Origin of the sequence: Paraburkholderia sp. A1BS-2L (genome assembly GCF_051125205.1) — a bacterium.
GTDB lineage: Bacteria > Pseudomonadota > Gammaproteobacteria > Burkholderiales > Burkholderiaceae > Paraburkholderia.
The window spans coordinates 628,494-684,119 of the sequence record NZ_CP120429.1; the positions used below are offsets into that span (position 1 = coordinate 628,494).

Below are 55,626 nucleotides of genomic sequence, written 5' to 3' on the forward strand. Positions count from 1 at the left end.
GTTCCAATGTTTTGCCGCCGCGCTGCGCGACGCGCTCAGCGCCGGCACCGCACGCTGAGAAGCGGCCGCGCAGCGCGGCCGCCATTGCTTCACTCCACGCTCAGATCGTCCACCACGGCGCGCACGCCCGGCGCGGCCCAGGCCGCGCCTCGCGCCACGGCGCGCTCGGCGAACGAATGCACCTTGCCGGACAGCCTCACCGTGCCTTCGTCGACCGTGACCTGAATATGCCGCGCCTCGCGGTCCGCATGACGGCGCATCGCTTCGAGAATGTCCTTGCTGATCTTGTCCGGCGCCACCGCATGCCGGACTTCGATGTGATTCACCACGCCCGCGACCCCGCGCAACTGTGCGACGGCGCGCGCGGCTGCCTGGCTCTGCCATGTCCAGTCCACCGCGCCGTTGAGCACGACGTGGCCGCGCTCGACCTGCACCTGCACCGCGCCCTCGCTCAGCCCGGCGGTCCAGTTCAGCACCGAGCCCGCGATGCGTGCGATGTCCGCATCGCTGCGCATGTCGTCGCCCGGCAAGCGCACATCCAGCTCGACCACCAGCGCGCGCACGCCGCCCACGCGCTGCGCCGCCTGCTCCGCCGCGATCTTTTCTCTCAGGCTCGCGAGATGGCCTGCAAGCGTCACGACGCCGTCCTTCACCTCCACGCCGATATTCGAAGCCGTGACCGCCGGCTCCCACTCCAGTTCCGCTTCCACGTCGTGCTTGAGCTGCAAATCGGTTTTCATCGCCGTCTCCATCGAAGCCGGTCCCGAACGGACCGTCGCTGCGAGCTTCGCATGGGGCGCAGCCGCGCGGCTGATCTGCATCAACTGGCGGGGGACGCCGGATTGGACGCCGGATTGGGCGCCGGATTGGGCGCCGGATCGGGCTTCGAATCGGACGCTAAATCGGACTTCGGCTTGCCGTCACTTGCCGTCCGGCGTTTCGGGTCATGCATGATCAATGCATGTGCATGCCGCCGTTGAGGGCGAAGTTGGCGCCCGTCGCGAATGCGCCGTCGTCGGAGCAGAGGTAGGCGATCAGCGACGCCACTTCTTCCGGACGCCCGAGCCGGCCCACCGGAATCTGCGGGAGGATGCGCTTTTCCATGATGTCCTGCGGCACGGCCTCTACCATCGCGGTCGCGAGATAGCCGGGCGAGACGGTGTTCACCGTGACGCCGTGCTTCGCGACTTCGAGCGCCAGCGACATCGTGAAGCCGTGCATGCCGGCCTTCGACGCCGCGTAATTGGTCTGACCAAACGCGCCGCGCGAACCGTTCACCGAGCTGATGTTCACGACGCGGCCAAAGCGCCGCTCCACCATGCCGGGAAGGAACTGCCGGGTGAGGTTGAAGACGCTGTCGAGATTCGTATGCATCACTTCGTCCCACTCGCGCTTCGTGAGCTTCATGAAGCTCGCGTCGCGCGTGATGCCGGCGTTGTTGATCAGGACGTCGACCGCGCCCAGTTGCGACAGGACCCGCTGCGCGCACTCGACGCATGAGTCGTAGCTCGCCACGTCGATCCCGAAAGCGTGGAACGTGCGGCCCGCCGCGCGCTCGCGATCCAGCCAGCGGATCACGTGATCGTTGTGCTCCGAATGCGAAACCGCGACCGTCAGGCCCGCATCGTGCAGCCTCCGGCTGATCGCCTCGCCCAGACCGCCCATCCCGCCGCTCACAAAAGCAACGCGTTCGCTACGCATGATCCATCCTCCTCGCAGATTGGCGACCGGCCGCGATTCGGCGCGGCCGGAACAAGGCCCCACTGTAGGTTCCGCCTTCGGCTCACGATTGACTCAAATCAATTGCGGGCGGGCTTCCGCGCCTAGACTGAGCCGCACGAGACACCGCTTCGGTGTTGCATTCCACCATGGAGCGCCGATCATGGAGTACCGCAACATCCTCGTTCATCTGGACGAAAGCGATAGCGCGCGCACGCGCCTCGAGGTCGCGCTGCGCGTTGCGAAGCGGCACGGCGCCCAGCTCAGCGCGCTGTTCGCGCCTGCCGTGCCGGAGCACGAGGTGGCCTACGCGTTCATTCTGGACGCCGAGTATTGGTCTCGATGCCGCGAAGAGCACGAAGCATGTCGCCGCTCGCTCGAGCATCACTTCTTCGCGCGGCTCGCCGAGGAAGAGTTGAAAGGCCATTGGCGCACCGCGAATCACGCGCAGCACGAGCTGCTGATGCGCGCCCGTTTCGCAGACCTGATCGTTCTGGGCCAGAGCGCCCCCGATGATCCCGACGCGTCGCTCGCCAACCGGCTGCAGGCGCGCGTGACGCTGAGCGCGGGACGGCCGGTCCTGTGGGTGCCCTATGCGGGGGGAGGCCCCACGGTGGGCGAGCGCATCATGGTCGCGTGGGACGCGGGCCAGTCGGCCACGCGCGCGCTGTATGACGCGCTGCCGTTCATGCGCCTGGCCGAGCGCACCGAGATCGTGACCTTCACGCCCTCGCGCAAGGACCGCGATCGCATTCCGGGCGCCGACATCGGCCTCGTTCTCGCGCGTCACGGACTCGAGGTGCGGGTCACGGAGTTACATCCGCCGCCAACCATCACGGTGGGCGACGCGCTGCTCGCGCACGCCGCCAAGACCGGCTGCGATCTGATCGTGATGGGCGCCTATGGCCACGCGCGCTGGAAAGAGCTTCTGCTCGGCGGCGTGACGCAGACGGTGCTCGGCTCGATGCCGGTGCCGGTGCTGATGTCGCATTGAGCGGACCGCTCGCCATTGACATTCAGGGAAACCGCCATGGGCTACAAGACTCTGCTCGTCCATCTCGACGATTCGGCGCGGCGCGAAACGCGTCTGGCACTCGCGCTCGATCTTGCCGTGCGCTTCGACGCGCACCTCATCGGGCTGTATCTGCCGATGCCCTATCCGCACGCGCCAGTGATGGGCGGCGAGCAGGCGCTGGAGCGCCGCGAGCAGGCGCAAGCCGCGTTTATCGATGCCGGCGTGCATGCGGGCTGCAGGGTCGAATGGCGCGCGCCGCAACCCGGCGACACCGGGACCGCGGTGCTGCACGCCCGTCACGCCGACCTGCTCGTGCTCGGACAGTACGCGCGCGGCGACTTCGCGATCGACCCGTCCAGCGACTTCGTCGCCGATCTCCTGATGACGGCCGCGAGGCCCGCCATCGTCGTGCCGCATTCCGGAGCGTTCCCGACCATCGCGCAAAACATCCTGATCGCCTGGGACGGCGGCCGCGAAGCGGCGCGAGCGGCAGCGGATGCCTTGCCGCTATTGCGCAGCGCCAGTTGCGTCTCGATCGAGGTGGTCGCCGCGCGTCACGGCGCCAAACGCGTGCAGGCTGAAGTAGAGGCGGCCGATGCCGCGGCATGGCTGGATCTGCACGACGTCAGCGCATCGTTTCACGAAAGCCCCCGCGAACTGGGCGTCAGGACGAGCACGGCGCTGCTGGGCCGGGCGAGCGATCTGCGCGCCGACCTGATCGTGGCGGGCGCTTACGCGCATTCGCGCATTCACGAGCGCGTGCTGGGCGGCGTGACGCGCAACCTGCTCGAAGCCATGACGGTGCCGGTCTTGATGTCCCACTGACGATGTCCCACCGATTCACCTTTGCGCGGCGGCGCGTCTTGCCGGCAGCCGCGCGTCTACCCGACGGGAGCTGATCATGCTCGACAATCCAGCCGCCATCGCTGCCATCGCCGCCAGAGACCGTGCCCGCCAGACAGCACCCGAGGATGCCCTTGCGGACGCACCCGGCGACACGCACGCGTTCACCATGCGCTTCGCCGCGCGTCACGCGACGCTTGCGCCGTCGAGCCACAACAGCCAGCCCTGGCGCTTCGTGCTCGGCGCGGACCGCGTGATGCTGTGCGCGGACCGGCTGCGCGCGCTGCCCGTGGTGGACCCGTACGACCGCGAACTCATCATCAGTTGCGGCGCTGCGCTCTTCAATCTGCGCGTGGCGATCGCGAGCCTCGGCATGGGCTACGCGATCACCCTGTTCCCGTCGAGCACCGATCCCGATCTGCTCGCCGAGGTGCGTCTGCTGCGCGAGCGCACCACCGCGCCGGAGCTGGCTGCCCTCGTGGGCGCGATTTACGAGCGGGTCACGACGCGCCATCCGTTCTCCGCCGAGCCCGTCGACGCCACCATCGAGCAGCACCTGATGGATGCCGCGCGCGCCGAGGGTGTCGAAGTCGCCTGCGTGAGCGAGAGCGAGCCGCGCAACGCAGTCGCCGGCCTCATCGCCGAGGCCGACCGGCAGCAGTTCGCCGATCCGCGCTTCAGGCGCGAGCTCGCCAAGTGGATCCATCCGCGCCGCACCGACGACGGCATGCCGACTTACGCGGCCGGACTCGGCGGCCTGCTCGATTTCGCGAAACCGCTCGTGGCCTCGGCGATCCGCACGTTCGATCTCGGCGGCGGCGTGGCCGCCACGCATCACGACCTGGCGGCAGGTTCGCCGCTGCTGCTGTGTCTCGCGACCGGCGTGGACAATGCGCAGGCGTGGCTCGCCACGGGCCAGGCTCTCGAACGGGTGTTGTTGCTGGCGACCCTCCACGGCCTGTGCGCTTCGTATCTGAACCAGCCCATCGAAGTCCCGGAGCTGCGTCCCCGGCTCGGCGCCCTGATGGGGCTGGAGGGTCCGTACTTCCCGCAGCTGCTGTTGCGCATCGGTCACGGAACGCCCGACGCGGCGACGCCGCGACGCCCGCTCGAAGCGGTGATGTCCTGAGCCTGAGCGCGCGCTTGTTCGCGGGGTGGTCCGCCGCCGCACGCCGCCGAAATTTGCCTGACGGCTCCGGACCCGCGGCCCCGAACCCGGCGCGCCCCGACTCGTTCATTGCGCGCCGCCCACCTCGCGCGCGAATTCGAGCTGGGCCTCGCGCAACTGCTCCGCGCAGGACCGGTAGAGCCATCCCGGCCCGTTGCCGGTGCTGTACATGCCCCGGCACATGCCCTTCAGGCGAACGGTCGTTGCGCCGTCGGCCGCGGTCTCGCGCACGGCCCAAAAGTACGCCACGCCGAATTCGTGAGGCATGCGCGTTTCGATCGTCTCGTCGGTGATCCGCTCGATCCGCGTGGGCGAATGCAACTGGACGAACACCCGCGCGCGGCTCCAGGCCCGCGCACAATCGTCGGGCGCCGCGCAATGGACCGCCGCCTGCTCGCGCGCCGCCTGCAGGCCGGTTTCCGTATGACGAAAGGCCTCGCGGGTCGCGTCGGTGGCGCATGCCGCAAGCAGTGCCGTGAGCAAGACCAGAGCCCGGCGCACACTCGATCCATGGTTCATCGCAGGGACTCCCAACCGAAAGCCGGCTCGCGACGGCGAGCCGCACGCCCCAATGTATGAATCGTCCGGTCGAGCCCGATTGATCTCGCTCAATCCATGCCCTCGCCCGCCAATGGTTTCCAACCCTGATCCAGGTCAATTGCGTGGCGGCGAAGCGCGCTCCAATGAACACCAGACGCACCTTGGGGTGCATGGCGAGGAGAGCATGATGAAGCTGACTTTTCTGGGCGCGGCGCAGACGGTCACGGGCTCGCGCTATCTGCTGGAAGCGCAAGGCAAGCGGGTGTTGATCGACTGCGGGCTGTTCCAGGGCACCAAGAACCTGCGGCTGCGCAACTGGGAGCCGTTGCCGTTTCCGGCCGATACGCTCGACGCCGTCATCCTCACGCATGCGCATATCGATCACTGCGGCTATCTGCCGGTGCTGGCGCGCAATGGCTTCCGCGGACCGGTCTATTGCACGCCGGGCACCGCCGATCTGTGCGAAGTCATGCTGCGCGACAGCGCGCGCCTGCAGGAGGAGGACGCCGCGTTCGCGAACCGCCACGGCTTTTCGAAGCACCATCCCGCGCTGCCGCTCTACACGCTCGAAGACGCCGAAGCGGCGCTGCGGCTCATCGGCGCGCGCGAGTTCGATGCGCCGGTCTCGCTCGGCGAGAATCTCACGTTCCGCTTTCTGCCTGCCGGGCATATCCTCGGCGCCGCGAGCGTCGTGCTGTGCAGCGGGCATACGGTGCTTGCGTTCTCCGGCGACCTCGGACGCCCCGACGATCCGCTCATGCGCGCGCCGGTGCCGCCCGTGCACGCCGACTATCTCGTGGTCGAGTCGACCTATGGCGACCGGCTGCACGCCGCCCTCAATCCCGAAGACGAACTCGCCGATGTATTCGCGCGCACCTTTGCGCGCGGCGGCCTCGTGGTGATGCCCTGCTTCGCGGTCGGGCGCGCCCAGGAGGTGCTGTACTACATCGCGCACCTCAAGGAGGCGGGGCGCATGGCGAACGTGCCGGTCTATCTCGACAGCCCGATGGCGATCAGCGTCACTGAGCTCTATCGGCACCATATGCGCGAGCACAAGCTGACCATCTCGCAGCTGCACGCCATCGACCACGCGGCGTTCATGACGCGCAGTGTCGACGACTCGAAGGCCATCGCTTCGCGCAACGGGCCGATGGTCATCATCGCGGGCAGCGGCATGGCCACGGGCGGGCGTGTGCTGCATCACCTGAATCTCTATGCGTCCGACCCGCGCAACACCATCGCGCTGGTGGGCTACCAGGCGCCCGGCACGCGCGGCGCGGCGCTCGAAGCGCACGCGCCGGCCATCAAGCTGCACGGCGACTACGTGCGCGTGCGCGCCGAAATCGCCTCGATCTCGTCGCTGTCGGCGCATGCGGACTACCGGGAGACGTTGCGCTGGCTGGCCGGCATGACGTGCCCGCCCACCCGCACCTTCGTGACGCACGGCGAACCTGCCGCGGCCGACGCGCTGCGCCGGCGCATCGCGGAAACGCTGCACTGGGACTGCTGCGTGCCGGAGCAAGGCCAGACGATCGAACTTCCCGAGAACCCCGCTCGCACCCTTCCATGCCCGCTCCGCGAAGCCGCGGATGCCACGGATGCCGCGCGGCCAGTAGCCTGAGCGGGCTGCGCCGGACCGGCGCGCGCCCGCCCCCCGGGCGGGATTGCGCGCCGCGCCGCACAACGCGCAAGTTTTTCCAGACACGCGCGGGCGCTGCACATAAAATTCTGTCAGGCAGCCCCTGCGATGTCGGGCAGCGGGCGTTCTCCCATGAAGCCGCTACTTTCCCAATGTGAATGGCTCACGCACCCGTTCCATACAAGCGTCATTTCGTTCTGGACCGTTTCCATGAGCACAGGCGCTAAGCCGCACGAAAGCGCCGCCCGCGGCGCGGCGCGCAGGCGCCTTGCCCAGATTCGCCAGCCGGCCGTGGCATCGGCGCTGGCATTCGTCGTCGTTTTGACGCTCGCGCTCGTCGTCGCGGCGTTTGTTGCGCAGCAGTGGCAGACCGCCGCCGGGCAGCGCTTTGCCCGCCGCGCGTCCGCGCTGCGCGAGACCGTCGCACAGGCGCTTGTCGCCGACGAAGCCATGCTGCGCGGCGCGCGCGGATGGCTCGCGCAGAACCCCGTTCCCAATGCCGAGGACTGGCAGCGCGAGGTCGGCGCCGCCGATCTGGAAAACTCGCGCCTCGCAGTCGTTGCCATGGGCTATTTTTCGCAATCGTCCGTCCCCCCCTCCGGCGCGCAACACGCGGCGCCCGCGCAGCCCGATGCCACTGCGCTGTGGGCCGGGATCGCCGCCGAACCCGGCAATGTGCGGCTCCAGAGCGTCGCCAGCGTGGTGGCGCGCCGCTACGCCGTGCAAACCGGCAAGGCCGGGCTCACTGCCGAGCCGGCCTCGGACGGCGTCCCGCCTCGCCTGATGCTTTATCTGCCCGTCTACGCCTCGCGGGGTGCTGCGCACGACGCGCAGCAGCCGCCCGCGGGATTCGCCGTGGCAGTGCTCGACGCACGGCGGCTCTTCGAGCCGATACTCGCCGCCCAGCCGGATCTCGCGCTAACCGTCCATGCCGCGCAGCCGGCTGCCGAGGTGTTCCGCAGCGCCCCGACCGAAGGCGCCGAAGTCATGCCCGGCGCGCGCTTCGAGCACCGCGCCACCCTCGCGTTCGGCGGCGCCACGCTCACGCTCGATGCGAGCACGGACGGCAGCCCGTTCGTCACGGGCGCGGCCACCTGCGCCGCGGCCGTTCTGCTCGCCGGCGCCGCCGCGGCCGCGCTCTGCGCGTGGCTCGCCTACCGTCTCGCCAGTGCGGCTGCGGCTCCGGCTGTCGTGCCCGATCCGGCCAGCACCGACGCCAGTCTGAACGAAGCGCGCATGATGGGCATCATCCGGTCGTCGATGGAGGCCATCATCACCGTGGACGAAGCGCAGCGCGTGGTGATCTTCAATCCGGCCGCCGAGTTCATCTTCGGGCTCTCCGCCATGGAAGCGATCGGCGCGCCGCTTGCACGCTTCATTCCCGAACGCTTTCGCTCGGCCCACGAGCACCACGTCGACCAGTTCGGCGCCACGGGCGTCACCGAGCGCCAGATGGGCCGCCAGCAGCGCGTGCTGTTCGGCCTGCGCGCCAACGGCGAGGAATTTCCCATCGAAGCATCGATTTCGCAGATCCGCGACGCCTCCGGCAAGCTCTACACGGTCATGCTGCGCGACATCACGGAACGGCTGCGCGCGGAGAACTCGCTCAAGCGCTCGCGCGAAGAGCTGCGCGAGCTCTCGGCCAACCTGCAGAACGTGCGCGAAGCCGAAAAAACGCGTATCGCCCGCGAGCTCCACGACGATCTCGGCCAGCGGCTCACGGCGCTCAAGATCGATCTCTCCGCGCTCGCGCACCGGCTCGGCGCCGCCGCCGTCGGCGAGGACATCGCCGGGCGCCTCGACGGCATGAGCAAGCTGATCGATTCGACCGTACGGGCGGTGCGCCGCATCGCCGCCGACCTGCGCCCCGTGATGCTCGACGACCTCGGGCTCGTGCCGGCCATCGAATGGCTCGCGAACGATTTCACGAGCCGCTACGGCATCGACGTGCAGCGGCACATCCACACCGCTGACACGGCGTTCTCGAGCGCAGCGGCCTCGGCGCTCTTTCGCATCATTCAGGAAGCGCTCACCAACGTCGCGCGCCACGCCGAAGCCAGCGTCGTCATCCTGAACCTCGAAGTCCACGGCCAGCAGTGCATCCTGAGCATTGTCGACAATGGCCGCGGCGCCCAGGACGACCCCGGCAACCCGCTGAGCCGCACCCGCCACGACAAATCGTTCGGATTGCTGGGCATTCGCGAGCGCGCGCACATGTTCAATGGGGTCGTCGAGATCGATACGGCTCCCGGCGAAGGCTTTGCCATTTCCATCACCTTCGAGCTCGACGCCCTCGTGTCAGAGGAGACCGCTTCATGATCAAGGTGATCCTCGCCGACGACCACACGCTCGTGCGCGATGGCCTGCGCCGCATCCTTGAGGACGCCCACGATTTCGAAATCGTGGGCGAGGGCTGCGACGGCGCCACCACGCTCGCGCTGGTGCGCGAGCGCGCCGCCAAGGTGCTGGTGCTCGACCTTTCCATGCCGGGGCGCAGCGGCGTGGATCTCATCAAGCAGATCAAGGACGAACAGCCGGCGCTGCGCATTCTCGTGCTGACCATGCACGCCGAGCAGCAATACGCGGTGCGCGCGTTCAAGGCCGGCGCGTCGGGCTATCTCACCAAGGAAAGCGCCAGCGCGGAACTCGTGAACGCCGTGACGAAAGTCGCCACGGGCGGCGTCTACGTGAGCATGGCCATGGCCGAGCGCTTCGCGCAAAGCCTGAACGAGCCCGCCGACACGCTGCCGCATCAGCGGCTCTCCGACCGCGAGTTCGAGGTGTTCCGGCGCCTCGCCAACGGTGAATCCATCGGCCAGATCGCCCAGGCGCTCTGCGTGAGCGCGAAGACCGTCAGCACCTACAAGGTGCGCATTCTCGAAAAGATGGAGATGCCCCACGAGGCCGCCCTCGTGCGCTATGCCCTGCGCCACAAGCTGCTCGACGATGAGGACGAGCCCTGAGCCTTGCCAGAGGTGCATCGCCACAGGGCTCAGCGTCGCGATGCCGCACGTCTGTAGGAATTGCCCTACACAACTTCTATCCTGCGTACGCTGCTTTCCATCGCCGCCGATTTATTTCCGAGATGGCGTCGCCGATACTGCCTGCATGGAAGCCAAACTGATTCGCCCGAAGCTGCGTGAATCCCACGCACAGCTCGCGCGATGAACTGGAGACTGTCATGTATGCCGAGCCTGCCTGCGATTCCTCCGTGCCTGCTTCTGCGGCGCTGCCCTGGCCAGTGATTACGCTGCAGCCCGCAGTGCGGGAAGCGGCCCCGCGCCACCCGGCCTCGCGCTGCTCCACCTGCTCGCTGCGCGCGGTCTGCATGCCCGCCGATCTCACCACCGCCGAGCTTCAGCAACTGGATACCGTGGTCCTAACGACCCGCAACGTGCGTCGCGGCGAAACCCTGTTTCGCACCCACGACGCATTCCAGAGCCTGTACGCCGTGCGCACCGGCTCGTTCAAGACGGTCGTCATGCATCGCGACGGCCGCGAGCAGGTCACGGGCTTCCAGATTCCCGGCGAGCCGCTCGGCCTCGACGGCGTATGCGCCGGCACGCACAACTGCGACGCGATCGCGCTCGAAGACAGCACGGTCTGCATCATTCCGTTCGGCCAGTTCGAGACGCTCTGCCGCGAAAGCCGCCGCATGCAACGCCATCTCTACCAGTTGATGAGCGGCGAAATCGTGCGCGAATCGAGCCTCATGATGCTGCTCGGCACGATGACCGCGGAGCAGCGCCTGGCGGCCTTCCTGCTCGATCTCGCTGCGCGCTTTCGCACGCGCGGCTACTCCGGCGCGCAGTTCAATCTGAAGATGAGCCGCGAGGAAATCGGCTGCTTTCTCGGCATGAAACTCGAGACCGTGAGCCGGATGTTTTCGCGCTTTCACCGGGACGGGCTGGTCGAGCCGGCCGGCAAGCAGATCCGCATCGTCGATTCGGAAGGTCTCGCGCGCGTGTGATCCGCGCCGCGCTTATCGGATTGATCCAGCGATTGACGCGGCGATTGAATCAGCATCGACCCAGCGATTGACCAAGGTCAACGGCATGGCGCCCGCCAATGGGAGCATGGGCCGAGACAGCCAGCCTTTGCGGCCCGAGCGCCGCCCCAAGGAGACCCGCCATGCCTAGCCAACGCATCCCCGCCGCCACGCCAGCCGCTATCCCGGCCGCTACCCCGGCCGCCATTGCGCGGCGGCGCGAGCCGGGCCGGCTTCCGGTTCGCGCGATCCTCGTGGGCGCGGCCGCGGCGCTGGCGGTTTTTCTGCCGGCGGCCAGCGCGTTCGCCGAGCTTGTTGCTGAGCCGACCGATCTCGTCGATCAGCAGCACTGCATGTTCTGCCATACGTCGGACGAACCCTTTCTCGCGCCATCGTTCCACCAGATCGCGGAGCGCTACCGCAACCAGCCCAACGCAACCACGATGCTGGTGGAGAAGCTCCGGCACGGCGGCAAGGCGCACTGGGGCGACATGGCCATGCCGTTGCCCGAGGATCGCGGCGGCCCGCTTTCGGCCGCGGACGCCCGCAAGCTCGTCCAGTGGGTGCTGAGCCAGTAGCCAGGCAGCCGATAGTCCAATAGCCGATAAGGCCAGTCAACCCGTGCCAGGCAAGCCGCGTTCTCGCGGCCGCAAACGCACGCGGAACGATCCGGCATCGCCCGATCCCCGCCCTCTCAATTTCAATGATCGCGCCGCATGCGGCCGTCTTGCGCCGCGCAGCCCGAAGTGCCGGCCCGTCGCAACTCGTGCTCGGCGGCATCGAAGACTTCGCGCATGGCGGCGATCGGATCTTCGCCGGTGCTATGAACGATGGGCTTGAGTTCGCTCGCAGCGGAAAGCAGATCGAGCCGCACATCGTAGACGTCTGCATGACCCGACTTGCGCACCGACTCGATGGCGAGATGACAGGCTTTGAGCAAGCCGCTGAAGCGCTCGAGACGCAATAGCTGCACGCCGGCTTCCGCCTCGATGGCAGCGGTGCCCGCAAAGCCCAGATACACAATTTGCATTCCCAGTCCCATCGCACTGGCTCCCCTGCCTCGTCCTGCTCTTGAGCTTCCGGCCTTGCCGCGGCCTATACGCGAAACGCATGCAGGTTCTTGAGATCGACCCACAACATGCCTTCGCGCAGGCCGTCCAGCACTGCGGCGGCCTCCGTGTCGAAGGTTCGATGATGCGCGAACGCATGGCCAAACGGCTGCTCCGGCTCGCTCTGCGTAATGCTGATATGGCAGGCAAAACCGCCGTGCGGCGCGGGCGACGTGATCGCTTCGACGATCCATGTGCCCGAGTTGACTGTGCCCTTGAGTGTCATGACCTCGATCTCCGTCCCGCGCTGGTGGCGCGTCTGGTGGCGTAAGCAATGGCGTACGTGGCGGCGTACATAGCGGCTCGCGTCATCGGCCACAAACGCGGAATATGCCGCTGTGCAGCAGGATCGGCACGCCGTGGGTGGCTTCGATCAGCGAGGCCGCGGCGTCCTCGATGGCGCCGCGATGCTCGCAGAATGCCGAGACGAGATCCGTCTCGCGGATCGACGCCGCGCCGAAATGGTCTTCGAGCGCCTCGGCGGTAATGCCACACTGGATCCGCTTGCCGTCCACATGAACCGGGAACACCAGGGTGTAGCACTCCGCATCGTACTGGGGCGCTACCCGCGGGAACGAAATTTCCATGACCAGTTCTCCTCACCGCGCCAGCGACAAACCATTCCAGCTAGCGATTAAATTCAGGATAAGGTTCGGCGTGCTGCGCCCGTTGACGCATATCAATTCAATGGATGCCGCTCACGCCCGCGAGCGACGCTTGTCCTGAAAGCTGCGGCACGAGCAGCAGCGGCAATACGGTACGTTGCGCGACCTCGGCCGCGACGCTCCCGAAGCGCCACCGCCCGCCCTCGTGGCCGCCGCGCGTGCCCACTACCAGCAGGTCGGCGCGCCATTGCAGCGCGGCCTCGACGATCGCGTGCGCAGCGGCGTCGCCATCGTGCCGCGCCGGCAGAACGACCGCTTCGAAGTCTTCGGGATGCCGCGCCGACGCCGGGTCGCAGGCCAGATAGCCCACCCGCAGCGCAGCGCCGGCGAACGCGACGCGCGCGGCTTGCCGAACCGCAACAGCCGACGCGGCGCTCCCGTCACTCGCGACGAAAATGCGCTGCGGCGGCACCTGGCATCGGCGCGCGAAAGGCTGCGGCAGCACCAGCACGGCACACGCCGACAAACCCGCGAGCGCGACCGGATCCGAGGGCGCGCCAATCGCGAGATCCGCTTGCCAGGCGCGCATGGCGCGCGCGAACGCTTCTGTCTGCCCCTCGCCCTCGCTCGGCTCGAGGATCTCCGGATGGGCCTCGATGCCGCGCAGCGCGAGCGTCTCGCAGGCCGCGTCGACGGTCGCGCTCCGGAGGATCCGCTTGACGGCATCTTGCTCGGCCCGGGTTCCCGCGCCTGCCTCCGAAGGCCCAGGCGCCATTGCCGCGAAGCACACGTGCACGCGCGCACCGTGCTGTGCCCAGCCGGCCACGCAGTCGAGCAGCGAAGCCGCATGCTCACGCCCAGTCATCAGGACAACTATGCGTGAGAACGGCGCAACGACCGGCATGTCGATCGATCGAGTGGCCGAATGTCTCATTTTTGACTCCCCGGCACAAGCGCGCGCCGTCCCGTGCCGGCGCGCGCCTTGTGCGTATTGCGGATGGCCTGAACGTGCAAGGAATCAAGAGAGCGCAGAGGCTACGCTCTGCGCCGCCTCTGCGTGCCGACCTCCCGTTCCAGCCATGCAGTGCTTATTCGACCTGCAGGCGCTTGTGCTCCGTCGGCGCCTTCTTCGGCAGCGTCAGCGACAGCACGCCGTCCTGATACTGGGCGCTCGCCGTACTCTCGTCGATATCGCTAGCCAACGAGAATGAACGCGCAAACGCACCGCTATAACGCTCGCGGCGGATGACCCGCTCGCCTTCCTTCTGTTCGGTATTGCGTTCGACCTTCGCGTGTATCGACACCACATTGCCGTCGATCTTGACGTCGATGTCCTGCTTGTTCACGCCCGGCAATTCCGCCTTGACCGTGTAGGCCTGATCGCTCTCGGTCACATCGAGCTTCATCGCCGCCAGATCGTTGTCCTCCGTCGCGAGCAGACTGCGCATCGGGCGGAAAAGCCCCTGAAACAGGTCGGAAACCGGCTCGATCGAAAACGGGTCGTAACGTGTCAGATTGCTCATCGCCATTTCTCCTTTGAGCTGTGACTCGCCGCACGGTCCACTCGTCGAACCGCACGACTGCCTGGGCTTGTGCCCACACCTTGCGCACCGCACGCTGCGATGCGCTCCGTCTTCAATCTAAGAACACGCGGCTTTTCTCAATTGATCTGGCTCAATGCCAGGGCTTCCGCCCGGCGCGTTGACGCCGCGCTGTCGCGCGGTCGTTCGCCACGAGCAGACGCTTGATTTAAATCAAGGGCGATGGGTCGCCCATTCTTAGACTCGAATCAATTCGTCGCCCGCTTCGGGTTAGGCCGCGATTGCTGGCCCGCGATTGCTGGCCGATTGCTGGCCGATTGCCGCTCGCCCGATTGCCACTCCTCCTTCCCGGAGTCCTGCCATGACCTACAAGACCTTGACGGTTCATCTGGATACGAGCGCGCGCGCCAGCGCACGGCTCTCGCTCGCCTTGAAGCTTGCGCGCACGTATGGTTCGCATCTGAACGGCCTGTTCGCCGTCTTCGAGCCGAGCCCGCGCGAGTTCTATGTGATGGCGGGCACCGCCGACTACTACGACGCGCACCGCAAGCTCCGCGCGGAGCAGCGCGCCGCGATCGAGCGGCTGTTCCATGCGGAGCTTGCGCGCGCGCAGGTCGAGGGCGTGTGGCTTGCCGCCGGGGACGAACCGGTCGCCGCCGTCACGCAGCGCAGCCGCAGTTCCGACCTGACCATCATCGGGCAAACCGATCTGAACGAACCGGAGGCCTACGTGGCCGATCATTTCGCCGAGTCCATCGTGCTGGGCGCCGGCGGCCCCGTGCTCGTGATGCCGTACACCGGCTACTTCGAATCGGTCGGCGAGCGCGTGCTGATCGGGTGGAACGGCAGCCGCGAGGCGGCGCGCGCGGTTCACGATGCGATTCCTTTCATCGCGCGCGCCGCGCACGTCACGATTGCCGCCACGTCGAGCACCTTCAAGTCCGGGGCGTCTCCGGCTTCGTGCACGGATCTGGCGGCCATGCTCGCACGCCATGGCGCGAACACGGTCGACATCGCCCACATCGACCGCGGCGCCTCGGAATCCACCGGCGACGCCCTGCTCAACTACGCTGCGGATGGCGGCTTCGACCTGCTCGTGATGGGGGCGTACGGCCACGCGCGGCTACAGGAAACGGTGCTGGGCGGCGCGACGCGCTCGATCCTGAGCACGATGACGCTGCCCGTGCTCATGTCCCATTGAACGGCCACGCATCTCACGCTCCCCACACGTCCCGCAAGCCGCTCTTCCCGCGTCCCCGGACGAGCCTGGAGGCACACCATGTATTCCCGCATTCTCGTTGCACTCGACGGCAGCCAGACCGCTTCCACAGCGCTCGATGCCGCGATCCAGCTCGCGCGCGATCACGGCGCGGAGTTGCAGCCCCTTTATGTGATCGACATTCCGGTGCTCGCCTACGACGTGCCGGGCTTCGATCCCTCGATCGTCCGCGATGCGTACGTCGAAGAGAGCCGGCTGATCAGCACCGACGCCCAGACGCGCATGACATCCGCGGGCGTGAAAGGCGCGCCGCGCACGGCCGAAGTCGAGCTGGGCGTGGAAGACATCGCGCAATGCATCGAACGCGTGGCCGCCGAGTGGGGCGCGGACCTGATCGTCATGGGCACGCACGGACGCCGCGGCGTGCGGCGGCTGGTGCTTGGCAGCGTCGCGGAGCGCGTGCTGCGCAGTGCGTGCCGCCCCGTGCTGCTGGTGCCCGCACGGGCCGCAGCGCCCGAGGCCAAAACGACCGATGACCGCCCGGCAAGCGTGACGGCATGAGTCTCGCGCAGGCGAACGCCACCGTTGCACCACTACCCCGTTGCCCGGCTGCGATGCCTGCAACGACCCTTGGGGTCCAGGGTCTGTTCACATTGGAAACAGGCTTGCGAACGTGCCTTTCTGGCTGCAGTGCAATGAGGGCGTCGCAATGCGGCCGGAAAAGCACGTTCCCCAAATCAACAATTTCATTCCAGGGGCTGGCCGCCAGAAGGGCCGATCGCCGCGTCATGCTCCTCACGAATACGTCGAGTATTCGCTTCGTCGCAATCCTCGCGCTCGGCCCTTCTGGCGGCCAGCGCAAGCCTGTTTCCAATGTGAACAGACCCTAGCGCATCGTCAGCACCGCGGCGCCCGTGAAGCGGCCCGCGCGCAGGTCCGCGAGCGCCTCGTTCGCCCGCGCGAGCGGCCAAGCCGTGGTTTCGATCTCGATCTTGTGTCTTGCGGCAATGGCCATGAACGCCGCGCCGTCCTCGCGCGTGAGGTTCGCCACCGAAACGATGCGGCGCTCCTCCCACAGCCATGCGTACGGAAACGATGGAATGTCGCTCATGTGAATGCCGCCGCACACGACCGTGCCGCCCTTGGTCACGGCGCGCAGCGCGGCGGGCACCAGCGCGCCAACCGGCGCGAATAGCAGCGCGGCATCGAGCGGCTCGGGCGGCGTCTCGTCGCTGCCGCCCGCCCACGCCGCGCCCAGGCGCCGCGCGAAACGCTGCGCGTCGAGGTCGCCGGGACGCGTGAACGCATACACCGTGCGCCCCTGATGCCGCGCGACCTGCGCCACGATATGCGCCGCGGCGCCGAACCCGTAGATGCCGATACAGGGCGCGTCGCCCGCCATCGCCAGCGTGCGGTAGCCGATCAGCCCGGCGCACAGAAGCGGCGCGGCTTCGATATCGCCGTACTGGCGCGGCAAGTGGAAGCAATAACGCGCGTCGGCGACCGTGCGCTCGGCATAGCCGCCGTCGATCGTGTAGCCCGTGAAGCCGGGCGCGTCGCAAAGGTTTTCACGCCCGCGCTGGCAAAAGCGGCACTGTCCGCAAGTGTGGCCGAGCCACGGCACGCCCACCCGGTCGCCCGGCGCGAAGCCCGTGACGCCCGCGCCGAGCGCCGCCACCGTGCCGACGATTTCGTGCCCCGGAATCACCGGCCGCTTCGGGTGCGGCAGATCGCCGTCGACCACATGGAGGTCGGTGCGGCACACGCCGCAGGCATGAACGTCGATCAGCAACTGGCCCGCTGCGGGAACCGGGTCCGGCACATCGGCCTCCCGCAACTGCGGACTCGCACCGTCGAATAGCATGGCTCGCATCGTCGATCTCCCGTCGATCCGGAATGAATCCTCCGGCACTGCGTCAATTCTCGCTCTTCCCGTTATTCCCGATTCGATATCAGCATCACACGCCTCCAGCGTAGGCAATTTCCGACACCGACACTACACATCACACGCCAATCTCAGCTAGCGCTGATTGTTGCCGGCCGCCCCAAAACCAATACTTAAGGCGTGACGAGAGCAACTGCGCACGGGCCATGCCGCAAGACCCGGCTTCAGTCGCATCCGGATCGTCACACTGTTCGGGAGCAAGCCATCATGGGCCAGCGCGAAGAATCGGAATGCACAGACGTCCTGTTCACCTGCGATCTGTCCGTCGGAGCCCATCTCGCCACGCGGCGGCCAGGCTATGTGCATCACGGCATCTACATCGGAAACGGCCGCGTCATTCACTACGCCGGTTTCTCCCGCCATCTCGGCAGCGGCCCGGTCGAAGTCATCTCGATCGAGGATTTTTCGGCGGGTTTCGGTCTCCAGCTCGTCCAGCATCCACACGCGCAATACACCGGCCGCGAAATCGCGCGCCGCGCGGCATCTCGCCTCGGCGAGCACAACTACAAGCTGCTGACCAACAACTGCGAGCACCTGTGCCTCTGGTGCGTGCTCGGGCAAGGACGCAGCCATCAGGTCGATGCCTGCATGCGCAACCCCGCCCGCGCCATGCGCGTGCTGTGCACGCTGCTCCTCTGCAAGGTGGTCCGTGACTGGATGCAAGCCACATCGGGCAGGACCATCGAAGCCTCGGTCCCGGCGATGAGCTGATCCACATTGACGACTTGCGCACGCGTCGAACTGGGCGCGAACCAGGCGCAAGTCCAGCGCGGCAACGACATGCGCCGCCGCGCGACGAGCGCCGTCCCCGACGGCCGCTTGCCGCACCGCCTCCATTGCTCACATAGGCGTGAAGTACGTGGGATAGCCGAGATGGTCCTCGATGCCCTTCACGCCGGCGACGCGTTCGGCACACACGGATATGGCCTTGCGCTCTTCCTCGGAGGTCACGGTACCCCAAAGATGGACCACCCCGTCCTTCACCACGATGTTATCCGCCGGCATCGCCCAGCGATGCGCATCGAGCGCATGCAACACGCTTTGGCGAATCGCCTCGTCGGAAGCGAGCACCTCGGGGCCGGCCTGCGCCGCGCGCGCAAGCGCCGCGACCAGGTTCGAGCGGCTCACGATGCCGAGCACTTTTCCGTCCGCCACCACCGGCACCCGCTTGATGTGATGCCGCTCGAGCAAGTCCGCGACTTCGGCAAGCGGCGTGGCCGGAAGCACGGAAATTACGTTCTCCGTCATGATGTCGCTGACCTTGACGGCATGCTCCTTCAGGTATTCCGCCGCGAGCTTGCGGGTCGAATACAGGAACTCCGCGAGCCACGAACGCTGCGGCTTGCCGGTCCCCGTCTCCACGCGGCGCAGCAGATCGCCTTCGCTCACGAGACCGATGATCGTTCCGGCCTCGTCGACGACCGGCAAGCCGCTGATGTGATGCTTCGCCATAAGTTCGGCCGCCTCGAATACGGTTGCGGTGGACGCGACGGACACGACGTCCGTGGTCATGATGTCCGATGCTTGCATGAGTGTTCTCCTCGATATAGGTCAGCACTTCGACCACACTCAATGTAGGCTTCGACCGCCACTTTATCTTGATGCTGATCAATTGATCCCGGCAGCGATCGCACGGCGCGGCGGGCGCTCTTTCATGCCAATGCAGAGCGCGCTTGTCGCCGCTGACACCTTAGCCGATCACCGCGACACCGTCCGCCGCCCTGACGCCCTGCCCGTCTGGTAATGCGAAGATCGGATTGATCTCCGCCTCGAGCAAACGCGAACCAACCGCGGCCGCCATGCGTGCGAACGCGACAATCGCCGATGCAAGCGCATCGATATCCGCACGCGGTCGGCCCCTGAATCCGTCGAGCAATGGAAACGTCTTGAGTTCCCGGATCAGTGCCAACGCCTCTTCGCGCGAGAGACCGGACTCGGAATCGAGCATGCGCATCGACGTGTCCTTGATCAGCTCCGCCGTGACGCCCCCCATGCCGAGAAGCACGGCCGTACCCAGCGGGTCGCGGTGCAGACCGAGAATGAGCTCGACGCCTCCCGTCACCATTTCCTGAACGAGGAAAGCCTGCACGGGCGTCCCCGTTGCCGTCTCGACCTCGTCGCGCATCCGGTTGAGCCGTGCGCCGACCGAGCTGGCCGGGACGCCGACCGCCACGCCGCCGACATCGCTTTTGTGCGTAATGGTGTTCGAGAGCAGCTTCAGCACGACCTTGTCGCCGAGCGTGGATGCCGCTGCTTCGGCCTCCTTCGCGCTGCCGACCACGACTTCTCTAACCGACGGCACGCCGAACCGCGCGAACAGTGCTTTCGCCTGGGCTTCATCGAGAGACCCTGATGGCAGGTCGAGCGCGTCGGGTTCGACGCACGGGAGCGGCGCTTGCCCGTCACGGCCCTCGCGCAATGTCTCGCCGTACCGCCACATCGCTTCGATTGCGCTCGTCGCGCTCTCCGGGCTGGTAAAGGCCGGCACCCCCTCGCGATTCAGCAAACGGGTAATGGCCGGTGCGTGCGGACTCACGTACGCCACCACGGGCTTGTTCGTGCCGGGCAATGAATCCCGGATGGCGTTGGCCATCAGATCGGGCATCGCCAGCCCCGAAGAGCCGACGATGACGGCGACCGCGTCATAGCCCGGACTGTCCAGCAGGGTGCGGATTGCCCCGCGCAGCAACTCGGGCTGCAGGCCGGCCAGCGTGACGTCGATCGGGTTGCGATCGAGCACGGCGTGCTCACCCGTTTGCAGCGCCCGCAAACGGGCTGCGGTCGTCTCATCGGGCGGCGGCGTTTCGAAGCCTGCCACGCCCAGACTGTCGGCGACCAGGGTGCCGGCGCCGCCCGTCGAAGTCAGAATGGCGACGCGCTTGCCTGCGGGGTGCCGGCCCACCGAAAGCGCATTGGGAAGGTCGAGCAGGTCTGCGAAGGTGCCGGCCCGGATCACGCCGGTCTGGCGGAACAACGCGTCGTACATCCGGTCGGAGCCGGCCAGCGCGCCGGTGTGCGAGACGGCCGAGCGGGCGCCGGACTCCGATCGTCCGATCTTGAACGCAACCACCGGCTTGCCCGCTTGCCTGGCGCGCAACGCAGCGGCACGGAAGCGCTGCGGATGGCGCACGGCTTCCATGTACAACGCAATGACGGACGTGGCATCGTCGTCAACCAGATAGTCGATGAAGTCCGCCATGTCCAGATCGGCTTCGTTGCTGGTCGATACGAGCTTCGAGAGCCCGATGCCGCTCGCCGCCGCGCGCGAGAGCAGCGCACCGAGAATGCCGCCGCTCTGCGACACCACGCCGATGCTGCCGGCCAGCAAGCCATCGGTTTCCAGCGCGCCGCTCGCCGATAGCGTGATGCCGTCCGTCAGGTTGACGAGGCCGATCGTATTCGGCCCGAGCAGCCGCATCGAGCCCGCCGCCTCCAGGAGTTGAGCCTGGCGCTGGGCGCCTTGCGCACCGGTCTCGGCATAACCGCTCGCGAGCACGATTGCCGCGCGTGCGCCGCGCTTCGCCAGCTCTCCCACTGCGAGATGCGCGCGCTCCGCGCCGAGCAGCACAATACCGACGTCGGGCGCTGCCGGCAGGGATGCGACGTCCGGGTAGCACTTCAGCCCGTCGATGGCCTCATAACGTGGATTGACGGGATAGACGGTCCCCGTGAAACCGTGCTTTTTCAGGTACGCAACCGGCCGGCCAGCGGTCTTCGAAGGATCGGCGGATGCGCCGATCACCGCAACACTTTGCGGACGCATCAGATGGGAAATTCCGTTCATGACGGTGTCCTTATCATTGTTTGTTCAGGAATGCATGCACGGCTTCGCGATGCTCGCGGCTCGTGTAGCAGACCGCCTGCGCCTGGCTGCCCTGAGCGAATACCTGATGTGCCGACAATTCGTAGCTCTGGTTCAGGATGGTCTTGCCGAGCGCCAGCGCCGTAGCGGAGCCCTGGCCAAGCTCCAGCGCCCAGGCGCGGGCCTCTTCGACCAAACGCTGCGGTGCGCACACGCGATCGGCGATACCGATTTCTAGCGCCTCTTTCGCTTCGACGCGGCGGCCGCTGAAGATCAGGTCTTTCGCGCGCGGCACACCCACGCGCCGCGGAAGGAAATACAGGCCGCCGCCATCCGGAATCAATCCGCGCCGGATGTAGCTCCATGCGAAGCTGGCTTCTTCCGAGGCGATGATGAAATCGCAGGCCAGCGCCATGTCGGCGCCCAGTCCTGCCGCTGCCCCGTTGACGGCCGCGATGGTGGGCTTGGGCATCGAGTAGAGCAGGTTCACGCTGTGATGCACGCGCTGCTGGCGCGACCAGCCATTGAACGCCACTTCGCCGGCTGGCGCTTCCATACGTTGCGCCATGCCGCTTACGTCGCCGCCTGCGCAGAATCCCTTGCCGTTGCCGGTCAGAACGACGGCCCGCACGGCGGCGTCGCGCGCCACGTTTTCGAGCAGGGTGATGAGTTCGGAGCGCATGTCGTCGGTAATGGCGTTGCGCTTTTCAGGCCGGTTCAGGGTGATGAGCGCGATGCCCGATTCCACTGCAAACTCGATCATGGATGTATTCATGGTTGTTACGGCTCTTCGGACGATATGAGTTGGAGGATGGCGCCGCAGTGCGAGGCGGCGCATCGTGTGATGAAGCATAGCCTTGGCGCTTGCGACGGGCATCGGGCGCGTTTCACTGCATGGAACAAGGCCGCTTTCGCGTACCTTCGCGTACCTTCGCGTACCCTCGCGTGCACGCGCCTCGCGGCACGGCGCAGCACTGCGCCGTTCACTGCGGAGCCGGGCCTCCGACCGGATCAAGGCCGGCCTGCTCGAGGATGCGTTTCGCCTCGGGCGTCTGCAGATAGCGAATCAGCGCGCTTGCGGCGTCGGGCTCCGCGGCATGCCGGGCGACGGCTGCGGCGATCACGCTCACCTTTTGCAGCGTCTCGGGAAGCGGCCCGACGTATTGGATGCCGTCGATTGCGCGCAGCTCGCTGATCTGCTGCAGGCCCATGTCCGCGTCGCCGCGTTTCAGCGCCACGCCGACCAGCTCCTTGCCTTTGATCTGGACCGTCTTGCGTTGCAGGGCATCGGCCACGCCGAGCTTCGGAAAGAGCGTCTCGGTGATGTACTTGCCGCTCGCGCCCTCCGAGAACGCAATCGAGTGTGCGCCGAGCAAGGCCGTTCGCACCGCGTCGACCGAGCCAATGTCGGGCTTCGGCACGCCCGCGCGCACGGCGATGCCGATGCGTGAAATCGCGACGTCGGTGCGCGTGCCCTCGACGAAATAACCTTGGCGGATCTGCTCGTCGAGCGCCGCGCCGATCATGAAACACACATCCATCGGCTCGTGGTTCCTGATGCGCACCGGCAAGTCGTCTGGCGAATTGCCGTATGAAGGCCCCCAGGACAGAATCAGCCTTTTGCCGGTCGATGCTTCGAAAGCCGGGACGATCTTGCGAAAGGCCGCCGACAATGCCCCGGTCGCAAGAACATGGACGTCTGCGGCCTGCGCAGTCAAGGCACCGCACAGCGAAAGCAGTATCGGTGCAACAATACGCAAACCAGCGCGCTTGATGGGGATATTCATGGGTTCAAATCGCTCCTGTTGGTGAAGACAATCCACGGCGGCCTGCAATGGTCCGATCCGCTTCGTTTGTGCGAGCCGGGGCGCTGGCCCGGCACCGCGTGCGCCAGGCACTCCTTTGCTTCCGACACGATGAATGCTTCTGAAAAGGCCCTTCGCACGGCGCCTGACGCCGTACTGAACCGCTCTCTCGAACGGGGGCTACTACTGCTGCGGGCCTTCGGCCCAGGCGCCGATGCACTCGGCAACGGCGACTTCGTCGAGCGCACCGGATTGCCGAAGGCCACGGTGAGCCGCCTCGCGCGCACGCTGGTGGAGTGCGGGTTTCTCGAACACGACGCCGCGCGCCAGGTCTACCGGCTCGGCGTGCCGATACTGAGCGTGGCGCACGCCATGCGCACAGGATCGAAAGTCCTGCAGGCGGGCGCGCCGCTGATGCGCGAAGCCGCGCAAAAGCGCCAGATCAACGCGGGCCTCGCGGTGGCCGATGGCGACGACATGGTCTATCTCGAGTCCTTCCGCTACAACCAGCGTGCCGCGCTGCGCACGGTCGTTTCCGGTCAGCGCGTGCCGATGGAGCTGACCGCGCTGGGACGCGCGCATTTGTCGACCTTGATCGAGGACGAGCGCGCGGCCCGGCTCGCATCGCTCGAGCGCCGCAGCAGCCGACGCTGGAAACCCATGAAAACGCAGATCCTCGAAGCCATCGACCAAGTGCGCCGTCTGGGTTACTGCGTGGCAACCTGGCAGCCCGAAGTTGTCGCGCTTGCCACGCCGTTGATCGTGCCGGGGCATCAGCCGGTCATGCTGAATTTCAGCGTGCGCACGACCGACACGCCATCCAGCGTCTCGACCGCGCTCGCGGCGCCGCTCCTGCAGTTGCGCGACGCTATCGTTCATGCGGTGGCGGTGCTCGAGCCAGGCTGAGTTACTGTTCGCTGATTGCGCGCCTCGGCACGCCCAGCACGATCGCGAGCCCCCCGAGTATGGAGACGAGCGCGACGGCATAAAGCCCTGGCGCATTGCTGCCGAACCGCGTGGAAGCAAAGCCGATGACCGTCGGCGCGAGCATGCCGCCAAACTGCCCGAGGCTGCTGATGAGGCCGATGCCGCTCGCCGCCACCGCAGGCCTCAGATAGGCGGGCGGCAAGGTCCAGAAGAGCGAGAGCATGCCGAGATAGCCCGCGGTGGCGGCACACAGCAGCACCATCAATGCACCGACGTTATGTGCGAACAATGGCAGCAGCACGACGCCCACTGCGGCGAGCGCCGAGCTGACCAAGAAATGCCAGCGCCGTTCGAGCCTGCGGTCGGAGCTGCGCCCCATCAGATACATCGCGATAGCGCCAACGATGTACGGAATCGCCGACAACGCACCGATATGCCAGAAGTTCGTCACGCCACTGTTCTTGATGACGCTCGGCGCCCAGATATGAACCACGATGCTGGCCCAGGGCACGCTGAAATAGGCAAAGGTGAGGAAGTAGAACTTCGGCTCCCGAAGCGCGACCCAGATGGATTTCGGCGCACGCGCTTCTTTCAGTGCGGCTTCGCGGTGCAGCGCATCGAGCACGATGGCCTTTTCCTGCTCATTGAGCCACCGCGCCTCTTCGGGCCGATCGGTGAGGCACAGCCAGGCAACCACGCCTGCCAAAATGGATGGCGCCCCCTCGATGATGAACATCCATTGCCAGCCGTTCAATCCGAGCGCACCGGTGAGCTTTTCCAGGATGAGCCCCGACACCGGCCCGCTGACGATGCCTGACACGCAGATGGCGCTCATGAAAAGGGACGTCACCCGGGCCCGCCGCGCGGCGGGAAACCAGTAGGTGAAGTAAAGGATGACCCCCGGGAAGAAGCCCGCTTCGGCCACGCCGAGCAGCACGCGAGCGAAATAGAACTCCATAGGGGTGCGGACGAATGCCGTGCAGGCCGACACCACGCCCCAGAAGGTCATGATGCGCAACAGCGTCAGGCGAATGCCGATACGCTGCAACCAGAGATTGCTGGGCACCTCCAGCAGCATGTAGCCGAGGTAGAAGAGTCCCACGCCAAGTCCGAACGCCGCCTCGGACAAGCCGACATCGCGCCGGAACTGAAGGTGGGCAAAACCAATGTTTGCTCGATCGATATAGGCAAACACATAACAGACGAAGAGCAGCGGCATCAGCCTCCATGTCACTTTGCGGTATACCGCTTCGGTCATCGAATGCTGGACGGCCGTCGCCTCGGGCGAGGGACTTGTCACTGCTTGCATGGTGTCTCCGGTCATTTATTGGCTGCGGAATGTGGATTGCGGCCCGGACCGTCCGGTCGGATCCCGCATGAACACGATTATGGTTGCCGCACGAAGAACACCAAGGGAGCCGTTCCACTGTGTGGAACACGCAACCGGGCCGGAGCACCATGGGGACATGATCATTGCGCGCAAGCCCGAAAGCCATCTCGAGGTTTACAATCGGCTCGGCGGCGGCGCTTCGACCGAAAAATTAACCTGCTTTGCGGGCAGATGAAGGTGTCGCGCTCAATCACATTACGCTGGATGCGCGCGAACCGGTCTTCCGGAACCGCAAACTCTGAGACTTTCGATGGAACTCCGGCAGTTACGATATTTCGTCAGCGTCATCGAACACGGCAGCATGGGCCGGGCGGCGCTCGAGCTGGGCGTCGTCACGTCGGCGCTCAGCCAGCAGATCAGCAGGCTCGAAAGCGAGCTCTCCACGCGCCTGCTGCAGCGAACCTCGAGCGGCGTCGTGCCCACCGATGCCGGTCTCGCATTCTGGCGTCAGGCGCAACTCGCGCTGCGCCACATCGACGACGCCGCCCTGGCCGCCCGCCAGGCGCGCCTCTCGGGCCACGTCAGCGTGGGGCTCGCGCCCAGCACGGCAGGGGTGCTCGGGCTCGCTTTCATGCAGGCGATGCGCGAGCGCTATCCCGACGTGCGGCTGCGCATGGTCGAAAGCCTCTCCGGTTATCTGGGCGCGATGCTCGGCGCACGGCAAATCGATCTGGCGATCCTGTTCCGCGAAGAGCCCGCGCAACGCTGGAGCGTCATGCCCCTGCTCGATGAGCGCCTGTTCGTGATCGGTGCGGCGACGCTGCCCGGCATGCCTGAGCGGCCGAGAACCTCGATCGCGAAGCTGGGCGCCCTGCCGCTGATCCTGCCAAGCGGCGCACACGGCCTTCGCGCCCTGCTCGACGCCGCCTTCAAGCGCGCCGGCTACGCGCCGCGCATCGCCGCCGAGATCGACGGTCTCGCCATGCTCATGGACGCCGTGCGCGGCGGACTCGGCGCAACGATTCAGCCCGGAGCGGCGCTCGCACGCGCCGAGAACGCATCTCTGGCGAGCGTGCCGCTGGTCGAGAAATACGCGACGAGACCGAACCTGATCGCGAGCGTCTCGGACGACGAGCTTTCGCCCGCCGGCCTTGCCGCACGCGTCGTGCTCGCCGACGTCGCGCGCGATACGCTCGCCGCTGGCCGCTGGCCTGGCGCAACCCTGCGTCGACCCACCCTTCACAAAGCCTGAAGACCCCTTCCCGGCCCCCTGATGGCGGCGCCCACCGGCGCTTCTTATAGTTGTCTCAAAGGAGACAACTCAGATGGTGGACGTTCTTGTAATCGGCGGCGGCAATGCCGCGCTGTGTGCGGCTTTGATGGCGCGAGAAGCCGGCGCCTCTGTCCTGCTTCTCGAATCGGCGCCGCGCGAATGGCGCGGCGGAAATTCCCAGCACACTCGCAACCTGCGCTGCATGCACGACGCGCCGCAGGACGTGCTGGTCGATGCGTATCCGGAAGAGGAATACTGGCAAGACTTGCTCAAGGTGACCGGCGGCATCACGAACGAGGCGCTCGCGCGGCTCGTGATCCGGGCCTCATCGACGTGCCGTCCGTGGATGCGCAAGCACGGCGTGCGCTTTCAGCCGCCGCTTTCCGGCGCCCTGCACGTCGCGCGGACCAATGCGTTCTTCATGGGCGGCGGCAAGGCGCTCGTGAATGCCTACTACCGCAGCGCCGAAGCGCTCGGGGTGCAGATCCGCTACGACACGCCTGTCGACGCAATCGAGCTGGAGGCGGGCCGCTTCGTCGCGGCGCGCAGCGGCGGGCAACGTTTCGAGGCGCGCGCCTGCGTGCTCGCGGCCGGCGGGTTCGAATCGAATCGCGAATGGCTGCGAGAAGCGTGGGGACAAAACGAGCGCGGCGAATGGCCCGCCGAGAACTTTCTCATTCGCGGCACGCGCTTCAATCAGGGCGTCCTGCTCAAGCACATGATCGACTCGGGAGCGGATGCGATTGGCGATCCGTCGCAGTCGCACTGCGTGGCCATCGACGCCCGCGCGCCGCTCTATGATGGCGGCATCTGCACGCGCATCGACTGCGTGTCGCTCGGCGTCGTCGTCAACCGCGACGCACAGCGTTTTTACGACGAAGGCGAAGACTTCTGGCCAAAGCGCTATGCGATCTGGGGGCGGCTCGTCGCGCAGCAGCCGGGCCAGATCGGCTACTCGATCATTGACGCGAAGGCCATCGGGCGCTTCATGCCTCCGGTCTTTCCCGGCGCGAAAGCCGATTCGCCAAACGATCTCGCGCGTCAACTGAGTCTTCCCGAAGCCGCGTTCGTCGAGACGATTCGCGCCTACAACGCCGCGTGCCGCGCCGGCACCTTCGATCACACGGCACTCGACGACTGCCGCACCGAAGGTCTCGTGCCAGCGAAAACACACTGGGCGCGGCCCATCGATACCCCTCCCTTCTTCGGCTATGCATTGCGCCCGGGCATCACGTTCACCTATCTGGGGCTCAAGGTCAATGAACACGCCCAGGTCCATTTCGGCGGACGCCCGAGCGAAAACCTTTTCGTAGCAGGGGAAATGATGGCCGGCAACGTGCTCGGCAAGGGTTATACGGCCGGCGTCGGCATGTCGATCGGCACCGCGTTCGGACGCATTGCCGGCACCCGCGCCGCGATGGCCGCCGCTCATCACACTGGAGTTGAACGTGCAAAAGCTTGAAGCACTTGCCCGCGAGGCGCGAGAACTCGCCTCGCCTTCCGTCGCCGTCCCGCGCACCACCATGAGCGAGCCCGCGACGCCGGTCATCCGCGTGCTCCCCCTCACCCAAAATGAAGCGGAAGTCGCACGGCAGATGCAGATCTGCAATGCATGCCGTTACTGCGAAGGATTCTGCGCGGTCTTTCCCGCGATGACACGGCGCCTCGAATTCGCCAAGGCGGACGTCAACTATCTCGCCAACCTGTGCCACAACTGCGGCGCGTGCTATCACGCTTGCCAGTACGCGCCGCCCCATGAGTTCGCCGTGAACGTGCCGAAGGCAATGGCCAAGGTCCGCGTCGAAACCTATGCGGAGTATGCGTGGCCCGCATCGATGGGTGCGCTCTACAAGCGCAATGGCTTGACCGTCGCGCTTGCACTCGCGATCGGGCTCGCCCTCTTTCTGGCGCTTGGCATCGGGTTCAAGGGCTCGCTGTTCGCGGGCGCATTGGGCGGCAACTTCTACGCGATCTTCCCGCATAACCTGCTCGCGGCGATGTTCGGCGCGCTCTTCTGCTTCGCGATCCTCGCGCTCGGCGTCGGCGTGTCGCGATTCTGGCGTGACGTGTCGGCGGGACCGGCCAGCGCGCCGGCCGTCGCCGAGGCCGCGAAGCATGCGCTCACCCTGACGTATCTCGACGGGGGCCATGGCGAAGGCTGCAACGAATCGAATGATGCGTTCACGCTCGCGCGGCGGCGTTTTCATCATTTGACTTTCTATGGCTTCATGCTGTGCTTCGCGGCAACGGTGGTGGCCACCTTCTATCACTACGCGCTCGACCTCCACGCGCCCTACCCGCTGCTCAGCCTGCCCGTGCTGCTCGGCACGACTGGCGGAATCGGCTTGCTCGCCGGACCGGCGGGCCTGCTCTGGCTCAACCTGCGTCGCGACCCGGACCGCGGCGACCCAAAGCAGCGTCCGATGGACCGCGGCTTCATCGCGCTGCTGCTGCTCACCAGCGCCTCGGGCCTCGCGCTCCTCGCGTGGCGCGATAGCGCCGCGATGGCCTGGCTGCTGGCCCTTCACCTCGGCGTCGTGATGGCGCTCTTCGCCACGCTGCCCTACGGAAAGTTCGCCCACGGGATCTATCGCAGCGCAGCGCTTCTCAAGTCATCGATCGAAAAGCGGCAAGCCAGCCGCCTGCAGCTCGGTTCGGATTGATGGCGCCCCCACCGAAATACTTTCGGTGGGCAAGCGCACTCGCATAACACAACCATGGAGACAACTCATGCATCCCTCAACGCTCAACGCCGGGGATAACGCGCAGGTTCGAACGTCGAAATTCGGCGCGGTCCTGCGCGTGACCAGCGGCAATTTTCTGGAGCAGTTCGACTTCTTTCTTTTCGGCTTCTATGCGACCACCATCTCGCGCATCTTTTTCCCATCGAAGAGCGAGTTCGCCTCGCTGATGCTCACTTTCAGCGTGTTCGGAGCGGGCTTTCTGATGCGTCCGCTGGGTGCGATCGTGCTGGGTGCGTACATCGATGAAGCAGGCCGACGCAAAGGGTTGATCGTCACGCTTTCGATCATGGCATGCGGCACGATCCTGATAGCGTGCGTGCCCGGATACGCGACGATCGGCTTGCTGGCGCCCGCTCTCGTGCTGCTCGGACGCCTGCTGCAAGGCTTTTCCGCGGGCGCCGAGCTGGGCGGCGTCTCGGTCTATCTGGCGGAAATGGCGACGCCGGGGCACAAGGGCTTCTATACGAGCTGGCAATCCGCGAGCCAGCAAGTCGCCATCGTGGCCGCGGCGGCGCTCGGCTATCTGCTCAATCATCTGATGGCGGCCAGCGAAATCGGCGCATGGGGATGGCGCATTCCGTTCTTCGTCGGCTGCGCGATCGTGCCGATTATCTTCGTGCTGCGGCGCACGTTGCAGGAAACCGACGCATTCAAGGCGCGCACGCACCATCCGCGCGCCCGCGAAGTCTTCGCCACGATGCTGCAAAACTGGCGGACGGTGCTCGCCGGCATGCTGCTCGTCGCCATGACGACCACCACCTTCTACCTCATCACGGTCTATACGCCGACCTTCGGCAAAGCCGTTCTGAAACTCACCACCGGGGATAGCCTGATCGTCACGCTGTGCGTGGGCCTGTCGAACTTCTTCTGGCTGCCGGTCGGCGGGGCGCTCTCGGATCGCATCGGCCGCAGGCCGATTCTCATCGCCATCACGGTGCTGGCCATCTGCACGTCGTATCCGGCGCTCTCCTGGCTTGCATCGGCGCCGAGCTTCGGCCGCATGCTCGCCGTGCTGCTATGGCTCTCGTTTTTCTTCGGCATGTACAACGGCGCGGCGGTCGCAGCGCTCACGGAAGTCATGCCCGCCGAGGTCCGCGTGGCCGGTTTCTCGCTTGCGTTCAGTCTCGCCACCGCGGTTTTCGGAGGCTTCACACCCGCCATCTCGACGTATCTCATCGATATCACCGGCGACAAGGCCGCACCGGGCTACTGGCTGGGTTTCGCCGCCGCATGCGGGCTCGTCGCCACCCTCGCGCTGTATCGCCGGGGCGGCGCCGCCCTTGCACTCCGGAATTGATCAGCTTTTAACATCAATACTTCGAAAAATTGCAATTTTCGTTTAGGGCGTCCTGGGTCAATATTCCCTGAATACAAGCGCGGACCACGCCTATTCCGCGATTTCAGGAGACACGTTGATGCATCCTTCGCCCTCTACCCTTTCGTCGGGCCGCTCAAAGGCCGCTGCGGTATTCCGCGTGACGGCCGGGAATTTCCTCGAGCAGTTCGACTTCTTTCTGTTCGGCTTCTACGCGACGCAAATCGCCAGCGTATTCTTTCCCGCGACGAGCGAATTTGCCTCGCTGATGATGACGTTCGCGGTCTTCGGCGCCGGTTTTCTGATGCGCCCGCTGGGCGCGATCGTGCTCGGCGCGTACATCGACGATGTCGGCCGTCGCAAGGGCCTGATCGTCACGCTTGCCATCATGGCGAGCGGCACGATCCTGATCGCGTTCGTGCCGGGCTACGCGACCATCGGCCTGCTGGCGCCCGCGCTGGTGCTCGTTGGCCGGTTGCTGCAGGGATTTTCAGCAGGTGCTGAATTGGGTGGCGTGTCGGTCTATCTCGCCGAGATGGCCACACCGGGCCGCAAGGGCTTCTTCACGAGCTGGCAGTCCGCCAGCCAGCAGGTCGCCATCGTCGTGGCGGCGGCACTGGGCTTCGCGCTCAACCAGTCGCTGAACGCAACTGCTATCGCGGCCTGGGGATGGCGAGTCCCCTTCCTGGTCGGCTGCATGATCGTGCCGTTCATTTTCATGCTGCGCCGCAACCTGGAGGAAACGCAGGAGTTCAAGGCACGCCAGCATCGCCCTACGATGAACGAAGTGTTCCGCACGCTGGTCCAGAACTGGGCGGTCGTGGTCGCCGGCATGATGCTGGTGGCGATGACCACCGCGAGCTTCTATCTCATCACGGTCTACGCGCCGACTTTCGGCAAGACGGTCCTGCACCTGAGCACCGCCGATAGTTTGCTCGTGACACTGTGCGTCGCCATATCGAACTTCGTGTGGCTCCCCATCGGCGGCGCACTCTCCGACAAGATCGGCCGCAGGCCGCTCCTCGTCGCCATGACGGTGCTCACCATTGCAACCGCTTACCCCGCGCTGTCGATGCTCGCTCATGCGCCGAGCTTCCTGAATATGCTGCTCGTCCTGCTTTGGCTTTCGTTCATGTACGGCATCTATAACGGCGCGATGATCGTGGCGCTCACCGAAGTGATGCCGGCGCAAGTACGCGTTGCGGGTTTCTCGCTCGCCTATAGCCTCGCAACGGCGGCTTTCGGCGGCTTCACGCCAGCGATTTCGACGGCGCTCATCCACATGACCCACGATAAGGCCGCACCCGGCTACTGGATGAGCTTCGCCGCAGCCTGCGCGCTTTTCGCGACGTTCGCGCTCTATCGCCGGCGCGCCGCAACGTTGACTCCGGCGCATTGACGCGCATCTCGTTGCACAGACACCGACCACCTGTTATCTGAACGACTCCAATCAATCATGAAGAATCTGCTTCTGAAACTGTGCGCCACCGCGCTCGTCGCAGTCTCGGCCGCTGGTGCACACGTGCAGGCCGCTGAACTGCACGTCATGAGCTCTGGCGGCTTTACCGCGGCGTACAAGCTCCTCGGCCCGAAGTTCGCATCCGACACGGGCAATACGCTCGACACCGCGCTGGGCCCGTCGATGGGCAAATCGCCTGAAGCGATCCCCAACCGGCTCGCGCGCGGCGAACCTGCGGACGCCGTCATCATGGTGGGTTATGCTCTCGACGAACTGATCAAGGAAGGCAAGGTCATCCCCGGCTCGCGGGTCGAACTGGCCGATTCGCGCATCGGCATGGTGGTGCGTGAAGGCGCGACGAAACCCGATATCAGCTCGGCCGACGGCCTGCGGCAGACGCTGCTGCAGGCGAAGTCGATCGCCTACTCGGACAGCGCGAGCGGTGTCTATATCGAGCGGGAGTTGTTCAAGAAACTGGGCATCGAGGATCAGGTCAAGTCGAAGGCGAAGATGGTCCCGCGCATTCCGGTGGCCTCGGTGGTTGCGAACGGCGACTACGAGATCGGCTTCCAGCAGGTGAGCGAGTTGTTGCCCGTCAAGGGGGCGAGCTTCGTCGGGAAAATCCCCGATTCTCTGCAGTCCGTCACCCGCTTCGCCGCCGGCATTCCCGTCAACGCCCAGCATCCGAAGGAAGCTAAAGCCCTGCTCGACTATCTCGCTTCCCCAGACGTACAGGCAGAAGTGAAATCGACCGGGCTCGATTCCGTCCCGGCTCATTGACGCAAGCCCTGTGAGAGGTCCGCGCCAGTTAAAGATGCCCTCATTTTCCGGGCGTGTTTTCCAGCCGGTCCTCCACATTGTTCGCGCCGCCCGGCTCTTCTCGCCCGAGCATCCGGGCGAGGAGCGTACGATCGCAAGCGTTTTCCCACATCGACACCAGGATCACTGCGCAAGCGTTGCTGATCACGCTCGTCAAGGCGCGCGCCTCGGACATGAACCGGTCGATGCCAACCAATAGCGCCACGCCAGCGACGGGCAGATCGGGAATCACCGTCAGCGTGGCGACCAGCGCCACCAATCCGCTACCTGACACCCCAGCCGCGCCCTTCGAGGTGAGCAGCATGACCGCGAGCATTGTCGCGACCTGCGACGCGGAGAGCGGCACGTCGCACGCCTGAGCAATGAACATCGAGGCGAGCGTCAGATAGATCGCGGTGCCGTCGAGATTGAACGAATAGCCCGCAGGCAGCACGAGCCCCACTACGCCCTTGTCGCAGCCGAGCGCCTCCAGCTTCGCGATCAGGCGCGGCAGCACCGGCTCCGTCGACGAAGTCGCCAGAACGATGAGCAACTCTTCGCGCAAGTAGCGCAAGAGCCGCCAAAGCGCGAAGCCGTGCAGCCGCGCAAGCGCGGCCAGCACCAGCGCAACGAACAACAGGCATGCCGCGTACAGGGACACCATCAACATGCCGAGCGAGCCAACCGAGCGCAGGCCGAAGCGACCCACCGTGAACGCCATCGCGCCGAATGCGCCGAGCGGCGCAAGACGCATGATCATCGCGAGAATGCGAAAGAGGATCTGGGCAACACCGTCGATGAGCGCGAGCACCGGCCTGCCCGCGCCTGGATACGCGTTGAGCGCGAAGCCGAAGAGCAGCGAGATCAGCAGCACCGGCAGCACGTCGCCCTTGTCGAACGCGCCGGCCAAGGTCTCGGGGATGATGCTCAGCGCGAAAGCGACCAGGCCGTGTGGATGCGCGTGCGTCGCATATTGCGCGAGGACGGTGGCATCCAGATGGCGCGCGTCGATGTGCATGCCCTCGCCCGGCCGCAGCACGAAGGCGGTGCCAAGTCCCAGCGCAAGCGCCACGGCAGTCAGTAAATAAAAGAGCGCCAACGCCCGCAGGATCGTGCGCCCGATCGCCTTCCCACTGGCAAGCGAAGTGATCCCTGAGACGATGGTGCAAAAGACGATCGGCGCAATCATCATCTTCACGAGGCCAACGAAGCCGTCGCTCAAGGGCTTGAGCAGCGTGCCTGCTTGCGGCCAGAAATGACCGGTTGCCATGCCCAGCACCATGCCCAGCAGGACCTGCACATACAGCGAATGAAGCGGTCTCGGTATCACAATGCGGCGCCCCTACCTGTCGACTTTCTCAGCGACGCCTTTGTCGGAGGTGTCGGCGCTTGCGACGCCGCCGCGCTTCATTTCGACAATCGTTCTGTGAAACTCCTGCGCGGCCGGCGTAAGCGGGCGTCCTCTGCGTCTTACGATTCCAACGCGCCGCTTTACCACGGGTTCGACGAGCGGCACGCTCGTGAGGATGGGGTGGTTGTGCCCGGGCATGGCCATCGACGGCACCGCCGCGACGCCGAGGCCCGCTTCGACCAAACCCAGCATGGTGGTGACATGGCGCGTCTCGCAGACACTCGGCAAGCGCGGCGCCACGGCCGAGAGCGCCTGATCGAGCAATAGCCGGTTGCCGGAAGTCTTGTCCACCGAGACATACTCATGCTCGTAAAGCTCGTTCCAGGTCACGCGCTTCTTGCTGGCGAGCGGGTGATCGCGACGGCAGGCGGCCACGAAGCGCTCCTGCAGCAGCACTTTGAACTCGATCTCGGACTCCTGGCTGCCCACAAAGCTCACCCCGAAATCAGCCTCTCCACTGATGACGGCGGACAGCACCTCGTTGGCGCTCACGTCCAGCAATTTGACCCGGATGCGCGGAAAGCGGCGATGATAGCTCGCGATAGCGCCCGGCAGGAAGTAGTAGGCCACCGAAGGCACGCAGGCGACGGTGACGTGCCCCAGTCGGCTCGAAGAAACATCGCGGATGCCGAGCAACGCGACATCCAGATCATCGAGCAGCTGTTCGGCGCTCCGCGCGAACACACGGCCGACCGTGGTGAGGGTGACGCTGCGCGTGGTGCGCTCGAACAGGCGCACGCCGAGCGCTTCCTCGAGCTTGTCGATCCGGCGGCTCAGGGCCGGCTGCGAGATGCTCACCGCCTCGGCGGCCTTGCGGAAGCTTCCGAGCTCAACCACGGCTCTAAATGCCTGCAAGTCATTCAAGTCGAAATTGACGCCCACCGGCCATTCTCCGCGTTCTGGATACGGATATTTTGCACGATGCCGCTCGCAGCGCCCATTGGGGATCGTGCGCGTTTGCGGGCGCAGCCGGCCTCAGGCGCTCCAGGCTTCGTGTCTACAACTCCATGGCTGGCGGTCTCGTGCTGACCGGCGTGCTTGCTTACGGCGGCGAAGCAAGCGGAATCTATGAGTCGGCAGCGGCAACGCCCCTGTTTTGCTTTCGAATAATTGCCGCAGCCGGTGCGCATCGTCGAAAAACGTGTTGGGGCACCGTGACCGGTTACGAGCGAAAACGTTGCTCTTCGACTCTTTGCAGTTTGCCGACTTCGGCGATGCCACTGAGCAATGAGGCGAGGTATTCCACGACATCGTCGAGTGCGACGATGCCGGTCAGGCGTCCCGAATCGTCGACGACCGGCAGGCGGCGCACACCCGAACGGCGCATTTCGTCGAGCGCCACGCTGATCTCGTCTGTCTCCGACACCACAATCAGGCCGCGCGACATGATCTGGCCTGCAGTGAACCGGTCGGCATCCTCGCCGCTGGCCATCACTGCGACCACGAGGTCGCGGTCTGTCACCAGCCCAACCGGCACCGCCTCGCCATTGCGATATTCAACCACCACGATGTCGCCCACGTGCGCGTGGCGCATGCGCTCGGCCAAAGTTAGTGCGCTGCAATCGCTGGTGCAGGTTTCGACGGGCTGGGTGCTGATTCTTCCGATATGCATGATTGTCCTCCTGTTCGTGGGGCGGGCTTGACGCGTTGCATCAGCCCCTTCGTTGAATGAGGTTAGGTTTGGCGGGCTCGCCCGGCTTGATACACGTCAATAGATCCAGCGGACCCTGCGCGCTGCGATGGCGTGTGAAGGTGACGCGTGCTCACGGACAGCCGTGCGTGTGGCCGCCCCGCTCGTGTGAAGAGGCTTCGGCACTGGCCGACGACGTATGGCGCAGGCGCCGAACGAGCCCTTTTATCGCCAAGGCGCCAATCGCAACGATGCATAGCAAGACGAACCACAGCACGAGGACGTATCCGAACAGTTGCCAGAACTCGCCCACGCGCTGTTGCAGGACCCAGGTCTGGTACGACGCCACATCGTCAGCCGCATTCGGATACGAGGTGCGGTACATGAAAAAAGCGAAGCAGTGGTCGCTGTCGGGCAGCGCCACGTCGAGACGCGAGCCAGCGGGCAGTGCGCGTACAGGTGCGCATTCGGGTGCGTTCATGCCCGACACAACGCCGGCATCCACCGGGAAGTCGTAAATCGCGCCGAGCCCGGTCGTGCCGACTGCAAGAATCAGACATATGCACGCGACTTGAATGCACCGCCTTGGCCAGCGGCGCCGATGTGGGCGGTCAGCTCTGTCCATCTGAAGTCTCCCAGGAGGTCCACAAAACGAGATGGAACAGATCAAATCCTCATCCGTCTGCAACCTGTCGAATTGACATCGATCAAGCGCCCGAGCATCCGCGCCCGGTTGCATTTAGACGAGCGTTCCGGCTCGCGCGGTCAGCGACCGCCTGCAGCGTTTCAGGTGCAACCGGGCCAGCAGCAGATAGCAGTGCGTGCGCTCGATCCAGCGCGGCGAGCCGCGATAGGCCTTCTCGCGCAGATGCAGCGCCGCAAGCCGCGCGCGCACAGCAGCACGAAGGCTTTGATAGAAATGCACGAGAGCTGCCTCCGGGCGATCGCCGCTTGCCCGACGCCACTCGCGCAAGAGAATGCGGCCTGCCTGTCCTGCACCGACCCGCTCGCATTCCAGCGCCAGAAAGGCGATTTCGTCCACGCAATCGACCGTGCGGAGGACCTTTGATTGCGTCAGACAATCGATGATTTGTATGGGTTTTACGAGGCACACATGTTCGGGCCGCAAATCGCCGTGGCCTTCCACGATGCGTCCGTCGCGCACGCGCCGTTCGAGGCACGGCTGCAATTGCGCCAGCGCGTCGCGCTGGCTGTCGCAAAGCGCCGCGATCGCGCGGGCATCCTGCTGCAGCGCCGGGTCGCACAGATCGCGCTCGTTGGCATCGATCAGGTCGCCGAGGTTGCGCCGATACTGCGCGGCGTCGATTGCCAGCCGGGGCCGCGCGTCATAGAACGCGGCAAGCGTGGCCGCTACAGCGTGCCAATCTTCCGGGCCCAGCGTATGCGCGGCCAGCGCGCAATCGAGCATGCGCGACGCCGGCAGACGGCGCATCTGCACGAGCCAGTCGACCACGCGGCCGCCGCCATTCACCGCGAGCGCGCCCGCCCGGTCGAGCGTGAGCGGCACCACCGCCAGATACACCCTGGGCGCGAGCCGGCGATTGAGCGCGAACTCTCTGCGGCAATCGCGCTCTCGCGCGCCGAGTGCGCGCAGATCCGAACCGGCATGCCGAACGGGTTTCTTCATTTTCCAGGCGAAGCGCGAGGTGAGAAAAACCCATGAAAGGTGCGTCTCGATTACGCGCACGCTGCGCGTCTTGTCCGGCCAGATACCTGGCGAGCGCAGACGCTCGACCCTCTCGCAGGCCGTAAGCCGCGACATGCGGCGCAGGTGCGATATTCGCCGGCAGCGAAAGCGCCTGCGCACGGGCGTTTTCGCTGCGGTATGAGCAACAGGCATGAGCAGGCTCCTCCCGCCGGATAGCTGCCGCGCCGCGTTCCTCCGGCCACGGCTCGCCGACGGCGGGCTGACGATCACTGTCGGGCGCACCGCGTCCTGGCGGCTTGATTCAGATCAGTGGGCGTCTACAGCGTGTGCCGTGTCGTCCCGGTTGACTTGCATCAAGCGCGGCACCACTGATTCACCCACGATGAAAGTTCGGCGCAGGCAAGCGGCCCGGGGCCAGACGTGACGCCTGCGCACCAGGAGCCCTCATGATGAACACCGCGCCGATGCTCTTTTCCCCGCCGACTTCCCATGCGTTCGCGCAGCGCGTGGCCTCTGCGCTCGGCATCGCGCTGGGCGAACACGAATGGCGCCCCTTCGAGGACGGCGAGCACAAGATGCGCCCGCTCGAAAGCGTGCGAGGTCGCGACGTCTATGTGATCCAGTCGCTGTACGCCGAACCGGGCCACTCCGTCAACGACAAGCTGTGCGAACTGCTCTTCTTCGTAGGAGCGCTGGCGGACGCCTCGGCCGCGCGCGTGAGTGTCGTCGCGCCCTACCTCTGCTATGCGCGCAAGGACCGGCGCTCACAGGCACGCGACCCGATAACCACGCGGTACGTGGCCCAACTGTTCGAGGCGGTCGGCACGGCGCGCTTCGCCACGCTCGACGTCCACAACGTGGCGGCTTACCAGAACGCGTTTCGTGTGCCCACCGAGCATCTCGAAGCGAACGAATTGCTCGCGCAGTGGTTTGCGACTCACCTGCGCGATACGCCGCTCGTGGTTGTTTCGCCCGACGCCGGCGGCGTGCGGCGCTCGGAAGATTTTCGCGGTCGGCTCGCGAAGCTGATTGGCCATCCGGTTGAAGCGGCATTCGCCGGAAAGCTGCGCGCGGGTGGCATCGTCACGGGCAAGCCGATCGTCGGCGACCTGGAGGGGCGCTGCGCAATCATCGTCGATGACCTGATCGGCACGGGAACGACCCTCGCGCAAGTCGCGGGGCACTGCCGCGCACTCGGCGCCACCGAGGTGCACGCTGCCGCCACGCACGGTCTTTTCCTTGGGGACGCCTGCGTGAAACTCGGCGGCGGCGCCCTGGCGAGCATCGTCGTGGCCGACAGCGTGGCGCCGTGGCGGGTGCCGGACGGACCGCTGCTCGATCGCCTCACCGTACTCGACAGCGCGCCGCTATTTGCGGAGGCGATCGCGCGCATGCATGCGGACGCCTCGTAGCAGCGCTGGGTCGCACGCTTCACTCGCGCAACGGCGTGCGCCAGTTTTTCATCGCGCCTCGATGAGAACCTGCCGCCATGGCGCCGAGCGGTTCGATGCGCTCGGCCTCGCATATATCCATATCATCGAAGATCGTTTTTTGGCCCCGAACCACGCGCTCAAATGAGTCTGCTCGAAATGATGATCGACATAGGTCAGCCAGCACGGCGCGCCGTGATCCATTCTGTCCTCAGGCGCCACGTTTCTGCGCTTCAGGCGGTCGCGGCTGCAGTCATTTTTCTCCTCGCGGCTTGCGCCACCCGCACATCGGGCAATACCGCCGATGCAGTCCCGAGGGAAACGCCACCGCCCGCATTACAGTCCGTGCCGGTGGAACTGACGCGCTACATGGGCCGTTGGTACACGATCGCCACCGTGCCGTACCTGGGCGAACGTGAATACGTTGGCAGCTACGCGGACTGGGAACTACGCAAGGACGGCAGGATCAACGACAACTACTTCGGAAGACGCCACGGCTTCGATCAGCCGGTGACGGGAGGCACGCTGGTCGCGAGCGTGGTGCCTGGCAGCGGCGGCGGAAAGTGGCGGGTGACGATCTTGTGGCCGTTCGACATGGTGGTCCTCACGGTCTACGTGGACCCCGATTACCGCTACACCGTGCGCTGCGAGGAGAATGGCAGCCCCATCTGGATCTTGTCCCGCACACCGGACATGGATGAAGATGTGTACGCCGACCTGGTGCGCAGGCTCGCGGCAATGGGTATCCGCACCGACAGGCTGCGGCGAGTTCCGCAGCACCCCGAACAGATCGGCCAGCCGGGTTTCATGGCGCCCCGCTGAGGCAACGTTTCACTGCATCTCTGCAGGCGCGAACCGTTTGCGCGACGAGCGCCCCTGGCGGCATGGGTGCGAAGTTCGTCAAGCGCGGGAAGCACGCCGCATTCGGCCGAATTCGCAAATCATCGGCGAGTAACGGCAAGAGGCGTGACCGGAGCGGGTCGTGCCCCTGCGCCGGGTTTGTTTTCTCCTGCGGCCTCGCCACTGGCGTTACTGCGCCCTACTTCGGAGCGGCAAGGTCGCAGGAGCGTCCCGCGTGCGCGATCTCAGGCCAGCTCATATTCGCGCATCATTTCGGCAATCACGGCTTTCAGCGGCGCCACGCACTCCGGCGCACCGCCTCGAAGCTCGTCGATGACCCAATTGCAGCCGCCGTTCTCCGCTGGATCGACCTTGCGCGGAACCGTGATGTCGCAATCCCGGCAGGTCTCGCCTAGATCGGCGTTTTCCTGGACTCTGCGAAGAATCTCCACACGAATGTTTTCAGCAGTACCAACGTTCTTGATCATGTTCATCTCCATGACACCACCGGAATCGCTTCCTCGATCATTCACCGATGCAAGGACTGCGCCAATGCCGAGCCGTCCCTCTATCCGCCGCTCCATTCTTTCCTCGCGGAGTCCCGCAGCGTTGACGCACATCAATTGAGGCCGCCCTCGCCGGCGTAGTGTCGTTTCAGACACAAACTTCGGAGGTCAGCGCACATGAAATCGAAAGCTCAGCCATTCAAGGCCGGGAGTCACGAAAACGTGTTCCCGGATCTGGGTCATGACGCATACAGGCTGCAACACAAGCTGCACGAGCCTTCTGTATGTCCGACATGCGGCGCGGTATATCACGAGGGCCGCTGGCAATGGGTGACGCGCATGCCCGGCGCGGTCGAGGTCGTTTGCCCTGCCTGCCATCGCATTGCCGACAATGAGCCAGCAGGTTACCTCTACATCGAAGGCGACTTTGCGAAGCAGCATCGCGAGGAACTGATTCATCTTCTGCGCCATCACGAGGAGCAAGCGCGAGCCGAACACGCGCTGGAGCGGATCATCAGCATCGAGGATGATTCCGGCAAAACCGTCGTTACCACGACGGGCATTCACCTCGCCCGCAACCTGGCTTCGGCGCTCAGGGCGGCGTTCCACGGAACGCTGGAGCAGAAATACAGCAAGGATGAAAACTTGCTCCGAGCCTACTGGCGGCGCTAGACGACTTAAGACGGACATCATGGCGATGTGTGAACACGCTTCGGCAAACGCGGAGAAGTCACCATGAAACGCGGATGGCGATGCAGTTTGCTTGCTGGCGCGGTGGCGCTCGCCATCGGCGCGGCGTCGGCTCGGGCTACGCCCGGCGATGAAGCCGCGCCGAATGCCGAGCCTGCGAAACCGTTCTCGGGCGCCACCGTCAAGCGTGCGAAAGCAGTCGTCATCGCTATCGACACCGGCGGCAACAGCATCACGCTGCTCGCAGACAATGGCGAACCTTTCGACGTGATGGTCGACCGCAACATCGGCGATGTCCGCAACCTGCAACTCGGCGACACCGTCTCCGCCACGTTCAGCCGCGCGCTCCTGCTGCGCGCCGCCAAATCCGCTTCGAGTGGCATTCGCGAACGCGTCGATAATGGCTTCGCAACAGGGCCGTCCTTGCATTCGTCGCTGTCCCTGTACCGCGTCGAAGCGGTGACCACCGTCGTCGAGGTCGATCGCGGCAGGCGTCTGCTCACCGTGCGCGGCCCAACGCGCACGGTGGTGCTGCAGGCGTCGTCGGACGGTCTGCTCGACGAACTCCAGCCAGGCGACAGCGTGCGGGTCGATTACGTCGAGGCAACCGCCGTGCAGATTCTGCGCAACGGCGAGCCGTTGCGCTGAACCCCGTTCCCCGCACTTCCGACCAGCGAGGTCCATCGTGACAGGCAAGACGCTCGTATTCCACCAGGCCGCCCGCCAGCGCCTTCTCGACGGCGTCAACGCGCTCGCCGAGGCCGTGAAAGTCACGCTTGGCCCAGGCGGGCGCAACGTCATCGTCGAGCGCCGCGGCGACACACCGCTCATCGCGAACTCGGGCGTCGTCGTGGCCGGTTCGGTTGCCGTGCCCGATTCGTTCGAGGAGATGGGCGTGCGCCTGCTGCGCGAAGTCGCCACGCGTACCAGCGAACTCGCGGGCGACGGCACGACCACGGCGACCACGCTCGCCCAGGCCATCATGATCGAGGGCAACAAGTATGTTGCTGCCGGCTTCGACCCGATGGCGCTGCGCCGCGCAATCGAGGCAGCCGGCCAGCATGTCGTCGCGAAGCTGCGCGAGTTGGCGCGCCCATGCGCAGGCACCGACGAGGTGCGCCATATCGCCACGATCTCGGCAAGTGGCGATGCAAGCATCGGCTGCATCGTTGCTCAGGCCGTCGAGCGCGTGGGCCGGGACGGCGCGATCAGTATCGAGGACGGCTCGAAGCTCGAAGACGAACTGGAGACGGTAGAGGGTTCGTTGATCGAGCACGGCTACGCCTCACCGCTCTTCGTCGGCGACGACGCGCGCGAAGTCGTGCTCGAAGAGCCGCGCATCCTGCTATGCGACGCGACCATCAGCTCGATTGCACAAATGCTGCCTTTGCTCGAAGCGCTCAGCGCGACGGGCAAGCCGCTGCTCGTTGTCGCGAACGAAATCGAGGGCGAGGCACTGGCCACGCTCGTGGTCAACCATCTGCGCGGGGCGCTGAAGTCGTGCGCGGTACGCTCGCCCGAGTTCGGCGTGCGGCGCAGCGAGACACTCAATGACCTTGCCGCGCTGACGGGCGCCACCGTCATCTCGCCGCAAACGGGTCGCACCCTCGAGCACGCCACGCTCGACGATCTGGGATCCGCGCGCCGTGTCGAGATCGCACGCGACACCACGACAATCGTCGAGGCACGCGGCGACCGGCCCGGCCTCGAGGAGCGCATTAGTGCGCTGCGTGCACGCATCGAACAGCTCGGCCCCGGCAACGAGCGCGACGCGCTCTCGCGCCGCCTCGCCCGGCTCGCGGGCGGCGTGGCCGTCATCCGCGTCGGGGCGGCCACGGAAACCGCGCTGCACGAGCGCAAGAACCGCTTCGAGGATGCGCTCCATGCCACGCGCGCGGCGGTCGAGGAAGGCATCGTGCCCGGCGGCGGCGTTGCGCTGCTGCGGGCGAGATCGGCTCTCGAAGACTTCGGCGCCGACGAAACCGCGCAGGCCGGCGCGAAGATCGTCCATGACGCGCTGGCCGCGCCGCTTGGCCAGATTGCCGAAAACGCCGGCGCGGACGCCCAGGTGGTCGTGCACACCGTGAGCGCCGGGCAGGATACATGGGGCTATGACGCCGCGCGCGGCACGTTTGGCGACATGATGGCAGCGGGCATTGTCGATCCGCTGAAGGTCACGCGCACCGCATTGCAGAACGCGGTATCCATTGCTTCCCTGCTGCTCACCACAGACTGCATGATCGCCCGGCCAACCGGTTCGGGTTACGAACCCACTGAATGACTCCGGACGTCTGTGTTCCGGCCAACGCAACGCAGGTGACGCAAGCAGCCTGCCCTCATCAGATGGAAAACGAGGTACCGACATGGAAGATGCCTTCGAACGACGCGCCCTGCTGCTTCACCTTGGGCGCACGCTGCAATTGCTGGCCCGCATTCTCGAAATGCGCCCGATAGCGGAAACCGTAGGGGAACTGATCTCGCTGCATCCGATACTGGAAAATGAAATCCTGCTCGGGCAGGTTTCCGCTTCCATGAGCGTGGAGGAATTCGTTGCACGCGCGCAGCAGGCGTTCTGTGGCTGGCCGCAGGCGTTGCTCGATGAAAAGCTCGACCACGACGCATTCGCCGCATCGGTGCGCGACCGTCTGTTCGCATTGAATCTGCGCGGCTGGCATGCCTATGCCGCTCGCCTGCGCTCCGAGGTCGCGTGGTTCGGTCTGGAACCCGCCCTGGCCAAGCGGCCACGCGTGCGTCATCGCAAGAATGACCGCGCAATCACGCGATCGCCAGTACGTGAGGATGTGTCCGACGCGGGGACTACGGCGCCGGTGCGGGACATCGAGCGGGACAAAGATGATACCGGGCGGGTTGCGCAGGCGGTCGAAGGCATTGCGCCTCAGGACCGCACCGGGCGTGCAAACGAGCAATATCTCCCCGAGTTCGAGTGAGGGGCGGGGACATCGGCAATCCGCTCAGCGGTACACAGCAGACTGGTGCGATGCAAGCCAGTCTGCTGCCTGCCGGGCCGCAAACTCGAGCGCACCCGGTTCTTCGGACAATTGCGTAGCGCCGGGCAGGAGCGGCCGCGCCGCGTTATGGAATAAACAGCAAACAGCCTGATCGAGTATTGGTCGCGCCCGATATCCGAGCTTCGCGTGGCCCGGCGCGTGCCTTTTCGCCATCCCCGTCGCGCGCGAGGTGAGTGACAGCGCGTCGCCAGCCTCACGCGCAAACGGATGGGCATGCCCCGGGTGCACCCGCTTCAGGCCATTGCCCTGATGATCGCGCGAAACTCCTTTCGGGGGATCGCTGGCCACACCTCGGAGTAGGACCGCCCCAGCGTACGCATCAATGCCGACACCCGCATCGCCGTTTCCAGGTCGGGCGCGGAAAATATGTCCAGGAAATCGTATTGTCCGAGCGTTGCATAGCTATGCTTCCACTCTACGCCGGGGCACGCGCTCGCAATCCGCTCGAGTGCGCGCTCCTCATGCGCTTCTGCGTTCACTCCAGAGCGGAGCCCGTCCGCCGAAAGCCGCGTCATCAGGATAAATTCAGGCATGATCGTTCCTCAACAGGACATGAACCACGAGTCGGCACATCGCCGTCATCGTGCCTGTGCGCCGGCACGCGATTGACCCGCGATGGCCGCAGTTCATCGATACTCTCAACGTTTTCCATGCAGACGTATGCGGATTACGGCCTGCGCCTCGCATTTCCCATCCGCATGACCGCGTATCCCACGACGATAACGACGACGCGGCACTGCGCGCCTGTCGTGACTCTCATACGCATGGCGCCGTGACGAATTGATGCACATCAATGCTTACTCGGCGACGCAACGCAGCCAATGCAATTGGTATTTGACTTGCCTCAAATCCCGCAAACGATTGAGGGATAGCGTGATTAAACGACGCCGCTCAAAGCGCAGCTTTCACTACACGGCGAACCGTTCACGCTGGAGACGTTCATGCCCAGTTCCAGTTTCACTTCGCCCTCGCGCACACCTTCCGGCTTGCCGACACCACAAGCGCTCGCAAGCACGTGGATGGCCCTTGCGAACGTGCAGACGCAATCGTACGCCGACTGGCTGGCGCTTTGCATGGAAACCTCGGCGCGCTGTGCGCTAACCCGCAGCGTGCCCGAATACATGGCAATCGGCGCTTTGATGCTGCCCTCCTGCCTCTCGCACGCGATGCATTACTGCAAAACCGTCTCCGAGGTCGCGCGAGCAAGCTTCCCCGCAAGCGCATTGGGTGAAGGTTCGCAAAATGATGTTGTCAGTCGGGGCGGCAAAGCCAAACACGCAATCGCTGGTCTCGCACACGTGTAGGGAGACTACGCGTCCCCAAACGATTCGATGTAAATCGAGAGCAGCCGCATCAGGATGGGAATCGCAGAGATGGACGCACATCTGATCATCCGCAAGACCGCAGCCGACCTGTGTGTTGCTCCGAATTTCGCCGACTACGAGGCAGAGCGCTGCCGCTTCTCGTGGGCGGCGGCAGCACGGGAACTGACCGCCGAGCCCGAGGGCGGCATCAATATCGCCTGGCAGGCAGTGGATAGCCATTGTGCCGGGCCGCACAGCACAAAGACCGCATTGCGCTTTCTCGCCCGCAACGCGCCCGCCACGAACGTCAGCTATGCAGAGCTGGCGACGCTGACGAACCGCTTTTGCAACGTCCTGCGCAAGCTTGGCGTGGGCAAGGGCGACCGCGTGTTCATCCTGTGCGGCCGCATCCCTGCGCTCTATGTGGCACTGCTAGGCGCGCTCAAGAACGGCACCGTCGTCTCGCCGCTCTTCTCCGCCTTCGGGCCTGAGCCCATTGTGACACGCGTCAATCTGGGTGCAGGCACAGTGCTCGTGACGACCGACCTGCTCTTCGAGCGCAAGCTCGCGCGCTGTCTCGACCAGATGCCGAGCCTGAAGCACGTGCTGCTGGTCGCAGAAGACGGCGGCCAAACGGCTATCCCCGGAACACGCGATCTGACGACGTTGATGGCGCACGCGCCGGCCAGTTGCGCCTGCGAGCCGACCTCGGCCGATGACCTCGCGCTGATGCATTTCACGAGCGGCACGACGGGCATACCGAAGGGTGCGCTGCACGTGCATGGCGCCGCGCTCACGCACTGGGTAACCGGCCGCTACGCACTCGACCTGCACGCCGACGACGTCTACTGGTGCACTGCGGACCCTGGCTGGGTGACAGGCACGTCGTATGGCGTTATCGCTCCATTGCTGCATGGCGTCACATCGGTAGTCGACCGCGAGGAGTTCGACGCCGAACGCTGGTACGGCATTCTGCAGGACGAGCGCGTTTCGGTCTGGTACACCGCCCCTACCGCGGTCCGCATGTTAATGCGGTCCGGCGCGTCGATCGCGAGGAAATACGCGTTTCCGCAATTGCGCTTTGTGGCAAGCGTTGGTGAGCCGCTCAACCCCGAGGCCGTCTGCTGGGGCAAGGAAGTGCTGGGCCTGCCAATTCATGACAACTGGTGGCAGACCGAAACAGGCGGCATCATGATCGCGAACACGCCAGCCTTCGATATCAAGCCAGGCTCAATGGGCCGACCCTTGCCGGGCGTCGATGCCGCGATCGTCGAGCACCTCGAAGACGGAGGTGTGCGGGTGGTCGAGGCCCCGGACACCCAAGGCGAGCTTGCCCTCAAGCGCGGTTGGCCGGCGATGTTTCGCGGCTACCTGAACAACGAAGCGCGCTACCTCAAGAGCTTCGCGGGCGACTGGTACTTGACCGGCGACCTCGCGCGGCGCGACGCGGACGGGTACTACTGGTTCGTCGGCCGCGCCGACGACGTGATCAAGTCGGCCGGCCACCTGATCGGGCCATTCGAGGTTGAAAGCGCGCTGATGGAACATCCGGCGGTGGCGGAAGCAGGTGTCATCGGCAAGCCCGACCCAGTGGTGGGCGAGACGGTCAAGGCCTTCGTCGCACTGAATCAGGGCTACAAGGCGGACGAAGCGTTAAAAATGGAACTGCTCGGCCACGCGCGCAAGCGTCTTGGCGCGGCTGTCGCGCCGAAGGAACTGGCCTTCGTCTCGCAACTGCCCCATACGCGTAGCGGCAAGATCATGCGCCGGCTGCTGAAAGCGCGCGAGCTCGGCCTCGCCGAAGGCGATACCTCGACGCTGGAGTACGGATCATGACGTCTATCGACCACCCCGCTCCTGCGCCGCCCTCCGGACCGGTCCCGTACGACAAGGCGCGCTCGCTCGCCCTGCTGCGCGACATGCTGCGCGTGCGCCGGCTCGAGGAAAAGTGCGCGGAGCTTTACGGCGCGGGCAAGATTCGCGGCTTTTTGCATCTCTACATCGGCGAAGAAGCGACCGGCGTCGGTGCGATTCACGCACTCGACGCCGACGACAATATCGTCGCCACGTACCGCGAACATGCGCACGCGTTACTGCGAGGCATGGATATGGGCGTGCTGATGGCGGAGATGTTCGGCAAGCGCGAAGGCTGCGCACATGGCCGCGGCGGGTCGATGCACCTGTTCGACCGCGACACGCGCCTCTTCGGCGGCAACGCCATTGTTGGAGGTGGCTTGCCGCTCGCGGTGGGCCTGGCGCTCGCCGACACGATGCAGCATGCCCAACGTATCACTGCATGCTTTTTCGGCGACGGCGCGGTGGCTGAAGGCGCGTTTCACGAATCGATGAACCTCGCGGCGCTGTGGCAACTCCCGGTGCTCTTTTGCTGCGAGAACAACCTCTATGCGATGGGCACCGCGCTCGAGCGCCACCAGTCTCAAACCGATCTTTGCGCGAAAGCCGCTTCTTACCGCATCGAAACCCGGCGCGCGGACGGCATGGACGTCGTGGCCGTACACGAAGCGATGATGGAGGCGGCAGCGTACGTGCGCAGCAAGCGGCAACCGCTGTTCCTCGAACTGCAGACCTACCGCTTCCGCGCACACTCGATGTACGACGCCGAACTGTACCGTGAGAAAGCCGAAGTCGAGCAATGGAAAGCGCGCGGACCGATCCACACGTTCACCGAACGGCTCAAGGACGAAGGCAAGCTCAGCGAAACGGAATTCTTGACTCTCGACGCCGAGGTCGAAGCCGAAGTCGCGCGAGCCGTCGCGTTTGCCGAAGCGGGCGCCTGGGAGCCGGTCGAGGATTTGACCAAGTATCTTTATACGCAGACGGGAGACGCATCGTGACGCGCCGGCTCAGCTACCGCGAAGCATTGCGCGAGGCATTGCGTACTGCGCTAACCGAGGATGCCCGGGTCTTTCTCATGGGCGAAGACGTGGGCCGCTACGGCGGCAGCTATGCGGTTTCGGCCGGACTGCTCGAGACATTCGGTCCGGAACGTATTCGTGACACGCCGCTCTCCGAACTGGCATTCACAGGCGCTGGCATTGGCGCCGCGCTCGGCGGCATGCGTCCCATCGTCGAAATCATGACCGTGAATTTCAGCCTGCTGGCGCTCGACCAGATCGTCAACACCGCCGCGCTCTATCATCACATGTCGGGCGGGCAGTTCTCGGTCCCGCTCGTCGTGCGCATGGCCACCGGCGCCGGCCGCCAGGTCGCGGCGCAGCACTCGCACAGCTTCGAGGGCTGGTACGCAGGCATTCCCGGCATCAAGGCGCTCGCGCCTGCCACTATCGAAGATGCGCGCTACATGCTCGCGGCGGCGCTTGCCGATCCCGATCCGGTGCTGATCTTCGAGCATGCGGGACTCTACAACATGGAGGACGAACTACCCGACGTGACGGGTGTCGACATCCGCTGCGCGAAGGTACGGCGTGCAGGCAGCGACGTGGCGATCTTTGCCTATGGGGGTTGCCTGCACAAGGCGCTCGAAGCGGCAGACCTTCTGGCCCAGGACGGCGTGAGCGCCGAAGTCGTGGACCTGCGCGTACTGCGGCCGCTCGACGATGCAACCATCGTGGCGTCGGTGACGAAATGTCGGCGCGCCGTCATCGTCGACGAATGCTGGCGCAGTGCAAGCGTGGCTTCGGAGATTGCAACGCGCATCGTCGAGCAGGCGTTTTACGAACTTGACGCACCGCTTGCACGCGTGTGCGCCGAAGACGTGCCGATTCCATACGCGCGCCACATGGAAGAAGCCGCCCTCCCCCAGGCCGGGACAATCGTCGACGCCGCCCGCAGGCTGCTGTCCGGATCCGCGTGACAAATACGGAGCACGACACATGATCGAGTTCAAGCTGCCTTCCATGGGTGCGGACATGGACGAGGGCACGCTCCTCGAATGGAAGGTCAAGCCCGGCGACGCGGTGAAAAAAGGCCAGGTGGTCGCGATCGTCGACACGAGCAAGGCAGCGGTCGATATCGAGAGCTGGCAGGAAGGCACCATCGACGAGCTGATGATCGACGCTGGCGCAAAGGTGCCGGTCGGTGCGACCATTGCCACACTCCTGGCGCCAGGCGAAGCCCCCCCCGCCACGCGCCCGGCACGCAAAGCGCCGCACGAGGCGGGCGCGCCGGGACCAAAAGTTATGCTGCCTCCTGGCCCGCCCGCCAGTGCGCCCGCTGGTACGCCAGCCACCCGCCGCAAGGTATCGCCCGCTGCACGCAAGCGTGCGCAGCAACTGCACATAGACCTCGCTACCGTGACCGCCACGGGCCCGGATGGCACGGTACGGCTCGAAGACGTCGAGCGAACCACCGCCATGGCCGGCGGCGCGGCGCCAGAGGCCGCTGCGGGCGACCGGTTAGCCGCGATGCGTCACACCATCGCCGCCGCGATGGAGCGTGCCAAGCGGGAAATCCCCCACTACTACGTATCAGAGACGATTCCGCTCGGCCGCATGCTGACCTGGCTCACCACACAAAACGCGCAGCATTCGATCGAAGACCGCCTGTTGCCCGCTGTGCCGCTGATCAAGGCCGTCGCCCTCACTTTGCGGCGCTTTCCGAATCTCAACGGCTTCTATCGCGATGGCGAATTCCACGCTGCGCCGCACATCCACGTCGGCGTAGCGATCTCGCTGCGTCATGGCGGCCTCGTCGCCCCCGCGCTGCTGGACGCCGACACGAAACCACTCGCGCAGTTAATGGGCGAGTTGATTGATCTCACGAGCCGGTGCCGTGCGGGCTCATTGCGAAGCTCCGAACTCTCCGAGTCCACCATCACGGTGACCAGCCTCGGCGACCAGGGAAGCAGCGAAGTGTTCGGCATCATCTATCCGCCACAGGTCGCGCTCGTCGGCCTCGGGCGCATCGCGGAGCGGCCCTGGGCCGAGAATGGCAGCCTGAAGGTCATGCCCACCGTCACGGCGAGCCTCTCGGCCGATCATCGCATCACCGACGGCCATTACGGTGCGCGCTTTCTGGTCGAACTGGGCGAGACCTTGCAGCAACCCGAGGAGCTGAATTCATGAGCGAATCCGATATTCGAGTGGTCGTGCTGGCCACGCTCAAGTCCATCGCGCCCGAAATCGAGGAGCTGACACTGCGCGCCGATCGTCCGCTTCGTCATCAGGTCGATCTCGATTCCATCGACTGGCTGCACTTCCTTACGCAGTTACACGAAAAACTGCAGGTGGACATTCCCGAGTCCGATTACGCGAGGCTCGTGACCCTGAATGACGTCGTCGCGTATCTCGCGCAGGCATGCAAACCGTCATAGATGGCATTCGAGCCCGGCTACGAGGCTGCTTGAATTGACGCCAGGGGTGGGTGCGTTACCTGTGAGGTCAGGATCAGGATCATATGGCGTTACCAGCCTGGCGGATGATTCACCAGAGGCGAAGCATGAGCCACGCGCGACTCATGCAGACATTTCGTATGCCTGACGAAATGCGGCAACGAACGCATCGAACGCCGCGCGTGGCAGATGTCCGATGCCTGCGGCGCCGGCCCGCCCCGCTCCGCCGAAAAGACGGCAAAAACGGTCCGCACCAAATGGCGCCGCGAGCGGTGCGCGTATGCTCGCGGTCCAGAAGCCCCCGGCAGTGGGCGTGAGCACCGCATGCGCGCGTTCGGGCGCCTCCCGTGCGAGCCGGTTCGCGAAGGCGCCGCGCACACGGCGCGCCCAGCGCTCGTCCGGCAGCATATAGACCTCGGTACTCGCCGATGTCGCCGCCGGGCGCTGCGAGCATGCGAGTTCGAGGTCCTCGCGCCGCGCTCGCCCGAGCGTCGCGAGAAGCGGACAAGCCCCGACGAAATCGAGCGGGTCCGCATATGGCTCGAGCAGCGCGTAGAGCGCCGCAGGATCAATCAGCAGATCGTCCGTCGAGTCTCCATAGCCCGCATAGTTCACGTTCTCACCGAGTTCGCGCAGGCTCGCCTCGTCGTCGGAATCGATGCCCGCGAGCCGTGCGAGCCGGTGAGCCGCGTCCGGCAGATTGTCGCCGAACGCCGCCGCGACCGCCCATGCGCGATAGCGCCCTCCCAGCCGCCGGTCCACGAGCATGCTCGTGCAGACATCGGGAGCCGTATCGATATCCGCATGCAGCAGCGGGTGCCGCGGCAATCCGGTCGCGACGTGATGGTCGATATAGTCAATCGTGACGCCGCGCGCGAGCAGCGCGAGTACGGCGGCGCGGTTGACGTCGAACGAGAGGTCGAGGGCGGTCACATGGTCGCCGGGGCTCGCGATGACCCGCGCAAGCAGTGCGTTGTCCCGCTTCGGCCCCGTGATCAGCACCGCGTTGCGCGGCGTCGCGAGGCGCAGTTGATGCAGCGCGAACAGGCCGTCCGCGTCGCCGTTGCACACGTCGAAATATTGCATCGCGCTCCCCCATGCCTGTGCGTGCCGGCGTGCGCTATTTGCACACCTCGTCTTCGTAGTCCGAGGCCGCAAGACCCGCGCGCAATCTCGCTTCGTCCAGGTCGAGCACCGCCAACGCCGCTGCCCGGCCAAGCGCCTGCAGCGACGCGATCGACTCCGAGGAAAAATCGAAGTCGCGCGCAAACGACACGCCGCCCATGGACGTGCCATCGAGCGCAATACGGTGGATCTGCACCGGCACGTGGTTGCCCATCAGCCGGATGTACTCGGGCGACTGCCGCACGCGCGCGGCGGCCGCTGCGTCGAGCTGGCCGGTGATGCGCTCGACAAGATCGCGGAAGTCGTTGGCGTTCTCCTCGAAGCGCAGATCGTTGCGCACGCGGTCCGCATAGACGATCTCGTCGCGGCGCAGCATCACCTCGAAAAGATTCGACGGCAACGGCCGCGCCCCGGAAAACAGATCGACGACGAATACGCGTCCCGCGACTTGCCCGCAGCGCTCGATCACGAGATCGAGCGGCGAGTTGCTGACAACGCCGCCATCCCAGTACGCGCGGCCCTCCACCGTCGTCCATGGCATCGCAGGCGGCAGGCTGCCGCTCGCGAGCAGATGCTCGGGTGTCAGCCGGTCGACGTAGCTGTCGAAAATGCGCCGCTCGCCGCTAGCGACATCCACGGCACCGAGCAGCAGGCGCGTGGGACTTGCCGCCAGCGCGTCGAAGTCGACGTAGCGGCGCAGGAGCGCGAGCATGGGTTCGGTATCGTAGTAGCTCGTCCACCACGGCGCGAAGCTGCCGGTTCCCGGTGCACCCATCCACCAGCGCGGGCGCATGAAGTTCGGCACGCCGAAGAGCGCGAGATGCCAGGCCAGCTCTGTCTGCCGCAGTTGCGCACAGGTCCGCGGCGCGGAGAGCCCCTCGATCGACAGGTCGCGCCAGAAGGCGTTGAGCGCCGCAACCGCCTGGCCGGGATGGCTCGCGACAATCGCGCCGTTGAACGCGCCGATCGACACGGCCGAAACGATGTCGGGGCGAACGCCATGCGACTCCAGCGCCTCGATCGCTCCGCTCTCGAATGCGCCGAGCGCGCCGCCGCCCTGCAGGATGAGCACGGTCTGCGAAGGCAGTGCGCCGAGGCGCGAGCCCGGTTGCGCGAGCGCGGCACTGCCGCTCGCGAGATTGCGCCGGTGCCGGATCATCTCTTCCGCGGCGACCGTTTCATCGGCTGGCACGCCGAATGAGAACATCGCCCGCAGCACGTTGTGCCTCATGAACAGCAGCGAGTAAGGCTGCTGCGCAAACTCGCCGCGCTCGACAACCTCCAGTGCATCGGACGGATCGCCCAGAAAGTTGTAGGGCGCGTCGAAGACATCGCCATAAAAGATCGAGACGTCGCGGTACGGCATGCGCGCGCCGCGCATGTTGCGGGCGGCGAGGCGTCCCTGGCGCACGGCGTTGTCCCAGTGCTCGACGCGGCGGCGCGCGCCCAGCACAGGGTCATGGAAGTTCGCGACATCGCCTGCGGCGTAGATGTCCGGGTCCGACGTTTGCAGACACTCGTCGACGAGCACGCCATCGGCCAGCCCGATGCCGCTGCCCGCAAGCCATGCGCAGTTCGGCTCCACGCCCGTCGCGACGACGGCGAGTTCGCATGCGAGCGAGCGGCCATCGCTGAGCACCGCGCCCGTCAGCGTGCCATGCCCCGTGAAACGCTCGACCGTGAGCCCGGTCAGCACCTCGACGCCGTGCTCCGCGCAGAGCGTCCTGAAATGCGCCGAGAGCAAGGCGGAATGCAACTGCGGCAGCACCTGCTCACCGCGCTCGACAAGCGTCACTTCGAGACCCAGCTCGCGCAACGCCGCGGCGGCCTCGACACCCACGAAGCCCGCGCCGATCACGAGCGCCCGGCGCGCGGCCGCCGTATCGGTTCGCAACGCAACGGCGTCGCCGATATCGTGCAGGCAGTGGACGCCCGCAAGCGCGGCGCCGGGAACGCTCAGCATGTGCGGGCGGGCGCCCGTGGCGATCAGCAGCTTGCCGTAGCCCACCGCGCTGCCGTCTTCGAGCTGCACCCGGTGCGCGGCACAATCGAGCGCCGCAGCCCGGGTGTGCAGCAGCAGCGCGATGTTCTGCTTCTCGTAGAAGTCTGCCGGGTGGATTGTGACGCGCGCGGCGCCGACCTTTCCCGTGAGGAAACCTTTCGTGAGCGGCGGCCGCCGGTACGGTAGAACAGGCTCCGCGCACAGGATCGCGATGCTCGCGCCCGGCTCTTCGTGGCGCAGCGAGCGCGCAGCGGTCACGCTCGCAATGCCGCCGCCTACCAGCACGTAATCGAAACGCTGCTCGCGCATACCTTGCTCCTACGAACGGTTCAACTGATCGCCGCCTGTTCGCGCGCGGCATGTGCATCCTTGATCGCCAGCACGAAGGCGTCGACAGGGAGAAGATCGAGGCGACCTGCCAGACGACGGGACCTTGTTTCTGCACCTCCTGAACGTCCGCCGTGATCGGATCGACCCGTTGCTGACACGCTGCGTCATCTGGAATGCGCGGACGGCGCCGGCGAATGCCTCGTCAACGTCGAAGCGGATGCTCGTGCTGCGCGCCGCTGCGGCGCAAATCCATACTGAATTGCCCCTTCGCCGTGTCTTTGATTCAGGTCAAGCGCGAACGGGGCGGACCCGTTCGAATAGACATCGCAACCGCAAAAGAGCGCGGCGAGTTCTGGCGACAGCAACCCGCAGACCACAGCGAGCAGAAGAACCGGACCAGAAGATGCGCTTTCTCCCTTGCAAGCTTATCGGCATGTTGACGCTGCTCCTCGCCGGGGTGATGGCGTGGCGTCCGCTGATAGCGCCCGCAGAGGCGGCGCAACCCGTGCCTGACGCTTCGATCCTCGTCTACCATCGCTTCGCTGACGAAGCCACGGACTCGATGACGGTGCGCGTCTCGACGCTCGAAGCGCATCTCGCCTGGCTGCGCGCGCACGGCTACCAGATCGTGCCGCTGCGCGATATCGTCGCGTGGCTCGAGGATCCGTCGGCGACGCTGCCGCCCAGAGCCATCGCGATCACCATCGACGACGGTCATCGCTCGGTCTATGAAGTAATGCGCCCGATTGTTCTGCGTGAGCGCTTTCCCGTCACCTTGTTCATCTATCCCTCGGCCATCTCGAACGCATCGTATGCGATGACATGGCCCCAGTTGCGCGAGCTGCGCGACACCGGACTCTTCGATGTCCAGTCGCACACCTGGTGGCATCCGAACTTCAACACGGAACGACGGCGCCTGTCGGAACCCGCTTTCGAGCAGTTCGCGCTGACACAGTTCACGCACTCCCGCGAGTTGCTCGAGCGCCAGCTCGGCGGCCACGTCAACATGCTCGCCTGGCCGTTCGGCATCCACAACGATGATCTCGTCGCACTCGCGCAGCATGCCGGCTACCGCGCTGCTTTCACGATCGAACCGCACAACGTCACGCGCTCGACGCAACCACTGGCGATCCCGCGCTTTCTGATGGTTGATACCTGCACGCCCGAATGCCTCGGTCAGTTGCTTGGCGAACGCCCATCCCCTCTCGATGCCCGGACATTACCTTGAGCCCCGCCATGACGTCTTTCGCAAAGCCCACCTTGCAAGGCACTCCCGTCCGGCATGCGATCTCGTGGGTCGCCGCCCTCGCCGTCGCTCTCGCATGCGGTGTTGCCAGCGCCCAGGCAGCCGCCGGAATGCAAGGCGTCGTCATCGATGCGAAGACGCATGCGCCCATACCTGAAGCTACCGTGACAATCGGCGGCCGCGCGCTGCGCGCGGACACGCGCGGCGCCTTTCCCGCACCTGCGCCGGGCACGAGCGTGGCGGCGCGCGCGCCGGGCTATCTGCGCGCATGGACGACTGTCGCCGGCAACGCGCCGGTGACGATCGCGCTCGCGCCGTT

General features: G+C 65.7%; 57 protein-coding genes (2 of these 57 running past the window's edge). 33 read left to right on the forward strand and 24 right to left on the reverse strand.

Going from position 1 to position 55,626, the window contains the following annotated elements:
- Positions 1–58 carry the end of a hypothetical protein gene (locus P5W98_RS17655; protein ID WP_421026738.1) on the forward strand. Its footprint begins 170 nt before the window's first position, so only the last 58 of its 228 coding nucleotides appear in the window; the start codon falls outside the window, past its left edge; it ends in the stop codon at positions 56–58.
- A 31-nt stretch (positions 59–89) separates the two neighbouring features.
- Here the strand turns inward: P5W98_RS17655 and P5W98_RS17660 are convergent, their stop codons facing one another.
- Both P5W98_RS17660 and phbB read right to left on the reverse strand, forming a co-directional pair.
- Entirely contained in the window at positions 90–740 is a 651-nt protein-coding gene (locus P5W98_RS17660) for a BON domain-containing protein (RefSeq protein ID WP_421026737.1), read from the reverse strand.
- 214 nt (positions 741–954) lie between these two features.
- On the reverse strand, positions 955–1,701 hold the full coding sequence (phbB, locus tag P5W98_RS17665; protein ID WP_421026736.1) for an acetoacetyl-CoA reductase: 747 nt from the start codon (positions 1,699–1,701) through the stop codon (positions 955–957).
- A 181-nt stretch (positions 1,702–1,882) separates the two neighbouring features.
- Here phbB and P5W98_RS17670 point away from each other — a divergent pair, with 181 nt between their 5' ends.
- The 3 genes from P5W98_RS17670 (at position 1,883) to P5W98_RS17680 (ending at position 4,706) form a co-directional block, all read left to right on the forward strand.
- Positions 1,883–2,713, forward strand: a complete 831-nt coding sequence (locus P5W98_RS17670) for a universal stress protein (protein ID WP_421026735.1) — start codon at positions 1,883–1,885, stop codon at positions 2,711–2,713.
- Between the two features lie 36 nt (positions 2,714–2,749).
- Entirely contained in the window at positions 2,750–3,559 is an 810-nt protein-coding gene (locus P5W98_RS17675; RefSeq protein WP_421026734.1) for a universal stress protein, read from the forward strand.
- 76 nt (positions 3,560–3,635) lie between these two features.
- Positions 3,636–4,706, forward strand: coding sequence for an Acg family FMN-binding oxidoreductase (locus P5W98_RS17680; protein WP_421026733.1), 1,071 nt, complete (start codon positions 3,636–3,638; stop codon positions 4,704–4,706).
- Between the two features lie 105 nt (positions 4,707–4,811).
- Here P5W98_RS17680 and P5W98_RS17685 read toward each other — a convergent pair whose 3' ends face one another.
- Positions 4,812–5,264, reverse strand: coding sequence for a hypothetical protein (locus tag P5W98_RS17685; RefSeq protein ID WP_421026732.1), 453 nt, complete (start codon positions 5,262–5,264; stop codon positions 4,812–4,814).
- A gap of 208 nt (positions 5,265–5,472) precedes the next feature.
- Between P5W98_RS17685 and P5W98_RS17690 the strand changes: the two genes are divergently transcribed.
- The 5 genes from P5W98_RS17690 to P5W98_RS17710 all read left to right on the forward strand — a co-directional run bounded on the left by P5W98_RS17690 (position 5,473) and on the right by P5W98_RS17710 (position 11,490).
- On the forward strand, positions 5,473–6,906 hold the full coding sequence (locus P5W98_RS17690; RefSeq protein ID WP_421027087.1) for an MBL fold metallo-hydrolase RNA specificity domain-containing protein: 1,434 nt from the start codon (positions 5,473–5,475) through the stop codon (positions 6,904–6,906).
- Between the two features lie 228 nt (positions 6,907–7,134).
- Positions 7,135–9,243, forward strand: a complete 2,109-nt coding sequence (locus P5W98_RS17695) for a PAS domain S-box protein (RefSeq protein WP_421026731.1) — start codon at positions 7,135–7,137, stop codon at positions 9,241–9,243.
- Positions 9,240–9,887 carry a response regulator gene (locus tag P5W98_RS17700; protein WP_421026730.1) on the forward strand — a complete coding sequence of 216 codons (648 nt, stop codon included), beginning with the start codon at positions 9,240–9,242 and terminating at the stop codon, positions 9,885–9,887. Before P5W98_RS17695 ends, P5W98_RS17700 begins: the two co-directional genes overlap by 4 nt.
- Before the next feature lie 218 nt (positions 9,888–10,105).
- On the forward strand, positions 10,106–10,894 hold the full coding sequence (locus P5W98_RS17705) for a helix-turn-helix domain-containing protein (protein WP_421026729.1): 789 nt from the start codon (positions 10,106–10,108) through the stop codon (positions 10,892–10,894).
- Positions 10,895–11,166: 272 nt separating this feature from the next.
- The gene (locus P5W98_RS17710) at positions 11,167–11,490 is read left to right on the forward strand and encodes a c-type cytochrome (RefSeq protein WP_421027086.1); all 324 of its coding nucleotides are present in this window, start codon (positions 11,167–11,169) and stop codon (positions 11,488–11,490) included.
- A gap of 122 nt (positions 11,491–11,612) precedes the next feature.
- On the opposite strand, the gene P5W98_RS17715 is transcribed toward P5W98_RS17710, so the two are convergent.
- From P5W98_RS17715 to P5W98_RS17735, 5 genes are all read right to left on the reverse strand, one after another.
- On the reverse strand, positions 11,613–11,942 hold the full coding sequence (locus P5W98_RS17715; RefSeq protein WP_421026728.1) for a hypothetical protein: 330 nt from the start codon (positions 11,940–11,942) through the stop codon (positions 11,613–11,615).
- A gap of 65 nt (positions 11,943–12,007) precedes the next feature.
- Positions 12,008–12,247 carry a hypothetical protein gene (locus tag P5W98_RS17720; protein WP_421026727.1) on the reverse strand — a complete coding sequence of 80 codons (240 nt, stop codon included), beginning with the start codon at positions 12,245–12,247 and terminating at the stop codon, positions 12,008–12,010.
- An 82-nt stretch (positions 12,248–12,329) separates the two neighbouring features.
- Entirely contained in the window at positions 12,330–12,608 is a 279-nt protein-coding gene (locus P5W98_RS17725) for a DUF1488 domain-containing protein (protein ID WP_421026726.1), read from the reverse strand.
- 97 nt (positions 12,609–12,705) lie between these two features.
- Positions 12,706–13,560 (reverse strand): universal stress protein, encoded by an 855-nt coding sequence (locus tag P5W98_RS17730; protein WP_421026725.1) that lies wholly within the window; start codon positions 13,558–13,560, stop codon positions 12,706–12,708.
- A gap of 154 nt (positions 13,561–13,714) precedes the next feature.
- Positions 13,715–14,149: an Hsp20/alpha crystallin family protein gene (locus P5W98_RS17735; RefSeq protein WP_421026724.1), complete on the reverse strand. Its 435-nt coding sequence runs from the start codon at positions 14,147–14,149 to the stop codon at positions 13,715–13,717.
- A 379-nt stretch (positions 14,150–14,528) separates the two neighbouring features.
- Between P5W98_RS17735 and P5W98_RS17740 the strand changes: the two genes are divergently transcribed.
- Positions 14,529–15,368, forward strand: coding sequence for a universal stress protein (locus P5W98_RS17740; RefSeq protein ID WP_421026723.1), 840 nt, complete (start codon positions 14,529–14,531; stop codon positions 15,366–15,368).
- Positions 15,369–15,446: 78 nt separating this feature from the next.
- Complete coding sequence (locus P5W98_RS17745; RefSeq protein WP_421026722.1) at positions 15,447–15,947, forward strand: universal stress protein; 501 nt, start codon at positions 15,447–15,449, stop codon at positions 15,945–15,947.
- 325 nt (positions 15,948–16,272) lie between these two features.
- On the opposite strand, the gene P5W98_RS17750 is transcribed toward P5W98_RS17745, so the two are convergent.
- Positions 16,273–17,259 carry a zinc-dependent alcohol dehydrogenase family protein gene (locus P5W98_RS17750; protein ID WP_421026721.1) on the reverse strand — a complete coding sequence of 329 codons (987 nt, stop codon included), beginning with the start codon at positions 17,257–17,259 and terminating at the stop codon, positions 16,273–16,275.
- 279 nt (positions 17,260–17,538) lie between these two features.
- On the opposite strand from P5W98_RS17750, the gene P5W98_RS17755 reads away from it, so the two are divergent.
- Positions 17,539–18,042 carry a lecithin retinol acyltransferase family protein gene (locus P5W98_RS17755; protein ID WP_421026720.1) on the forward strand — a complete coding sequence of 168 codons (504 nt, stop codon included), beginning with the start codon at positions 17,539–17,541 and terminating at the stop codon, positions 18,040–18,042.
- 129 nt (positions 18,043–18,171) lie between these two features.
- Here P5W98_RS17755 and P5W98_RS17760 read toward each other — a convergent pair whose 3' ends face one another.
- The 4 genes from P5W98_RS17760 to P5W98_RS17775 form a co-directional block, all read right to left on the reverse strand.
- Complete coding sequence (locus tag P5W98_RS17760; RefSeq protein WP_421026719.1) at positions 18,172–18,861, reverse strand: CBS domain-containing protein; 690 nt, start codon at positions 18,859–18,861, stop codon at positions 18,172–18,174.
- Positions 18,862–19,021: 160 nt separating this feature from the next.
- Positions 19,022–21,115 (reverse strand): acetate--CoA ligase family protein, encoded by a 2,094-nt coding sequence (locus tag P5W98_RS17765; protein ID WP_421026718.1) that lies wholly within the window; start codon positions 21,113–21,115, stop codon positions 19,022–19,024.
- A gap of 13 nt (positions 21,116–21,128) precedes the next feature.
- On the reverse strand, positions 21,129–21,908 hold the full coding sequence (locus P5W98_RS17770) for an enoyl-CoA hydratase/isomerase family protein (protein ID WP_421026717.1): 780 nt from the start codon (positions 21,906–21,908) through the stop codon (positions 21,129–21,131).
- A gap of 208 nt (positions 21,909–22,116) precedes the next feature.
- A complete protein-coding gene (locus P5W98_RS17775) occupies positions 22,117–22,920 on the reverse strand; it encodes a substrate-binding domain-containing protein (protein ID WP_421026716.1) in 804 nt (267 codons plus the stop codon).
- A 129-nt stretch (positions 22,921–23,049) separates the two neighbouring features.
- On the opposite strand from P5W98_RS17775, the gene P5W98_RS17780 reads away from it, so the two are divergent.
- A complete protein-coding gene (locus P5W98_RS17780; protein WP_421026715.1) occupies positions 23,050–23,844 on the forward strand; it encodes an IclR family transcriptional regulator in 795 nt (264 codons plus the stop codon).
- Between the two features lies 1 nt (position 23,845).
- Here the strand turns inward: P5W98_RS17780 and P5W98_RS17785 are convergent, their stop codons facing one another.
- Positions 23,846–25,084, reverse strand: coding sequence for an MFS transporter (locus P5W98_RS17785; protein WP_421026714.1), 1,239 nt, complete (start codon positions 25,082–25,084; stop codon positions 23,846–23,848).
- A gap of 157 nt (positions 25,085–25,241) precedes the next feature.
- On the opposite strand from P5W98_RS17785, the gene P5W98_RS17790 reads away from it, so the two are divergent.
- The 7 genes from P5W98_RS17790 to P5W98_RS17820 all read left to right on the forward strand — a co-directional run bounded on the left by P5W98_RS17790 (position 25,242) and on the right by P5W98_RS17820 (position 32,766).
- Positions 25,242–25,430, forward strand: a complete 189-nt coding sequence (locus P5W98_RS17790) for a hypothetical protein (protein WP_421026713.1) — start codon at positions 25,242–25,244, stop codon at positions 25,428–25,430.
- A 75-nt stretch (positions 25,431–25,505) separates the two neighbouring features.
- The gene (locus P5W98_RS17795) at positions 25,506–26,447 is read left to right on the forward strand and encodes a LysR family transcriptional regulator (protein WP_421026712.1); all 942 of its coding nucleotides are present in this window, start codon (positions 25,506–25,508) and stop codon (positions 26,445–26,447) included.
- A 73-nt stretch (positions 26,448–26,520) separates the two neighbouring features.
- Positions 26,521–27,930: an FAD-dependent tricarballylate dehydrogenase TcuA gene (gene tcuA / locus P5W98_RS17800; protein ID WP_421026711.1), complete on the forward strand. Its 1,410-nt coding sequence runs from the start codon at positions 26,521–26,523 to the stop codon at positions 27,928–27,930.
- Positions 27,917–29,131 (forward strand): tricarballylate utilization 4Fe-4S protein TcuB, encoded by a 1,215-nt coding sequence (gene tcuB / locus P5W98_RS17805; RefSeq protein ID WP_421026710.1) that lies wholly within the window; start codon positions 27,917–27,919, stop codon positions 29,129–29,131. Before tcuA ends, tcuB begins: the two co-directional genes overlap by 14 nt.
- Before the next feature lie 67 nt (positions 29,132–29,198).
- Positions 29,199–30,509 carry an MFS transporter gene (locus P5W98_RS17810; protein WP_421026709.1) on the forward strand — a complete coding sequence of 437 codons (1,311 nt, stop codon included), beginning with the start codon at positions 29,199–29,201 and terminating at the stop codon, positions 30,507–30,509.
- 118 nt (positions 30,510–30,627) lie between these two features.
- A complete protein-coding gene (locus P5W98_RS17815) occupies positions 30,628–31,926 on the forward strand; it encodes an MFS transporter (RefSeq protein WP_421026708.1) in 1,299 nt (432 codons plus the stop codon).
- 57 nt (positions 31,927–31,983) lie between these two features.
- On the forward strand, positions 31,984–32,766 hold the full coding sequence (locus P5W98_RS17820) for a substrate-binding domain-containing protein (RefSeq protein WP_421026707.1): 783 nt from the start codon (positions 31,984–31,986) through the stop codon (positions 32,764–32,766).
- Between the two features lie 40 nt (positions 32,767–32,806).
- Here P5W98_RS17820 and dctA read toward each other — a convergent pair whose 3' ends face one another.
- From dctA to P5W98_RS17845, 5 genes are all read right to left on the reverse strand, one after another.
- Positions 32,807–34,054 (reverse strand): C4-dicarboxylate transporter DctA, encoded by a 1,248-nt coding sequence (gene dctA / locus P5W98_RS17825; protein ID WP_434716973.1) that lies wholly within the window; start codon positions 34,052–34,054, stop codon positions 32,807–32,809.
- 72 nt (positions 34,055–34,126) lie between these two features.
- Positions 34,127–35,077 carry a LysR family transcriptional regulator gene (locus tag P5W98_RS17830; RefSeq protein ID WP_421026706.1) on the reverse strand — a complete coding sequence of 317 codons (951 nt, stop codon included), beginning with the start codon at positions 35,075–35,077 and terminating at the stop codon, positions 34,127–34,129.
- 280 nt (positions 35,078–35,357) lie between these two features.
- Positions 35,358–35,807 carry a CBS domain-containing protein gene (locus P5W98_RS17835; protein WP_421026705.1) on the reverse strand — a complete coding sequence of 150 codons (450 nt, stop codon included), beginning with the start codon at positions 35,805–35,807 and terminating at the stop codon, positions 35,358–35,360.
- A 151-nt stretch (positions 35,808–35,958) separates the two neighbouring features.
- Positions 35,959–36,306 carry a hypothetical protein gene (locus P5W98_RS17840; protein ID WP_421026704.1) on the reverse strand — a complete coding sequence of 116 codons (348 nt, stop codon included), beginning with the start codon at positions 36,304–36,306 and terminating at the stop codon, positions 35,959–35,961.
- Between the two features lie 258 nt (positions 36,307–36,564).
- Positions 36,565–37,686 (reverse strand): hypothetical protein, encoded by a 1,122-nt coding sequence (locus P5W98_RS17845; protein WP_421026703.1) that lies wholly within the window; start codon positions 37,684–37,686, stop codon positions 36,565–36,567.
- A gap of 254 nt (positions 37,687–37,940) precedes the next feature.
- Here P5W98_RS17845 and P5W98_RS17850 point away from each other — a divergent pair, with 254 nt between their 5' ends.
- Positions 37,941–38,906, forward strand: coding sequence for a ribose-phosphate diphosphokinase (locus P5W98_RS17850; protein ID WP_421026702.1), 966 nt, complete (start codon positions 37,941–37,943; stop codon positions 38,904–38,906).
- A 162-nt stretch (positions 38,907–39,068) separates the two neighbouring features.
- On the forward strand, positions 39,069–39,746 hold the full coding sequence (locus P5W98_RS17855; RefSeq protein ID WP_421026701.1) for a lipocalin family protein: 678 nt from the start codon (positions 39,069–39,071) through the stop codon (positions 39,744–39,746).
- A 263-nt stretch (positions 39,747–40,009) separates the two neighbouring features.
- Here the strand turns inward: P5W98_RS17855 and P5W98_RS17860 are convergent, their stop codons facing one another.
- Complete coding sequence (locus tag P5W98_RS17860) at positions 40,010–40,252, reverse strand: hypothetical protein (protein ID WP_421026700.1); 243 nt, start codon at positions 40,250–40,252, stop codon at positions 40,010–40,012.
- 195 nt (positions 40,253–40,447) lie between these two features.
- Here P5W98_RS17860 and P5W98_RS17865 point away from each other — a divergent pair, with 195 nt between their 5' ends.
- The 4 genes from P5W98_RS17865 (at position 40,448) to P5W98_RS17880 (ending at position 43,908) form a co-directional block, all read left to right on the forward strand.
- Positions 40,448–40,942, forward strand: coding sequence for a BCAM0308 family protein (locus tag P5W98_RS17865; RefSeq protein WP_421026699.1), 495 nt, complete (start codon positions 40,448–40,450; stop codon positions 40,940–40,942).
- Positions 40,943–41,005: 63 nt separating this feature from the next.
- A complete protein-coding gene (locus P5W98_RS17870) occupies positions 41,006–41,608 on the forward strand; it encodes a hypothetical protein (RefSeq protein WP_421026698.1) in 603 nt (200 codons plus the stop codon).
- A gap of 37 nt (positions 41,609–41,645) precedes the next feature.
- Positions 41,646–43,241: a chaperonin GroEL gene (gene groL / locus P5W98_RS17875; RefSeq protein WP_421026697.1), complete on the forward strand. Its 1,596-nt coding sequence runs from the start codon at positions 41,646–41,648 to the stop codon at positions 43,239–43,241.
- 82 nt (positions 43,242–43,323) lie between these two features.
- Entirely contained in the window at positions 43,324–43,908 is a 585-nt protein-coding gene (locus P5W98_RS17880; RefSeq protein ID WP_421026696.1) for a hypothetical protein, read from the forward strand.
- 314 nt (positions 43,909–44,222) lie between these two features.
- Here the strand turns inward: P5W98_RS17880 and P5W98_RS17885 are convergent, their stop codons facing one another.
- Both P5W98_RS17885 and P5W98_RS17890 read right to left on the reverse strand, forming a co-directional pair.
- Positions 44,223–44,522, reverse strand: a complete 300-nt coding sequence (locus P5W98_RS17885) for a GYD domain-containing protein (protein ID WP_421026695.1) — start codon at positions 44,520–44,522, stop codon at positions 44,223–44,225.
- A gap of 344 nt (positions 44,523–44,866) precedes the next feature.
- On the reverse strand, positions 44,867–45,112 hold the full coding sequence (locus P5W98_RS17890) for a hypothetical protein (protein WP_421026694.1): 246 nt from the start codon (positions 45,110–45,112) through the stop codon (positions 44,867–44,869).
- A gap of 250 nt (positions 45,113–45,362) precedes the next feature.
- On the opposite strand from P5W98_RS17890, the gene acsA reads away from it, so the two are divergent.
- Genes acsA through P5W98_RS17915 form a run of 5 tightly spaced genes read left to right on the forward strand, consistent with a single transcriptional unit; the run spans position 45,363 to position 50,586 of the window.
- Complete coding sequence (gene acsA / locus P5W98_RS17895) at positions 45,363–47,129, forward strand: acetate--CoA ligase (protein ID WP_421026693.1); 1,767 nt, start codon at positions 45,363–45,365, stop codon at positions 47,127–47,129.
- Positions 47,126–48,148: a pyruvate dehydrogenase (acetyl-transferring) E1 component subunit alpha gene (pdhA, locus tag P5W98_RS17900; RefSeq protein WP_421026692.1), complete on the forward strand. Its 1,023-nt coding sequence runs from the start codon at positions 47,126–47,128 to the stop codon at positions 48,146–48,148. Before acsA ends, pdhA begins: the two co-directional genes overlap by 4 nt.
- Positions 48,145–49,128, forward strand: a complete 984-nt coding sequence (locus P5W98_RS17905; protein WP_421026691.1) for an alpha-ketoacid dehydrogenase subunit beta — start codon at positions 48,145–48,147, stop codon at positions 49,126–49,128. Before pdhA ends, P5W98_RS17905 begins: the two co-directional genes overlap by 4 nt.
- Positions 49,129–49,147: 19 nt before the next feature.
- Entirely contained in the window at positions 49,148–50,338 is a 1,191-nt protein-coding gene (locus P5W98_RS17910; RefSeq protein ID WP_421042701.1) for a dihydrolipoamide acetyltransferase family protein, read from the forward strand.
- The gene (locus P5W98_RS17915; protein ID WP_421026689.1) at positions 50,335–50,586 is read left to right on the forward strand and encodes an acyl carrier protein; all 252 of its coding nucleotides are present in this window, start codon (positions 50,335–50,337) and stop codon (positions 50,584–50,586) included. The genes P5W98_RS17910 and P5W98_RS17915 overlap by 4 nt, the downstream gene beginning before the upstream one ends.
- Positions 50,587–50,727: 141 nt before the next feature.
- Here P5W98_RS17915 and P5W98_RS17920 read toward each other — a convergent pair whose 3' ends face one another.
- Positions 50,728–51,690, reverse strand: coding sequence for an acetyltransferase (locus P5W98_RS17920; RefSeq protein ID WP_421026688.1), 963 nt, complete (start codon positions 51,688–51,690; stop codon positions 50,728–50,730).
- Positions 51,691–51,724: 34 nt separating this feature from the next.
- Complete coding sequence (locus P5W98_RS17925) at positions 51,725–54,040, reverse strand: FAD-dependent oxidoreductase (protein ID WP_421026687.1); 2,316 nt, start codon at positions 54,038–54,040, stop codon at positions 51,725–51,727.
- Between the two features lie 124 nt (positions 54,041–54,164).
- On the opposite strand from P5W98_RS17925, the gene P5W98_RS17930 reads away from it, so the two are divergent.
- Positions 54,165–55,289, forward strand: coding sequence for a polysaccharide deacetylase family protein (locus P5W98_RS17930; RefSeq protein ID WP_421026686.1), 1,125 nt, complete (start codon positions 54,165–54,167; stop codon positions 55,287–55,289).
- Positions 55,290–55,297: 8 nt separating this feature from the next.
- Positions 55,298–55,626 carry the 5' portion of a putative glycoside hydrolase gene (locus tag P5W98_RS17935; protein ID WP_421026685.1) on the forward strand. The gene runs 973 nt beyond the window's last position, so only the first 329 of its 1,302 coding nucleotides appear in the window; the start codon lies at positions 55,298–55,300; its stop codon lies off the right edge, out of view.

Excerpts from the sequence above, each read along its gene's own strand:
- P5W98_RS17925 (WP_421026687.1), bottom strand. The coding sequence starts at position 54,040 with ATGCGCGAGCAGCGTTTCGATTACGTGCTGGTAGGCGGCGGCATTGCG.
- dctA (WP_434716973.1), bottom strand. The coding sequence starts at position 34,054 with ATGGCAACCGGTCATTTCTGGCCGCAAGCAGGCACGCTGCTCAAGCCC.
- phbB (WP_421026736.1), bottom strand. The coding sequence starts at position 1,701 with ATGCGTAGCGAACGCGTTGCTTTTGTGAGCGGCGGGATGGGCGGTCTG.
- P5W98_RS17660 (WP_421026737.1), bottom strand. The coding sequence starts at position 740 with ATGAAAACCGATTTGCAGCTCAAGCACGACGTGGAAGCGGAACTGGAG.
- P5W98_RS17845 (WP_421026703.1), bottom strand. The coding sequence starts at position 37,686 with ATGCCTGTTGCTCATACCGCAGCGAAAACGCCCGTGCGCAGGCGCTTT.
- P5W98_RS17685 (WP_421026732.1), bottom strand. The coding sequence starts at position 5,264 with ATGAACCATGGATCGAGTGTGCGCCGGGCTCTGGTCTTGCTCACGGCA.
- P5W98_RS17750 (WP_421026721.1), bottom strand. The coding sequence starts at position 17,259 with ATGCGAGCCATGCTATTCGACGGTGCGAGTCCGCAGTTGCGGGAGGCC.
- P5W98_RS17820 (WP_421026707.1), top strand. The coding sequence starts at position 31,984 with ATGAAGAATCTGCTTCTGAAACTGTGCGCCACCGCGCTCGTCGCAGTC.
- P5W98_RS17670 (WP_421026735.1), top strand. The coding sequence starts at position 1,883 with ATGGAGTACCGCAACATCCTCGTTCATCTGGACGAAAGCGATAGCGCG.
- P5W98_RS17920 (WP_421026688.1), bottom strand. The coding sequence starts at position 51,690 with ATGCAATATTTCGACGTGTGCAACGGCGACGCGGACGGCCTGTTCGCG.
- P5W98_RS17740 (WP_421026723.1), top strand. The coding sequence starts at position 14,529 with ATGACCTACAAGACCTTGACGGTTCATCTGGATACGAGCGCGCGCGCC.
- P5W98_RS17745 (WP_421026722.1), top strand. The coding sequence starts at position 15,447 with ATGTATTCCCGCATTCTCGTTGCACTCGACGGCAGCCAGACCGCTTCC.
- pdhA (WP_421026692.1), top strand. The coding sequence starts at position 47,126 with ATGACGTCTATCGACCACCCCGCTCCTGCGCCGCCCTCCGGACCGGTC.
- P5W98_RS17780 (WP_421026715.1), top strand. The coding sequence starts at position 23,050 with ATGAATGCTTCTGAAAAGGCCCTTCGCACGGCGCCTGACGCCGTACTG.
- P5W98_RS17855 (WP_421026701.1), top strand. The coding sequence starts at position 39,069 with ATGAGTCTGCTCGAAATGATGATCGACATAGGTCAGCCAGCACGGCGC.
- P5W98_RS17850 (WP_421026702.1), top strand. The coding sequence starts at position 37,941 with ATGATGAACACCGCGCCGATGCTCTTTTCCCCGCCGACTTCCCATGCG.
- P5W98_RS17915 (WP_421026689.1), top strand. The coding sequence starts at position 50,335 with ATGAGCGAATCCGATATTCGAGTGGTCGTGCTGGCCACGCTCAAGTCC.
- P5W98_RS17765 (WP_421026718.1), bottom strand. The coding sequence starts at position 21,115 with ATGAACGGAATTTCCCATCTGATGCGTCCGCAAAGTGTTGCGGTGATC.
- P5W98_RS17790 (WP_421026713.1), top strand. The coding sequence starts at position 25,242 with ATGAACACGATTATGGTTGCCGCACGAAGAACACCAAGGGAGCCGTTC.
- P5W98_RS17815 (WP_421026708.1), top strand. The coding sequence starts at position 30,628 with ATGCATCCTTCGCCCTCTACCCTTTCGTCGGGCCGCTCAAAGGCCGCT.
- P5W98_RS17725 (WP_421026726.1), bottom strand. The coding sequence starts at position 12,608 with ATGGAAATTTCGTTCCCGCGGGTAGCGCCCCAGTACGATGCGGAGTGC.
- P5W98_RS17715 (WP_421026728.1), bottom strand. The coding sequence starts at position 11,942 with ATGCAAATTGTGTATCTGGGCTTTGCGGGCACCGCTGCCATCGAGGCG.
- P5W98_RS17735 (WP_421026724.1), bottom strand. The coding sequence starts at position 14,149 with ATGAGCAATCTGACACGTTACGACCCGTTTTCGATCGAGCCGGTTTCC.
- P5W98_RS17785 (WP_421026714.1), bottom strand. The coding sequence starts at position 25,084 with ATGCCGCTGCTCTTCGTCTGTTATGTGTTTGCCTATATCGATCGAGCA.
- P5W98_RS17730 (WP_421026725.1), bottom strand. The coding sequence starts at position 13,560 with ATGAGACATTCGGCCACTCGATCGATCGACATGCCGGTCGTTGCGCCG.
- P5W98_RS17775 (WP_421026716.1), bottom strand. The coding sequence starts at position 22,920 with ATGAATATCCCCATCAAGCGCGCTGGTTTGCGTATTGTTGCACCGATA.
- P5W98_RS17860 (WP_421026700.1), bottom strand. The coding sequence starts at position 40,252 with ATGATCAAGAACGTTGGTACTGCTGAAAACATTCGTGTGGAGATTCTT.
- P5W98_RS17890 (WP_421026694.1), bottom strand. The coding sequence starts at position 45,112 with ATGTATTCGGGCACGCTGCGGGTTAGCGCACAGCGCGCCGAGGTTTCC.
- P5W98_RS17810 (WP_421026709.1), top strand. The coding sequence starts at position 29,199 with ATGCATCCCTCAACGCTCAACGCCGGGGATAACGCGCAGGTTCGAACG.
- P5W98_RS17795 (WP_421026712.1), top strand. The coding sequence starts at position 25,506 with ATGGAACTCCGGCAGTTACGATATTTCGTCAGCGTCATCGAACACGGC.
- P5W98_RS17695 (WP_421026731.1), top strand. The coding sequence starts at position 7,135 with ATGAGCACAGGCGCTAAGCCGCACGAAAGCGCCGCCCGCGGCGCGGCG.
- P5W98_RS17680 (WP_421026733.1), top strand. The coding sequence starts at position 3,636 with ATGCTCGACAATCCAGCCGCCATCGCTGCCATCGCCGCCAGAGACCGT.
- P5W98_RS17880 (WP_421026696.1), top strand. The coding sequence starts at position 43,324 with ATGGAAGATGCCTTCGAACGACGCGCCCTGCTGCTTCACCTTGGGCGC.
- P5W98_RS17885 (WP_421026695.1), bottom strand. The coding sequence starts at position 44,522 with ATGCCTGAATTTATCCTGATGACGCGGCTTTCGGCGGACGGGCTCCGC.
- P5W98_RS17755 (WP_421026720.1), top strand. The coding sequence starts at position 17,539 with ATGGGCCAGCGCGAAGAATCGGAATGCACAGACGTCCTGTTCACCTGC.
- P5W98_RS17770 (WP_421026717.1), bottom strand. The coding sequence starts at position 21,908 with ATGAATACATCCATGATCGAGTTTGCAGTGGAATCGGGCATCGCGCTC.
- P5W98_RS17705 (WP_421026729.1), top strand. The coding sequence starts at position 10,106 with ATGTATGCCGAGCCTGCCTGCGATTCCTCCGTGCCTGCTTCTGCGGCG.
- P5W98_RS17700 (WP_421026730.1), top strand. The coding sequence starts at position 9,240 with ATGATCAAGGTGATCCTCGCCGACGACCACACGCTCGTGCGCGATGGC.
- P5W98_RS17840 (WP_421026704.1), bottom strand. The coding sequence starts at position 36,306 with ATGAACGCACCCGAATGCGCACCTGTACGCGCACTGCCCGCTGGCTCG.
- P5W98_RS17870 (WP_421026698.1), top strand. The coding sequence starts at position 41,006 with ATGAAACGCGGATGGCGATGCAGTTTGCTTGCTGGCGCGGTGGCGCTC.
- P5W98_RS17675 (WP_421026734.1), top strand. The coding sequence starts at position 2,750 with ATGGGCTACAAGACTCTGCTCGTCCATCTCGACGATTCGGCGCGGCGC.
- P5W98_RS17760 (WP_421026719.1), bottom strand. The coding sequence starts at position 18,861 with ATGCAAGCATCGGACATCATGACCACGGACGTCGTGTCCGTCGCGTCC.
- tcuA (WP_421026711.1), top strand. The coding sequence starts at position 26,521 with ATGGTGGACGTTCTTGTAATCGGCGGCGGCAATGCCGCGCTGTGTGCG.
- P5W98_RS17690 (WP_421027087.1), top strand. The coding sequence starts at position 5,473 with ATGAAGCTGACTTTTCTGGGCGCGGCGCAGACGGTCACGGGCTCGCGC.
- P5W98_RS17910 (WP_421042701.1), top strand. The coding sequence starts at position 49,148 with ATGATCGAGTTCAAGCTGCCTTCCATGGGTGCGGACATGGACGAGGGC.
- P5W98_RS17720 (WP_421026727.1), bottom strand. The coding sequence starts at position 12,247 with ATGACACTCAAGGGCACAGTCAACTCGGGCACATGGATCGTCGAAGCG.
- P5W98_RS17865 (WP_421026699.1), top strand. The coding sequence starts at position 40,448 with ATGAAATCGAAAGCTCAGCCATTCAAGGCCGGGAGTCACGAAAACGTG.
- P5W98_RS17835 (WP_421026705.1), bottom strand. The coding sequence starts at position 35,807 with ATGCATATCGGAAGAATCAGCACCCAGCCCGTCGAAACCTGCACCAGC.
- acsA (WP_421026693.1), top strand. The coding sequence starts at position 45,363 with ATGGACGCACATCTGATCATCCGCAAGACCGCAGCCGACCTGTGTGTT.